Raw genomic sequence first — 55,237 nt, forward strand, 5'->3', positions numbered from 1 at the left:
CGCATCCAGGGTGGTCGCGAACGCCTGCGAAAGAGCCTGTTCATGTGCGCATTCACGGCAACCCGGCACAATCCGGATCTCGCCGCTTTCTACACCCGCTTGCGTCAGAGCGGAAAGGAGCACCTGTGCGCCGTTATAGCCGTCGCCCGAAAACTCATCGTTCTCGCCAACACAATCCTCTTTCGAAAGACCGAATGGACGCCACAACACCGGAAAAATTGAACATGGTTGCTCCCCGCTTGCGGGGAGAAGGGAACATGCCGCACCCGCTTCCTCAATCTCAACGCTGCGTTTGGCATGTCCCCTCTACCCGTTTACGGGGAGAGGGTTAGGGTGAGGGGCAGCCTTTGGCGCAGATGGACCGAGGATAACACGATGCCCCAGAGAGCGGAGCTGCCACTGCGTCAGCAGATCACCGACATCACCGACCTTGAACGGGCGGCCAAGGGCATTCGCACAGCCCGGCGCATTCTCGTGGTGGGCTGCTCGGGCGGCGGGAAGTCAACTCTTTCGCTGAAGATCGCCAAGCGCTTCGGACTTCCGTATATTTCGCTCGACCGGGACGTTTTCTGGCTTCCCGGCTGGGTGGCGCGCGACAGGGCGGAGCAGCGAAGAATCATCGCCAGCCGGATCCTCGAAGAACGCTGGATCATGGACGGCACCAACCCGTCCTCACTGGACATCAGGCTGCCGCGGACCGATTTCGTTATCTGGGTCCGCATGCCGCGACTTCTCTGTATCTGGGGTGCGGTCAGCCGATGGGCGAAATGGATTGGCCGCACACGCCCGGAAATGGCACCGGGTTGCATCGAAAAGGTCGATTTAGAATTCCTGCGGTTCATCTGGACCTTCGAGGAGAAATTTGCGCCGCGTATTGCCGCCGGCCTCGCCGAATATGGCCCCGATGTGCCGGTTCTTCAGCTAAAATCCCGCAGCCGGATGGGCGAACTCCTTGATCTTCTGGACGCGCCCGCTTAAGTGCCGCCTATGCCGCAATTCGAAACGCACCGTTCCGTCCAACACACGCCCGACCAGATGTTCGATCTCGTTGCCGATGTCGAGCGTTATCCCGAATTCCTGCCGCTCTGCGAAGCGCTTTCCGTCAGGAGCCGCAAGGAGCGCGACGGCAAGATCCTGCTCGTGGCCGACATGACCGTTGGTTACAAGGCAATCCGCGAGACCTTCACGACCCAGGTACTGTTGAACCGGGCCGAGCGCGTCATCGAGGTCAAATATATCGACGGCCCATTCAAATATCTGGAAAACCGGTGGCATTTCGCCGAAACTCCCGCCGGTGGCTGCACGATCAATTTTTTCATCGACTACGAGTTCAAGAGCCGCATTCTGGGCGCGCTGATGGGTTCGATGTTCGATCGCGCCTTCCGCATGTTCACCGAAGCCTTCGAAACAAGGGCGAACAGAATCTACACCAAAGTGTGACGGCGATCGCAGCCGGCGTTAGTCGGGCAGCAGCGAATGCACCATCTCCAGCGCCGTCCGTACCGTTGCCAGCCGCACAGCGCTGCGGCCGATATCGCCGTACAGCATCTTTCGGTGGACGGATGCGCCGGTGCGCGACCTGGCGGCAAGATGCACGAGCCCAACCGGTTTTTCCGCCGACCCGCCACTGGGGCCCGCAATGCCGGTGACGGCGACGGCGATCGCGGCGCGCGAGCGGAAGAGGGCGCCCTGCGCCATCTGCCGTGCTGTCTCTTCGGAAACCGCCCCGAAGCCGAGCAGCGTTTGCTCCTGCACTCCGAGCAGCTCCATCTTCGCCGTGTTCGTATAGGTGACGAAGCCGCGGTCAACGACTGCGGACGAGCCCGCTATTTCGGTCAGCGCGCCGGCGATCAGCCCGCCGGTGCAGGATTCGGCCGTCGAGATCATCAGCCCGGCAGCGGTGAAGTCGCGGATGATAGCCTCTGCCGCCGCATGGATATCCTCGGGAAAAAGGCTCATCGCTTCATTCCCCGATAGACGACGGTCGCCGTGGCGATCGCCGCAATACCTTCGCGCCGGCCGACGAAGCCGATCTTCTCATTGGTCGTCGCCTTGACCGAGCATCGTTCGAGATCGATGCCGAGATATTCGGACAGTCTTGCCCGCATGGCGTCGCGATGCGGCCCCACCTTCGGCGCCTCGGCGATCAGCGAGACGTCGGCATTCATGATCGTGCCGCCGCGTTCGCGTACGATCCGAGCGGCATGCTCGATGAAGATCTTCGAAGCCGCTCCTTTCCATTGCGGATCGGATGGCGGGAAATGATCGCCGATATCGCCGGCGCCGCAGGTGGCAAGCAGCGCGTCTGTCAGCGCATGCAGTGCGACGTCGGCATCGGAATGGCCCTTGAGCTTCTGATCATGCGGAATGAACACGCCGCAGAGGGTCACGCCGTCGCCCGCTTCGAGCTGGTGCACGTCATAGCCGTTGCCGGTGCGCACGTCGGGAAGCAGCGGGGCCGACAGCTTGTCGTCGGCCATGGCGATATCACGCTTGACCGTCAGCTTGACGTTGTCGGGCGTGCCCTCGACGATGGTCACCGGAACGCCAGCCCATTCGGCGATCGAGGCGTCGTCGGTGAAATCGCTTCGCCCGCTCGCCGCCGCCTTCTCATGCGCGTCGAGGATCGCTGCGAAGGCGAAGGATTGCGGCGTCTGCGCTGCATAAAGGTGCTCGCGCGAGACCGTCGTCAGCACGGTGCCGGCGCCGTCGGTGCGTTTCAGCGTATCGGTGACCGGCATGGCCGGCAGCACTGCCTGTGCGCCGTCGCCAAGGCTTTCGGCAATGCGGTCGAGAAGCCCGTGGTCGGAGAAGGGTCGCACCGCATCGTGGATCAGCACATGGCCGACATGCTTGTCCTTGAGGTATCTCAGGCCAGCAAGCACGGACTGTTGCCTGGTCGCGCCGCCATGTACCGTTTCGATCGGCGTTGCCGAGACGATATGGCGAGACGCCTTGGCAAACAGCGCCGCGTCGTCGGGATGAATGACGACGACGATCTGTTTGGCAGCTTCCCATGTCATGAAGTTTTGAAGCGTATGGACGATAACCGGCTTGCCGCCGATCATGCGATATTGCTTGGGGCCTTCCGTGGAGGATCCGGCGCGCTCGCCACGGCCGGCGGCAACGATGACAATTCCAGCCGATATTGGTTGCTTGGACGGCATTTGCAGCATAAATCCCCTAAATTATGCGGAATTGACCGGAGTGCTCTAACCTCTTGCTGGAACCTTTTCCAGCATCTGCCCTGAAAAATATCGATTTCGATCCGAGCCCCCTTGGCAAAGGCAGTGATCTGTGGCTAAAAATAATGCAGTTCTATGGTGTGCCTGAAAGATAATCATTTGATTTGCAAGGATCTCGCAGCGCCTTTCCGAATCGGACCCGTGTCCGTGCGGAACCGCGTTGTGCTGGCGCCGATGTCCGGCGTCACGGACATGCCCTTCCGCGAGCTTGCCTGGCGCTTCGGCGCCGGCCTCGTCGTTACCGAGATGGTGGCGAGCCGCGAGCTGGTCAATGACACCGCCGAATCCTGGTCGCGCCTGAAGGCTGCCGGCTTCCGGCCGCATATGGTGCAACTCGCCGGGCGCGAAGCGCACTGGATGGCGGAAGCGGCGAAGATCGCGGCCGACCATGGCGCCGACATCATCGACATCAACATGGGCTGTCCGGCAAAGAAGGTGATCGGGGGTTATTCTGGCTCGGCGCTGATGCGCGATCCCGATCACGCGCTCAGCCTGATCGAGGCGACGGTCCAGGCCGTGGACATTCCGGTGACGCTAAAGATGCGTCTCGGCTGGGACGAGAATTCCATCAATGCGCCTGAGATTGCCCGCCGGGCCGAGGCGGCCGGCATCCAGCTGGTGACCATCCACGGCCGCACCCGCATGCAATTTTATGAAGGTCGCGCCAATTGGGATGCGATCCGCGCCGTCCGCGAGGTGATCTCCGTTCCGCTGGTCGCCAATGGCGATGTCGAGACTGCTGATGACGCGCAGGAAATCCTGCGCCGCTCCGGCGCCGATGCCGTCATGATCGGCCGAGGCTGCCAGGGCAGGCCGTGGCATGCCGGCGTGCTCGCCGGAGCGGCAGAACCGCGAGGCGAAGAGATTGCCGATATCGCCGTCGAACATTACCGGATGATGCTCGATTTCTATGGTGAAGCGGTGGCGATCCGTCATGCCCGCAAGCATCTCGGCTGGTATCTTGAGCGGTTTGCTCCCGCGCTTGCCGGTGGCGAGAAGGCAGACATCATGACCTCGCGTGACCCGCGTGAGGTGGCCGCGCGCCTTTATGACGCATTGGCCGCAGGTGCGCTCGACAGCCGGGAGGCGGCATGACGAAGGATACGACATCTCCGCTCGACTACGCCGGCGGAACCGTTGCCATGGCCGTGCTGAACGCCATCCAGAACCCCGTTGTCATGGTCGATGAATCCGGTTTCGTCGCCTTCGCCAATTGGGAGGCGGAAGCATTCTTTGGCGCGAGCGCCTCGCATCTGGCGCGTTATCGGATTTCGACCTTCATTCCCTTCGGCAGTCCGCTGCTCGCCCTGATCGACCAGGTGCGTGAGCGCAAGGCGCCTGTCAACGAATACCGTGTCGACCTGAGTTCCCCGCGCCTCGGCCAGGACAAGCTCGTCGATCTCTATGTCGCTCCGGTGCTGAGCGAACCCGGCGCCGTTGTCATCGTCTTCCAGGAACGCTCGATGGCCGACAAGATCGATCGGCAGCTGACGCATCGCGCCGCCGCCCGCTCGGTCACCGGTCTCGCTTCCATGCTGGCGCATGAGATCAAGAACCCGCTCTCCGGCATCCGGGGTGCTGCCCAGTTGCTCGAACAATCGGTGATCGACGACGACCGGGCGCTGACCCGGCTGATCTGCGATGAGACCGACCGCATCGTCTCGCTGGTCGACCGCATGGAGGTCTTTTCCGACGAACGCCCGGTCGACCGCATGCCGGTCAATATCCATTCGGTGCTTGATCACGTGAAGGCGGTCGCCAAGGCGGGCTTTGCGCGCAATATCCGCATTACCGAGAGTTACGACCCATCGCTGCCGGCCGTCTATGCCAATCGCGACCAGCTCGTCCAGGTCTTCCTCAACCTGGTGAAGAACGCCGCCGAAGCCGTCGGCGACCGGCCGGACGGCGAGATCATGCTGACGACCGCCTATCGCCCCGGCATCCGTCTGTCGGTCGCCGGCACGCGCGAAAAAATCTCGCTGCCGCTGGAGTTCTGCGTCCACGACAACGGCCCCGGCGTCCCCGCCGATCTGCTGCCGCATCTCTTCGATCCCTTCATCACCACCAAGACGAACGGCAGCGGCCTCGGCCTTGCGCTGGTCGCCAAGATCATCGGCGATCACGGCGGCATCATCGAATGCGACAGCCAGAACAGCCGCACGACTTTCCGCGTTCTCATGCCGGCGTCGAAGGACGCCTCGCTCGAGGATGCCTCTTCCGTAAGCTCGACAGGACCTTCTCGATGACAGCCACGATCCTCGTTGCAGATGATGATGCCGCCATACGCACCGTGCTCAACCAGGCTTTGAGCCGCGCCGGTTATGACGTTCGCATCACCTCCAACGCCGCAACGCTGTGGCGCTGGATTTCGGCGGGCGAGGGCGATCTTGTCGTCACCGACGTGGTGATGCCCGACGAGAACGCATTCGACCTTTTGCCGCGTATCAAGAAGGCCCGTCCGGATCTGCCGGTCCTCGTCATGAGCGCCCAGAACACCTTCATGACCGCCATCAAGGCGTCCGAGAAGGGCGCCTATGATTATCTGCCGAAGCCCTTCGACCTGACAGAACTCATCGGCATTATCGGCCGGGCTCTGGCCGAGCCGAAGCGCAAGCCCGCCAAGCTCGAGGAGGACATGCAGGACGGCATGCCGCTGGTCGGCCGCTCGGCGGCGATGCAGGAAATCTATCGCGTGCTCGCTCGGCTGATGCAGACCGATCTGACGCTGATGATCACCGGCGAATCCGGCACCGGCAAGGAGCTCGTCGCCCGCGCCCTGCACGATTACGGCAAGCGCCGCAACGGCCCCTTCGTGGCGATCAACATGGCGGCGATCCCGCGCGACCTGATCGAATCGGAACTCTTCGGTCACGAGAAGGGCGCCTTCACCGGCGCCCAGACCCGCTCGACCGGCCGATTCGAGCAGGCCGAAGGCGGCACGCTCTTCCTCGATGAAATCGGCGACATGCCGATGGACGCCCAGACCCGGCTTCTGCGCGTGCTGCAGCAGGGCGAATACACCACCGTCGGCGGCCGCACGCCGATCCGTACCGACGTGCGCATCGTTGCCGCCACCAACAAGGATCTGAAGCAGGCGATCAACCAGGGCCTGTTCCGTGAGGATCTCTACTACCGCCTCAACGTGGTGCCGCTGCGCCTGCCGCCGCTGCGCGACCGCGCCGAGGACATTCCCGATCTCGTGCGCCATTTCATTCAGCAGGCGGAAAAGGAGGGCCTCGGCTCCAAACGCTTCGATCAGGAAGCGTTGGAATTGATGAAGGCCTACGCCTGGCCGGGCAACGTCCGCGAGCTGGAAAATCTGATCCGCCGCCTGATGGCGCTCTATCCGCAGGATGTCATCACCCGCGAGATCATCGATGCCGAGCTGCGTTCCGACGTGCCCGACAGCCCGATCGACAAGGGGCCGATCCGCAATGGTTCGATGACGATCGCGCAGGCGGTCGAGGAGAACATGCGCACCTATTTCGCCAGCTTCGGCGACAACCTGCCGCCGCCCGGCCTCTATGACCGTGTGCTGACCGAAATGGAATATCCGTTGATCCTCGCCGCGCTGACGGCAACACGCGGCAATCAGATCAAAGCAGCCGATCTTCTCGGCCTCAACCGCAACACCTTGCGCAAGAAAATCAGAGAACTCGGCGTCTCTGTCTACAGAAGCTCCCGCACCGCCTGAAGAAAAGGCGGTGGGCTCCTCGTCTGCCCACCGCCACTCCTCCCCAGTATCCGCCGCCACGGTCGGGAACAAAACCTAATCTATCCAAGCTCGGTCGCGATTTGTATCTGCACCGGCAAACAAAAGCGCAGTGTCATCCGGCGGTCACATAGTATTTGCGAGCTATTGTTTGCCATCATGCAATGTCATTGAAGTTGCTACGGTCATCGGCGCAGCGCCTGTGGATAAGCTGTGGATAACTGGTGGACGACACGGCTCGATCAGCGGGCGGCAGCATTCCAGAATCCGCTCGCATGTTGCCTATCCGTTCCGAATCTCGTCATCTGCCGGCGCTGCTGTTCGACTTCCGCCGCAACTGTCGTCGCCAGCATGCCATGGGCGCTCCGGCTGATGTCGTGGAGCGCCCTTTTCTTTGCGGCCGAAGCTGCGGCATCCGTGTTGGCGACCAATTTGGCGGCTGCGGCTCGTATATGCTTGCGGACGCCATAGATTATGCGGATCGGTCGCCGATCGATCGTGTGATGCCGACCTCGGTTAACGGTCGGCGCATGTTCTAACCCGCGGGAGCTGCGTGATGGAATATCGTCGTTTGGGAAAATCGGGCTTGAAGGTGAGCGAGTTCTCCTTCGGCTCATGGGTCACTTTCGGCAAGCAGGTGAATGGCGGCGACGCCGTCGACCTCATGCGGCTTGCCTACGACAATGGGGTGAACTTCTTCGACAATGCCGAAGGCTATGAAAGCGGCAAGTCGGAGATCGTCATGGGCGAGGCGCTCAAGTCGCTTGGCTGGAGCCGGGACAGCTTTATCGTCTCGAGCAAGGTCTTCTGGGGAGGCGAGAAGCCGACGCAGCGCGGCCTGTCGCGCAAGCATGTGACCGATGCCTGCCATGCGGCACTCAAGCGGCTTCAGGTCGATTACCTCGACCTCTATTTCTGCCACCGTCCTGATATCGACACGCCGATCGAGGAAACCGTCCGGGCCATGCACGACCTCGTCGCCCAGGGCAAGGTGCTCTATTGGGGGACGTCGGAATGGTCCGCCCAGCAGTTGACCGAAGCCTACGCCGTTGCCCGGGACCTGCGCATCACGCCCCCCACCATGGAGCAGCCGCAATACAACATCTTCGAACGCCAGAAGGTCGAGGCCGATTATCTCCCGCTCTACGACCTGATCGGCCTCGGCACCACCATCTGGTCGCCGCTCGCCTCCGGCGTCCTCACCGGCAAATACAATAACGGCGTGCCGGCCGACAGCCGCATGAATCTGCCCGGCTATGAGTGGCTGAAGGAGAAATGGTCGAGCGATGCCGGCCGCGCTCAGCTCCGACAGGTCGGCGAACTCGCAAAACTCGCCGACGAGATCGGCTTGTCGATCACCCATCTCGCGCTTTTGTGGTGCCTCGCCAATCCCCACGTTTCCACCGTTATTCTCGGGGCCTCGCGGGCCAGCCAGCTGCAGGATAATCTCGCGGCGCTTTCGCACCGGCACAAGCTCACGGCCGATGTGTTGGAGCGCATCGATGCGATTGCCGGAAACGAACCCGAGGGGCCGCGTCGCTTCTAGGTGAGTCCCCAAAACTGTGACGCTACGGGTGCCTTGCCTTGACAACGTGACAAGCCGCGTTGCATTTTCGCCACAATGCGTTGCTTAAAGGTCACGCAAGGGTTTTGGACATTTCGCTCCCGATCGAGTCGTTCCGACGCTGGCTCTGCCGAGCCGGCGTTCTTTGGTTTCGATCGGGTGGCGGGACGGCGGGGTGCCGTCTGAAGAGAGGCCGAATGACGCAGGATGGGGTAGCGCCGGCGGCGGCGGGCGAGACGGTGACGACGGTGACCGATCGCCGCGCCCTTTTCGCCGTGCCTGGCCTCGTGCTCGCCGGCGGCGCGCTGCTCTGCGCCACGATTACACTCTTCATACTGCTCGGCCTGACGCCCATAGCGCCGACCTCTCATGTCGTCGTCACTTCGGTGATCGTCAATTCCTTCTTCGTCCTGACGCTGCTGGCGCTGATCGCCCGCGAGGTGGCAAGGCTGCTCAAGGCGCGCACACGGGGCCGGGCGGCCGCGCGCCTGCATATCCGTATCGTCGTGCTCTTCTCGATCGTCGCGATCACGCCGGCGATTCTCGTCGCCATCTTCGCCAGCATCACGCTGAATGCCGGCCTCGATCGCTGGTTTGCGCTGCGCACCCAGTCGATCGTCAGCTCGTCGCGCAATATCGGCCAGGCCTATATGATGGAGAACGCCAGCTACCTGCAGGGGCAGACGGTCTCCATGGCCAACGACCTGGAGCGCAACCGCGCTCTCTACAGTCTCGACAGGACGGGATTCGCCGAACTGATGACGCGCCAGGCAAGGGGCCGCGGCCTGCTTGGCGCCTTCCTCGTCGAAAGCGACGGTTCGGTGGTCGTCCAGGCTGATATCGCCACGGAAAAGCCTTTGCCAGCCATTCCGCAGGACGCGTTGCAAAAGGCGGCGGCCGGGCAGCCGACGCTGATCCCGCCCGGCGTCACCAACCTCGTCGGCGCCATCATCAAGCTTGACGCCATCCAGGGCACGTTTCTCTATACGGTGCGCGCGGTCGATCCCAAGGTCATGGGCGCCATGCGCATGATGGAAGAGAACGCCACCGAATATCGCTCAATGGAAGCCAACCGCTTCTCGCTGCAGATCGCCTTCGCCGTGCTCTATATCGGCTTCGCGCTGATTGTGCTGCTTGCGGCGATCTGGACGGCAATTGCCGTCGCCGACCGCATCGTCCGGCCGATCCGCCTGCTGATCACCGCGGCCGACAGCGTTGCATCGGGCAATATGGATATCGTCGTGCCGGTGCATGCCGTCGATGGCGACGTCGCCAATCTGTCGCGCACCTTCAACAAGATGATCTCGGAAATCCGCACCCAGCGCGACGAGATCCTCGAGGCCAAGGACGAGGTCGACGACCGCCGGCGCTTCATCGAAGCGGTTTTGTCCGGCGTTACCGCCGCCGTCATCGGCGTCGAACAGGATCGCCGCATCGCCATCGTCAACAGTTCGGCCGAGACGCTGATGTCGCTGTCGGCCGACGAGATGCTCGGCAAACAGCTGGCCGACATCGCGCCCGAGGTCGACCAGGTGCTGACCGAGGCGGCGGTGCGCCATCGCGGCGATTTCCGCAAGCAGATCGCCCTGGTGCGCGGCGGCACGGTGAGAACGCTGAGCGTGCAGGTCACCCGCGAGGAAGTGCGCGATATGAGCGAATCCTACGTGATCACGCTCGACGATATCACCGATCTCGTCATCGCCCAGCGCTCGACGGCCTGGGGCGACGTGGCGAGGCGCATTGCCCACGAGATCAAGAATCCGCTGACGCCGATCCAGCTGTCCGCCGAGCGCATCCAGCGCCGCTACGGCAAGCAGATCAACCAGGACGACCGCACCGTCTTCGATCAGTGCACCGATACGATCATCCGCCAGGTCGGCGATATCGGCCGTATGGTCGACGAATTCTCCGCTTTCGCCCGCATGCCGAAGCCGACCAAGGAGCCGAGCGACCTGCGCGACATCCTGCGCGACGCGATCTTCCTGCGCGAGATGGGCAATCATCACGTCACCTTCCTCTCGGAGTTCGGCGATAAGCCGCTGGAGGGCCTGTTCGACAGTCGCATGCTCGGCCAGGCTTTCGGAAACCTCATCAAGAATGCCGTGGAATCGCTGGAAGCCGTTCCGAGCGACGAGCGCGACGAGCGCAAGGTCCTCGTGCGCGCCGCGCTCGATGCGGCCCGCGACCGTTTCACCGTAGACGTCATCGACAATGGCCGCGGCCTGCCGGTGGAAAACCGTCACAGCATCCTGGAGCCCTATATGACGATGCGCGAGAAGGGCACCGGGCTCGGCCTCGCCATCGTCAAGAAGATCATCGAGGAACATGGCGGGCAGCTCGAGCTGCACGATGCGCCCGCCGATTTTGACCGGGGAAGAGGGGCCATGATCCGCGTGCATCTGCCACGCCTGGAGCCAGCGCCCTCCGCTCCCGCAGCCAATGACAAGGAAAGCGCTTATGGCCTCTGATATTCTCGTCGTCGATGACGAGCACGATATTCGCGAGATCGTTTCCGGCATTCTCTCCGACGAGGGCCATGAGACACGCACGGCCCATGACAGCGACAGCGCACTGGCGGCGATATCAGATCGCGTGCCGCGGCTGATCTTCCTCGATATCTGGATGCAGGGCAGCAAGCTGGACGGCCTATCGCTGCTCGACGAGATCAAGACCCGTCATCCCGATCTCCCCGTCGTGATGATCTCAGGCCACGGCAACATCGAAACCGCGGTCTCGGCAATCAAGCGCGGTGCTTTCGATTTCATCGAAAAGCCCTTCAAGGCCGACCGGCTGATCCTGATCGCCGAACGCGCTCTGGAAAATTCAAAGCTCAAGCGCGAGGTTTCCGAGCTGAAGCGGCGCACCGGCGACGCCCTGGAGCTGATCGGCACCTCGGTCGCCGTCTCGCAGCTGCGCCAGACGATCGAGAAAGTGTCGCCGACCAACAGCCGCATCATGATTCTCGGCGCGTCCGGTTCCGGCAAGGAGCTGGTAGCGCGAATGATCCACAAGAAGTCGGCCCGCGCCAACGGCCCGTTTGTCGCGCTCAACGCCGCCAACATCACGCCCGATCGGATGGAGGTGGCGCTCTTCGGCACCGAGGGCACGCCCGGCCAGGCGCGCAAGATCGGCGCGCTCGAGGAGGCCCATCGCGGCATCCTCTATCTCGACGAGGTCGGCGAGATGCCGCGCGAGACCCAGAACAAGATCCTGCGTGTGCTCGTCGATCAGCAGTTCGAGAGGGTCGGCGGATCCAAGCGCGTCAAGGTCGACGTCCGCATCATTTCCTCGACCGCCTATAATCTCGAAAGCCGCATCGCCGAAGGCTGGTTCCGCGAGGATCTCTATCATCGCCTGGCCGTCGTGCCGGTGCGCGTGCCGCAACTTGCCGAGCGGCGCGAGGACATTCCCTTCCTCGTCGACCAGCTGATGCGCCAGATATCAGAACAGGCCGGCATTCGTCCGCGCCGCATCGGCGACGACGCCATGGCGGTGCTGCAGGCGCATGACTGGCCGGGTAATATCCGCCAGTTGCGCAACAATATCGAGCGGCTGATGATCCTTGCCCGCACCGACGGCCCAGATACGCCGATCACCGCCGACATGCTGCCGACCGACCTCGGCGACATGCTGCCCAAGGTTTCGGCCAAGAACGACTATCACATCATGACGCTGCCGCTGCGCGAAGCCCGCGAGATGTTCGAGAAGGATTATCTGATCGCCCAGATCAACCGCTTCGGCGGCAATATCTCGCGCACCGCCGAGTTCGTCGGCATGGAGCGCTCGGCGCTGCACCGCAAGCTGAAGTCGCTCGGCGTCTGATCCTGTCGGCGCGGCCCGCCGCCGCGCCGCGTCCTTCCCGCATCCCGAAGACCAGGTTTCCCATGCCGAGAATCGCCTATGTGAACGGCCGCTATGTCAAGCATTCCGATGCCAGCGTGCATATCGAGGATCGCGGCTACCAGTTCGCCGACGGCGTCTATGAGGTGTGCGAGATCCGCCACGGCTATATCGTCGACCTTACCCGCCATCTGAACCGTCTCGACCGTTCGCTCGGGGAGCTCAGCATCGCCCGGCCGATGAGCCGGGCGGCACTGACGCAGGTCATTCGCGAGACGCTGCGCCGCAACCGTGTCTGCAACGGGCTCTTCTACCTGCAGGTGACGCGCGGTGTCGCCCGCCGCGACCATGTCTTCCCGGCCGAGGGCACGCCGCCCTCGCTCGTCATCACCGCCAAGAGCACCGATCCGAAGATCATCGCCGCCAAGAATGCCAACGGCATCAAGGCGATCACTGTCACCGACAACCGCTGGGACCGCGTTGACATCAAATCGGTCGGCCTGCTGCCGAATGCCATGGCCCGCCAGCAGGCCAAGGAAGCCGGCGCTCAGGAGGCGATCTATGTCGACGGCGACGGCATGGTAAAAGAAGGGGCGGCGACCAATGTCTGGATGGTCGATTCGGATGGAACGCTGATAACTCGGCCGGCCGAGCACGGCATCCTGCGCGGCATCACCCGCACCACTTTGATCGATGTCGCGGCCAAGCTCGGATTGCCGATCGCAGAGCGGAATTTCTCTGTTTCCGAAATGCTCGCGGCCCGCGAGGTCTTCCTCACTGCAGCCACAAGCATCTGTTTTCCGGTCGTTTCCGTCGATGGCCTGCCTATTGCCAACGGCCATCCGGGCAGTGTCTCGCAGAAAATCCGCGAAGCCTTTTTCGACGTTGCGGAAAAGATTGCGATTTGATACCAAGATTTGCTGGACTGGCGGAACGAGGGTGCTGCCGGTCTTGCATGGAGAGGTTGATTGATATTCTACCGGCCAACTCGGGTCGGCAATAAAGAAAGAAGCGGCGCGATGGCGGAACGTTCTCAGAATCTGCAGGACTTATTTCTCAATACTGTTCGCAAGCAAAAGATTTCCCTGACAATCTTTCTGATCAACGGCGTGAAACTCACCGGCGTTGTTACTTCCTTCGATAATTTCTGTGTTCTGCTTCGCCGTGACGGCCACTCGCAGCTCGTGTATAAACATGCGATCTCGACGATCATGCCCGGTCAGCCGATGCAGATGTTCGAGAGTGAAGAAGCCGCGTCCTAACAGGATCAGCCGTCATTTCGACACGCGATACCAAGAACGATTCGATCATCCCTGAGGCCGCCAAGCACAGGGACGATATGCGCGCGACCGTTGTCGTGCCGGTTCTGAAATCGCGCAACCGCGGCGGCCAGACCGAATCGGCCTCCACCCGCACCCCGGAAAGCCGGCTGGAAGAGGCGACGGGCCTTGCCCAGGCGATCGACCTCGACGTCGTCAACGGATCTATCGTTCCGGTCAACGATCCGAGACCGGCGATGCTGCTCGGCACCGGCAAGATCGAGGAGATCAAGGCGCTGCTCGACGAGCGCGATTCCGGTCTCGTCATCGTCGACCATCCGCTGACGCCGGTACAGCAGCGCAATCTTGAAAAGGAATGGAACGCCAAGGTTATCGACCGCACGGGCCTGATCCTCGAAATCTTCGGGCGCCGCGCCTCCACCAAGGAAGGCACGCTGCAGGTCGATCTGGCCCATCTGAATTATCAGAAGGGCCGGCTGGTCCGCAGCTGGACCCACCTCGAACGCCAGCGCGGCGGTGGCGGTTTCATGGGTGGCCCCGGCGAAACCCAGATCGAAGCCGACCGGCGGCTGCTGCAGGACCGCATCATCAAGCTCGAACGCGAGCTGGAGCAGGTCGTGCGCACCCGCCAGCTGCACAGGGCGAAGCGACGCAAGGTGCCGCATCCGATCGTGGCGCTCGTCGGTTACACCAATGCCGGCAAATCGACTCTCTTCAACCGCATTACCGGCGCCGGCGTGCTGGCCGAAGACATGCTCTTTGCCACGCTCGACCCGACGCTGCGCCGCATGAAGCTGCCGCATGGCCGCACCGTCATTCTGTCCGACACAGTCGGTTTCATCTCGGACCTCCCGACCCATCTCGTCGCCGCCTTCCGTGCCACCCTGGAAGAGGTGCTGGAAGCCGACCTCATCCTGCACGTCCGCGACATGTCCGATCCCGACAATCAGGCGCAGAGCTCCGATGTGATGCGCATTCTCGGCGACCTGGGCATTGACGAGGCCGAAGCGGAGAAGCGGCTGATCGAGGTGTGGAACAAGATCGACCGGCTGGAGCCTGAGGTTCACGACGCCATGGTGCAGAGGGCGGCCGGCGCCAGTAACGTCATCGCAGTGTCGGCCGTCAGCGGCGAGGGCGTCGACACGCTGATGGAAGAGATCAGCCGTAGGCTCTCCGGCGTGATGACCGAAACCACGATCCGCCTTCCCGTCGACAAGCTGGCGCTGCTGCCCTGGCTTTACGACCACGCGATCGTCGATGGCCGCGAGGACAATGAGGACGGCTCGATCACGCTTGATCTGCGCCTGTCGGAAACCGAGGCCGCGGAGCTCGAGCGACGCATCGGCAACGGCCCGAAGCCTGCTAAAGAGGATTGGGAGCGGTAAGGCGGGCTTTTTCCCTTTTCCTCAGCGGGGCCCGAAGGACGGGTCGAGACCCGCGGCTCGACCCCAGGCGGTGGCCCGAAGGGTCGGATGAGGGGGCCACACGGCAGAACATCCATTGTTGCCCTTCGCTTGCGCTCGGTGCCTCGCTCCTATCGTCGCTCGCCCTCATCTGCCTGCCGGCATCTTCTCCCCGCTGTGGAGAAGGGACTCGTGGCAATGCGTTGCTCCTAAGTCCGCCTCTAGTTTAGCGAGAAGCAACCTCAGTCTCCGTCATCCTCGGCCTTGAGCCGAGGATCCATGCCACTGGCGCTGGTGGATGCGGTGTGGATGCTCGGCTCAAGGCCGAGCATGACGGAGGGTAGGGCTGCCGTCACAGCCCGCTCGATCGCCTTGGCCGCCTGCCAGATTTCCTCCATCCGCTCCAGTGTCGCATCCTCCAGCGTCTCGCCTTCTGCTTCAAGAACATTCTCTATATGACTGAAGCGACGACGGAATTTTGTGTTCGTACCGCGCAGCGCCTGTTCCGGGTCAGCCTTGACATGCCGGCCGATATTGACGACCGCGAAGATAAGGTCGCCGAGTTCGTCGCTAACCTTGGCGCGGTCGCCGTCGCGAAGTGCCGCCCTTAATTCTCCGATCTCTTCCTCGATCTTGTCGAGGATCGGCTCGGGGGCCGACCAGTCGAAGCCGACTTTGGCGGCGCGTTCCTGCAGCTTCAGCGCCTCGGTCAGAGCCGGAAAACTGCGCTGCACCGAGCCAAGGAAGCCACCCTTGAAATCCTCGGTGATGCCGCGCCTGGCCCGGCGCTCGGCGCGCTCGCGTTTTTCGGCCTGTTTGATTTCGTCCCATTGGATCTTCACTGCATCAGGTGTAACGGCGGCCGAGCGGGCAAAGACGTGCGGGTGGCGGCGGATCATTTTGGTGGTGATGGCGTTGACCACGTCGCCGAAGGAAAATTCGCCGGCTTCCTCGGCCATGCGGGCGTGGAAGACCACCTGCAGCAACAGGTCGCCGAGTTCGTCGCAAAGATCGTCCATATCGCCGCGCTCGATCGCGTCGGAGACCTCATAGGCTTCCTCGATCGTATAGGGCTTGATCGTTTCGAAGGTCTGCTCGATGTCCCAGGGGCAACCGGTCTCGGGATGGCGCAGCGCCGCCATGATATCGATCAGTCGCGAAATATCTTTCGAAGGTTCCATGTTGCCTCGGTTGGCGGCCTCAGTTCAGGGGAATGTCGTTGTCGTTCTTCGACGATTGATAGGTGGAAGACAGCGTGTCGTAGCGCGCCCTGATGCGGGCGGTCTGCGCCTTCAGCGCCGTTTTCCGAGAAACCTCCTCGGTCTCGACCAGATCGGCGATGGCAAAACTGTTCCAGAAGGCGTTCTGCCTGCGATAGCCGCCGGGTTCAAGCCCGAAGACCTCTTTCAGGATCTTCAGGTCGTGCGGAATGGCGAAGGCATCGCGCGAGTCCTCGTGGCTGAAGAAATAGTAGAAATTGTCGAACCCCGCCCAGGTGATCGCCGACATGCACATGGTGCAGGGTTCGTGCGTCGACAGGAAGATCAGCTGCTTGGACGCCGGCTTGTCGCCAAGCTCGTAGAAGCGCTTCAGCGTATGCACCTCGCCATGCCAGAGCGGATTGTCGAGCTCGTTATTGGTCTCGGCGACGACGAGCGATAGATCGGATTTGCGCAGGATCGCCGCGCCGAACACCTTGTTGCCCAAGGAGACGCCGCGTTCAGTCAGCGGCAGGATATCGTCCTCGATGACCGAAAGCAGGCGGGCGGCGATGGTCTTGTCAGCCATTGATGTCTCCGGTTTTTCTTTCAGTCTATCGTCTTGGCGGCACGAGCGAAATGCGGCAAACGCCGGTGGACGTTGTTTGTCACAGGCTTTACACTGCACCGCAACAAAGAGAGTGGGAACAGGTGGTTGTCGTCAGCACGGTTGACTTTTCTCAAATCGCCGATGAGGCGAGCAAAAGAATACGCGCTTGCCGGGGCTTTCGGATTTCTGTTCCTTCAATCGCTTGTCGATCACGGGCATATTCTGGCAACTTCGAAGTGGATTGGTAATGTCTCCCAAGACTGAGCAGCTTTCGGTATTTCCAGCCTTCTTTCGCGTGGAAGGCCAGAAGACGGCTGTCTTCGGCAATGGCGACGAGGCTTTCGCCAAGGTGCGGCTGCTCTTGAACACAAGGGCAAGGATCGTCGCCTATACCGACCGGCCGCAAGCCGATTATCATGCCTTCCTGATCGCCAATCGCATCGAGACGGTGCGCGCCGGCTTTTCCGCCGGCCAGGTCGAGGGTGCGGCCCTGGTCTTTGCCGCCACCGGCGATGAGGCCGAAGATCGCCGCATCGTCGACGCCGCGCGTGCCGCGAAGATCCCGGCCAATGCCGTCGATCAGCCCGATTACTGCGATTTCTTCACGCCGGCGCTCGTCAATCGCGCTCCGGTCGCCGTTGCGATCGGCACTGAAGGGGCAGGGCCGGTGCTGGCGCAGATGATCCGCGCCCAGATCGACCAGCTTCTCTCTCCTTCGCTCGGGCGCCTGGCCGCGCTGGCGACGAGCTATCGCAAATCGGTCGAACAGATCGTTCCGCGTGGCGTCTCCCGCCGGGTGTTCTGGCGCCGGTTCTTCTCCGGCCCTGTTGCCGACGCAGTCACCAACGGCAACCTGCCGCAGGCCCGCCACGCTGCCGACCGGCTGCTGGGTTCAGTGGACAAGGTCGCCGGCCATGTATGGCTTGTCGGCGCCGGTCCGGGGGCTGAAGATCTGCTGACGCTGCGCGCCCAGCGCGTGATGATGGAAGCCGATGTCATCGTCTACGATGCGCTCGTGCCGCAGACAATCGTCGATATGGGCCGCCGCGATGCCGAGCGGCTTTCCGTCGGCAAACGCAAGGGCTGCCATTCGAAGTCCCAGGAAGAGATCAACGAGCTGCTCGTCGAACTCGGCCGTCAGGGCAAGCGCGTTGTCCGCTTGAAATCGGGCGATCCGCTGGTCTATGGCCGGGCAGGGGAAGAAATGGCGGCGTTGCGCGCCGCCGGCGTCACCTATGAGGTCGTGCCCGGCATCACCTCGGCCTTCGCTGCCGCTGCCGATTTCGAGCTGCCGCTGACGCTGCGCGGTGTCGCCTCCTCGCTCGTCTTCACGACAGGCCATGATCTCACCGGCGACGTGCTGCCCGATTGGGCAAGCCTTGCCGTCTCGGGCGCGACGATCGCCGTTTACATGGGCCGCACGGTTGCCGCCTCAGTCGCCGAGCGGCTGATGCAGGCCGGCATTCCCTCCGAGACAACCGTCGCCGTCATCGAGAATGCCAGCCGCACCGAGCGCCGGCTGCTGCATGGCACGCTCGCCGATCTGCCCGATCTGCAGCACCGCGACGAGCTGACTGGCCCTGTGATGGTCATTATCGGCGATGCGGTCGCCGGCGCCAATTTCGAACTGTCCGAGCCGCTGATGCGCGAGAACGCCCGGCTTGAGGAACTTGCAAGGAGCTGAATATGGGTGACAAGGTCCTGACCGCCAACCGGCTGACGGACGGCATTGCCGTCTGGCTGGATGCCAACGGCAAATGGTCGACCTCGCTGCAGGAGGCGCTTGTCGCCCGCCACAACGAAGCCGTCGAAGCATTGGAAGCGATTGGCAAAAAGTCCTATGCCGATAATGAGGTCGTTGACGTGGCCGTCGTCGACGTTCAGGAAACCAATGGCATTCTGTGGCCGCTTCGCCTTCGCGAGCGCATCCGCGCGCAAGGGCCGACCATGGAATACGCACCGGGCTACGCTCCTGCCGATCCCGAATTCATTGCAGTCTGAGGAAGACGATGTACCGTTACGACGAATTTGATCATGCCTTTGTCAGCGAGCGCGTCGAGCAGTTCCGCGACCAGGTTCAGCGCCGCCTTTCCGGCGAGCTGGCCGAGGATGCGTTCAAGCCGCTGCGCCTGATGAACGGCGTCTATCTGCAGCTTCATGCCTATATGCTGCGAATCGCCATTCCCTACGGCACGCTGAGCGCGCGCCAGCTGCGCATGCTCGCCCATATCGCCCGCACCTATGACCGTGGCTATGGCCACTTCACCACGCGCCAGAACCTGCAGTTCAACTGGCCGAAGCTGTCTGACATTCCCGATGCGCTGGCCGATCTGGCAAGCGTCGAGATGCATGCGCTGCAGACCTCGGGCAACTGCATCAGAAACGTTACCGCCGACCACTTCGCCGGGGCTGCCGCCGACGAGATCGCCGATCCCAGGCCCTATGCGGAAATCCTGCGCCAGTGGTCGTCCGTTCATCCGGAATTCTCCTTCCTGCCGCGCAAGTTCAAGATCGCCGTCACAGGCGCTGAGCGCGACCGCGCCGCAATTCAGGTCCATGATATCGGCCTGCATCTGAAGAAGAACGACAAGGGCGAGATCGGCTTTGCCGTCTATGTCGGCGGTGGCCAGGGCCGCACGCCGATGATCGCCAAGCTGATCCGCGACTTCCTGCCCGAGGAAGACCTGCTCTCCTACACCACCGCCATCGTGCGCGTGTACAATCTGCACGGAAGGCGCGACAACAAGTACAAGGCTCGCATCAAGATCCTCGTGCATGAGACCGGTGCGGAGGAACTAACGCGCCAGGTGGAGGCCGAATTCGCGGCCTTGAAGGATACGGAACTCAAGCTGCCGGAAAGGGACGTCCAGGCGATCGCCGCCTATTTCGCCCCGCCTGATCTGCCCGCCCGCGCCGAGGGCTGGGAAAACCTCGCCCGCTGGAAGAAGGCCGATCCGGCTTTCGCCCGCTGGGTCCAGCAGAATGTGCAGCCGCACAAGCATCCCGATTACGGCATGGTGACGATCTCGCTGAAGCCGATCGGCGGCATCCCGGGCGATGCCACCGACGCGCAGATGGATGCGGTCGCCGATCTTGCCGAGGAATATGCCTTCGACGAAATCCGCGTGAGCCATGAGCAGAACCTGATCCTGCCGCATGTGGCGTTGGCTGATCTCGAAGCGGTCTATCGCGGTCTTGTGTCCATCAATCTGGCCGAAGCCAATGCCGGCCTGATCACCGATATCATCGCCTGTCCGGGGCTGGACTATTGCGCGCTCGCCAATGCGCGCTCCATCCCGGTCGCGCAGGAAATCTCCCGGCGTTTCGGCAATCCCGAACGCCAGGCCGAGATCGGCGAACTGAAGATCAAGATCTCCGGCTGCATCAATGCCTGCGGCCATCACCATGTCGGCCATATCGGCCTGCTCGGTGTCGAGAAGAAGGGCGCCGAACTCTACCAGATCACGCTAGGCGGTTCGGGCGACGAACATACCTCGATCGGCGAAATCATCGGCCGCGGCTTCGAGCCGGACCGGGTGACGGATGCGATCGAGACGATCGTCGACACCTATCTCGGCCTGCGGCTTGATCCGTCCGAAACCTTCCTCGCCGCCTATCGCCGCGTTGGGCCGCAGCCTTTCAAGGATGCGCTCTACGGCTCGGCCGCCGAAGCGGCTTAAGGAGGGGATCATGACGAAGATCTGGAGAGAAAGCGGTTTTGTCGAGAACGATCCCTGGGTGATCGAAACCGATGAGGTGAAGGCATCAGGCGAGCAGAAGCCGCTGCTCGGCCTCGACGAGCTGATCGCCAGGGCCGACGAGAGCAATGATGTCGGCCTCGGCGTGCTGATCAAGCCGGCAGACGACGTGCGCCGGCTCGAGCCCTACCTCGACCGCCTTGCAATCGTGGCGGTCGCCTTTCCCGCCTTCAACGACGGCCGCGCCTTCAGCCATGCCTCGCTGCTGCGCCAGCGTCTGGGTTACGGCAACGAGCTGCGCGCCGTCGGCGACGTGCTGATCGATCAGGTGCCGCTGATGCTGCGCGTCGGCATCGACAGCTTTGCCGTGACCAACGCCACGGCGCTGAAGCGGCTCGCCGAAAATCGTCTGCCCGCCATTCCCCATCATTATCAGCCGGCGGTGCGTGACGCCGAAGCCGGCAAGGGCTATAGTTGGCGCCGTCAGGCGAAGCCGGTCGCATAAGCGACGGGTCCGCCGTTTTACGATGGCGGAATATAGCATGAAGACATTCGAAATCGCGGTGATCGGTGGCGGGCTCGCCGGCATGATCGCCGCCATTGCGCTTGGCCGCGGCGGCCGCAGCGTGGCTCTGGTGGCTCCTGTTGCTGCAAAGGAGGACCAGCGCACCACGGCGTTGATGGATCAGTCGATCCGCTTCCTCGATCGCCTGACGCTCTGGGAAAAACTGAGGTCGGCGGCAGCCCCGCTGACCAGCATGCGAATCATCGACGGCACCGACAGGCTGCTGCGCGCGCCGACCACCACCTTCCGCGCCGCCGAGGTCGGTCTTGATGCCTTTGGCTACAATTTCCCCAACAAGGTGCTGACCGACATCCTCGAAGCGGCCACGGCCGGCGAGGGCAATATCACCCGCTTCACCGATATGGCCGAGTCGATCGACATCTCCGCCGAGCGAGTGTCGCTTTCGCTTGCCGGCGGCGAGGTGCTGACGGCCGATTTTGCCGTTGGCGCCGACGGCCGCGGCTCGAAGCTGCGCGAGGCGGCAGGTATCGGCGTGCGCAACTGGTCCTACCCGCAATCGGCGATGGTGCTGAACTTCGCCCATTCGCTGCCGCACCAAAATATCTCCAGTGAATTCCACACCAAACACGGCCCTTTCACCCAGGTGCCGCTGCCGGGTAGCCGCTCCAGCCTTGTCTGGGTGCAGGATCCCGCCGACGCGGCCGCCCGCATGGAGTTGTCGCTGGCCGAACTGGGCTCTCTCGTTGAGACCCAGATGCAGTCCATGCTGGGCAAGGTGAGCGTTGAGGAAGGTGTGCAGGTCTGGCCGCTCTCTGGCATGATGGCTCATCGTTTCGGCAAAGGGCGCATCGCGCTGATCGGCGAGGCCGCCCATGTCTTCCCGCCGATCGGGGCGCAGGGGCTGAACCTCAGCCTGCGCGATATCATGGTGCTGACCGACATTCTCTGCGACAGGGCGGAACTGCCGCTGCCGGCCGATGCCGGCGATAGCTTCGACCGCCGTCGCCGCGCCGATATCATGACGCGCACGGCGAGCGTCGATCTTCTTAACCGCTCGCTGCTTTCGGATTTCCTCCCCGTTCAGATGCTGCGCGCTGCCGGCCTTCATATCCTCTCGGCCATTCCGCCGCTGCGCAACCTGGTCATGCGCGAGGGCATCGAGCCCGGCCGGGGCTTTCGCGATATTCCGGATTCGTTAAAGCAAAAGCTGAAGCGGAAGAAGGCCTGAGCGGATCGCGATCAGCCAGAGCGAAACGCTGGCCACCGAAAGCACTGTCGTGATCAGGATCGTCGCCGAGGCGCGTTCCTGCCAGACGCCATATTGCTGGCCGATGACGAAGACATTGGTCGCCGTCGGCAGGCAGGCGAGCAACACGGCCGCCTGGATCCAGACCGGCTCAAAACCGCCGACAGCGGTCAGCGCGACAAAAACCGCGATCGGGTGCAGGATCAGCTTCGCCGGCACGATATAGGAGATTTCTGCCGGAATCCGCTTCAGCGGCCTCAGAGCCAGCGTCACGCCCATGGCGAACAGCGCACAGGGCGCGGCCGCCTGGGCGAGGTAGTCGACGAGGCGCTGGAACGCCAGCGGCTGATCGACGTGCAAGGCGGCGACGGCAAAACCGGCCGCCGTCGACAGGATGAAGGGATGCAGCGCCACCTTGCGAGCAATGTCGGCGGCAAGCCGGCCAGCCGAACGCTTGTCGTCGCCTGCTGCCGCCATCAGTGCCGGCGCCACGATGAAATGCAGCGCGTTCTCGAAGCAGATGATCAGCGCCACCGGCACTGCAGCGCCTTCGCCGAGCGCCAGCAGTGCCAGCCCCGGCCCCATATAACCGATATTGCCATAGGCGCCGGCAAAGGACTGGATGGTGCATTCATCAAGCGGATTGCCACGCACGAAACGACCGATAACAAAGAGCAGGATGAAGACCGCATAGGTCGCGGCGATATCGGTGACGATGAAATCGATCCGCGTCAGTTCTTCGATCGGCGTGCGCGAGACGAGCTTGAAGAACAAAGCGGGCAGGGCGGCATAAATGATGAAGGTGTTCAGCCAGCCGAGCGATTCGGCCGGCTGCTTCGTCGCCTTGGCGGCGGCATAACCGATCAGGATCAGGCCGAAGAACGGCAGCAGCAGGCTGATGATGTCGGCCAAGGAAAAGTCCGGTTGCGCGGGATGGTTGGCGGGGAAGAATCTCTTCTAGCCGATTTGCATCAGGATCGGAAAGGTCTGCTGGAACCAGATCGCCACATCGCTGACCCAGCCGAGCAGGAAGGCGAGGCCGGTGAGGATGAGGAAGATGCCCATCACCTTTTCCACCGTGCTGAGATGGCGGCGGAAGCGTGACAGGAAGCGCATGAAGGCGCCGGAAAAGCCGGCGGCGATCCAGAAGGGGATGGCAAGACCGAGCGAATAGATGGCAAGCAGCCCGGCGCCGGAGACGACCGTCTCGCGCGAGGCGGCGACGCCGAGGATTGCGCCGAGCACCGGACCGATGCAGGGCGTCCAGCCGAAGGCGAAGGCGAGGCCCATGACATAGGCGCCCGTCAGCGTCGCCGGCTTGCCGCCGCCCTGGAAGCGCGCCTCGCGGGCAAGCAGGCCGATTCGGAAGAGGCCGAGGAAATTCAGCCCCATGACGATGATAACAAGCCCGCCGATCTTGGAGAGCAGGTCGAGATGCTGGCGAAGCGCCATGCCGATGCTCGACGCACCGGCCCCGAGCGCCACGAAGACGGTGGCAAAGCCGAGCGTGAAGAGCAGCGCCGAAAACAGCACGCCGCGCCTGATATCAGGCGAGACCGCCACCGCGCCGCCGCCGCGGAACTGCTCGACCGATATGCCGGCCATATAGCACAAATAGGGAGGGACGAGGGGAAGCACGCAGGGCGAAAGAAAGGAAAGCGCCCCTGCCAACAACGCGCTCCACAGGGAAATATCGGCAATCGACACGCATTCTCTCCGGCTGCAATATGCGTCCCGTTCCTAGCGTCGCAGGCGCGGGATTGCCAATCACCTTTTTGCGTGGGCGAGAAATCTGCCTTTGCGCGCGAGAGAAATGTGTCCTACCTTTGCAAAAAGCCGAATTTTTCGGTTGACCGCAATCGGTCACCTGCCTATGTTCCGCCCACTTCCAGCCGGGGTGCCTCACACCCGCGGAGAGGGAGAGCGTAGCTCAGCCGGTAGAGCAACTGACTTTTAATCAGTAGGTCTCGGGTTCGAACCCCGACGCTCTCACCAAAAAACTCCAAGAAACATAAGCGGATAGCTCCGGCGGCCGGAAAAACTGTAGGTCCAAAGGTCGAAGGCACCGTTACAAATTGGAACGCTGCGACCGCCGCCGAAATCGGTTTCAATGACGCCCGCATACTCCGCCTTGCCGCCCACGGGGCCGTCAGCGCGTTTCATCGGCAAGGCCGGGAATATGCTCCGTGCCGAACATCGCGCGTGTGGGGCCGCCCGGTAGGTTTCGCGCTGCTGCACCTTCAGTTGAAACGATCTTCGGCCCCGCGAAGTTTATTTGCATGACCAAAGAGGAATTCTGCGAACGGTTTTTTCAACGCATAAGGTTCCACTGCCGCTTGGGCCGCAGGCCGTTCGGGCTGGACCCCAAGACCTACTGCGACAAGATCGCTCCAATCTACTGGCGCGAGTTGGGGAATGAATTGAGCCCGGAGGAATGCGCCGATCAGGACGTTGCCTATTGGCCCTGACCAGCCGCTCAAATATGAAACGGGAGCTTCCTCGGCCGCCGATCGACTTAGATCGAGGCCGCCGCCAAGCGCCGCCTCGCGGATGAATCTGACGCGGCCCAGGAGCGGGCGAGATAGCAACGGACGGACGGCGCAAAACCGTTCCAGACGCAATCGGTATTTCCTTGAAGATCAACTGAAAATTGGGATAGCGACGCTATCGATCTCTGTTTCGATGCGCGATCTGGGGTATCGCCGCATCGATATGAACTTCGGCAGCCAGTTGACCATGGGCGTCCCGAATCTCGATCGCCTGCGGGAGTTCTTTCTGATTGGATAGGATGGCCCTGCCAACGAGCTCTCTGAGAGCTTCACCGGCCTCTTCTCTTGCTGCTTCCAAGTCCAGGAATGTCTCACCGTCTGGATCAGTCACGACGTGATCAGCGTGTTTGATATGAAAATAGTAGGTCGACAACGGCCTGCACTCCCCATCTCCAGCCGCTCCCGCGTCTGGCAATCACCTGCAGTTGGTGACTGCGAACGAGGCTTTTCCAGGCCGGGTTTCCAAAGGTGGCATCCCCCGCAGTTGTCGCCAAACCAAGTTTTCACATGCAGGTTCCGCTGGGCGAAGCATATTAGCAATTTGGATTACAACCGCATCGATTTCCTCGCTCGTGCGTTTAGGAGGGCGAACGGGACTGAATCGGCAAAGGACGTATGCCAACGCAGTCACACGGAGGCGACGCTGTGACAAAAATTGTGCAGAAAGATACCAGGAACAAGTTGCTGCGAAGGCTTCCAGAGGAGGCTTTTGATCTTATCGCATCAGACCTGAAGCGTGTTGATCTTCCAGTCCGCCGCTCGCTTGTGGAACCTAATCAGCCAATTGAGCACGTTTGTTTTATCGAGAGCGGTCTGGCTTCAATGGTGGCCGCGGCTTCGAACGGAATAGGCATAGAGGTAGGTCAGATTGGATACGAGGGGATGAGCGGATATCCGGTGGTGCTCGGCGTCGATCGGATGCCAAACCGCGCTTTCATGCAGATTTCAGGGGTCGGGCTAGAACTGCCCACCAGCCGCTTCCTGCCCCTGCTGCGCGACGAAGCAACTCGTCTAATGTTTCTCCGCTATGTCCACACGCGCGAGCTGCAACTGGCTTACTCGGCATTGGCGGCGGGCCGATACAGCATGCACCAGCGTCTCGCGAGATGGCTGCTTATGTGCCATGACCGTCTTCTCGTGGACGATATGCCTGTTACCCACGAGTTTTTGGCGTTGATGCTTGGCGTCAGGCGATCCGGGGTCACCGACCATCTGCATATCCTGGAGGGCATGCGCGCCATCAAGTCGACGCGAGGAAACGTCAAGATTCTGGACCGCCAGATTCTCCTCGATGTTGCCGATGGTTGTTACGGCGCTCCGGAAGCCGAGTACGAACGGCTTCTTGGGTATCCGTCGCCAGACGATCAAAGACCGGCAAGATTGAAGGGTGCGTGGGGTCGGTGGTCCGGTTCTACGATCGAACATCGATAAGCAGGCTCAACAAACTGTCCTCATCCTTCACCCCGTGCTGATAGGAGTGAATGATCCGAGAGGCTAGGTCCTGGCGCTGCGGGTCCGAGGTGATCTTCTTCACCGATACGACGTGATCGAAGACCCGCTGGCAAAGGGCCACTTCGGCGTGATTCAGCACGTTCTGCGCCTGTGCTATTGGCGATGGGATCATGACAGCCTCATTTCCCTGGCAAGCGAAGGGTAGGGCTGAAGCGCGCCTGATCAAGCAGGATCGCAAACACGAAGTATTTCGTGGATTAATCACACCAATCGTTTCGTTGAGCGGGCTCCATGTCCGGGCGAATCCCTCCCGGAGCATCTTGGCTCCGATCTCTTCCCATTCGGTCGATAGATGCTGACGAGCGGTCGGTGCGATGGCGTCCGGTCCACCGCGCCGCTGAATTAGCCAAAAGTTCTTTCAGCCTTTCCTTGGCAATCAACGCCAGCTTCCGTTCCTTGAGACACTTTGCGGGGCTCCCGATCTCCGGCGTGTCGATGCCGCTGACGAATGGAACGCCTTCCCCCAGCAATCGCGTGTTTTGCCCATCGCACTTGGCGTGTCGCCGTCGATGGCCGCCAGCGTGGCGCAGGCGATGAGTTCAGGGAGGATCCAGCGTGACCCGACACAGCATCAACTTACCCTCGATCCCTATGCTAACGCGCATCGAACCGTATATAGCCTTTTGTTCGCGTCATGATAGTTCTTTATTATGAGCCTTTCGGCCAGTTGAAATTTTTTCGCAGTGCTCCTCTACCCTCTTGCATGCCTCCCGGGACTGCACCTCGACCACTGGTATACATAAAAAGGACGCCCCGATCGTCCTTTGAGCAATCTGCCAAAAGCGCATCGTCAGGACTAAGCTGTACGGGTTCGTGTTTGGAGCAGTGCCATGGTGCTGGTCGAATACTGCCTGCACAAGCTTGGAAGCTTTTTTTACAATACTTATTATCTGAATGGTAAGGCAATGGCGCTCAGTTTCGCCATTTCCATTGGCCTGGTTCTGACGGTTTTCGCGGTGGAACTCACTTATGTGGGGTTCGGCAATTCCGGGTTCCGTCGGGTTTTCTTCGAACGCAGCAAATCCACAATTACCGACATCGTCTATTTCGTCCTTCAGGCGACGGGAATGATTACGCTATTTGCAGCGCTCGCATCTTTTGGTCTGTCCTATGCCATTACCCGCGCGGCTCAGGATGCCCCCCACCTGGACCTTGGCCGGAGGTTGCCAGGCTGGGCACATGTCCTCTTGTTCCTAGTGCTGACAGACTTCTTGAGCTATTGGCAGCATAGGTTGATACACCGGCTGCCCGTGCTATGGCGGCTGCACGAATTTCACCACGCAGCGGAAGAGTTCAACGGGCTGACTTCGTCGCGGGAGCATCCGCTGGAGAAGGCCATAAACATGGCCATTATGGTCGTTCCGGCGCTGCTTATTGGCCTGCCAACGGCCGAGTTCGCCGTCGTGACCATCACCTTTAACGCCATTGGTCTGGTCAAGCACAGTGCCATTCCCTGGCATGGCTGGTTTGGCAAATACGTGATCCAGTCACCACGCGACCACTTCGTCCATCACTCCCGAGTGCGGGAACATCACGACAAGAATTTCGCCAATTATTTCCCGATCTGGGATCATTTGTTCGGCACCTATTACAAGGGCGATGCAGACGGTGCAAAGCTCGGTCTGGATCGCGACTACTTCAACCAAACCGATCCGTTCCGCGAAACCATCGCCACAGAAATCCGTTTCTTCCAACGCGCGTGGCAGGCTGCGAAGGCCAAGTGCGGCATAAGCCCCATAAGCGGAAAACCTGCCTCGCCGCAGGGGCTGTCTGGCTCGGAACAGCGCCGGTAGCGAAGCTGGCATCGCTCTGTTGTGATAAGCGGCAGCTTTCTGGAATCCACGAACTAGCTCCGATTGACAGAAATGGGTCGATTCCAGCCGCCGCTTCCGCTCCAACAAAGCCGGGTTTAATGCGTTGATGCGGAGCGTCGCAAAGCCGTTAGGGTGAGGGTGTGGTGCCGCCGGCGGTGAAGAGGCGATCCGTTTATCCGAGGAGATCGAGGCGGATGGCGAAACGCTTCTGCGCATCGCTTGCGAGCATGAACTTGAGTGCATCGCCTAGGTTCCAGTACGGTGTTGGATAGAAGGCATTCGATCACCGCTGAACAATCACTCGGGTCCCCGGCCGGATCATGTCGTAAAGCTCCTCCACATCCTCGCGGTACATCCGAAAGCATCCGCTTGATGCATTGGTGCCGATGGAGGAGGGATCGTTGGTGCCATGGATGCGCAGCAGTCCGTCGGCAAGGTAGATCGCGCGCGTTCCGAGCGGATTTGCAGGCCCGGGTTTGACCACCGCTGGGAGCCTTGGATTTTTCTGGCGCATGCTGGCCGTTGGCCGCCATTCGGGATGCAGTCGTTTCGACACCACCCGCGTTGTCCCATACCATTGTTTGCCTTCGCGGCCGACGGCGATGGGGTAAGCAAACTGCTCACCCGCTGACGTCGTGTAGATAAGGGTGTGCTCACGCGTGGCGATGACGATGGTTCCTCTACCAATTCGCGTCGATGGCTCCCGACGTTCTTGCAAGGGCTCCCCATAGTCAGGTTCTGGCTCGTAGTAGGGAGGAGGGGGATAGGGGCTGTAAGGGTCATCATAGCCATAGCCGTCGTATTCGTCGTATCCATCATACGGCGCGTAAACTTGGGCTTGGGCATGCACCGCTGTCAGAAATAGGGCCGCAGCAAGGAGAAGCATCAATCTCATTCTTCGCATCCGCCTGTTATACAATGATGATTGGGCCGAATTCTATGGCGGCACTGTGGCGGGGTGGATCTCCGTTTGGCGGTGATCTTTCGCCGCTCCCGTTCTCCTGACTTCGCTCATCGAGCCCACGAACCCCGACGCTCCCTCCCAAAGGAGGCTGCGATCGGTGATGTGTTTTTGCTGAGCGAGCCTTTGCAACGGTCAAGGATGGGCGTCGGCTTGCCACCCGCCAGAACAGATGCGCCCACATCTTCTTTTCGTCCAAATGAATCGCAGCCGCCGTCATCTTCCGGCGCAAATCAATGAGCCCTGGGCCTAAACCTTGCCCAGATGCTTCGGCCAGAATTCCTGGTGAACTTCGGCGGCTTCGTCTTCGAGGTTCGTCGGGCCAACCACCGTGACGGAACGCGCGCCGGTCTGCAACACCGCCCGGCTGGGTACATTCAACCCGATCCCGGCAATCTCGCCGAGCCGCGTTTCCGAGCACGCAAACACCATGCGGCCGATGCCCGACCAGTAGATCGCCCCGGAGCACATCGCACAGGGCTCAGTGCTGGTATAGAGCGTGCAGTCGGCGAGATAAGCAGGGTCGTGGTGCCGCGCCGCCAGTTTAACCAGATTCATCTCGGCGTGGTTTGTCATATCGTGGCCGGTGAAGACACTGTTTTCGGCGCGCAGGATGACCTCGCCGTCCTTTACAAGGACGGAGCCAAACGGTTCGTCGCCGTTTGCCATCGCGGATTTCGAGAGCGCAATCGCTTCTCGCAGAAACGGCTCGTGATTTTCCATGAGAACCCCCAGGTTAGCGTGGGATGATCTTCCCTCGGATCGGAAGGATTTCCAAGCGCTGCAAATTAGAATCGAGATTGGTGATCTGAATCGCCTTCCGTGCAAATGCAGACGGGCCGCCCCAGACTTTCATTCTCGGAACCAAATGCACCCGCATCGACTTTGACCCTGATCTATCTTGGAGGTCCCCCTGATGGACAGAACACCGAAAACGGCCATCCGCGGAATGATGTCTTATGTGCTCGCTCTTCTCGTCCTCGGCATCCTGGCGGGCGCCGTTTATACGCTCTATGGCCATCCCGCCGATCCGTCCGAGCGACCGGCGACTGAGACCATTCCGCAAAAGGCGACAGCTCCGCAGTGAGAGGCGTCACGACAGCTTTTTGATCGGTCCTCCGGAACGAATGGTGAAAGATGGGCGCTCTGTCGGATCCGGCGCCTACCCGGTCCGGTCGTGTTTCAACGCCCGCGCTCCACCGCGAAACAGCGCGCAAGCGGCAACCAACAGGGCTTTGAAAGCAAGGCAGAAATTCTGTCGCAAGTCCTTCCCACCATTATAGAGCTTTTATTTATAGGGGGAACAACCTGCGACAGGGGAAATCGGCACCCGAACAGGGATCACGAAATTGGGGAAGGTCAACGCGCCGGGTTGGCCCGCTATGGCGGATTTTTCGCTCGGAAGTGTGAACAGAGGAGTTCGCGGATGAAAGAACATGCGGTCATCATATCGGGAGGAGGGCCGACGGGGCTGATGCTGGCGGGTGAACTGGCCCTGGCGGGTGTCGATGTCGCCGTCGTCGAGCGGCGCGAGAACCAGGAGATCGTCGGTTCGCGTGCCGGCGGTCTGAGTTCGCGCACGCTCGAGGTTCTCGACCAGCGCGGCATCGTCGATCGGTTCCTGGCGGAAGGCCAGATCGCCCAGGTCACTGGCTTTGCGGTCACGCGGCTCGATATCAGCGATTTCCCGACGCGGCACAATTATGGGCTGGCCCTGCGGCAGAAGCATATCGAGCGCATCCTCGCCGGCTGGGTCGGCGAACTGCCGGTGACGATCTATCGCGGCCGCGAACTGACTGATTTCGAGCAGGACGAGGCCGGCGTCACCCTCGAACTCTCCGATGGTACGTCGCTGCACGCAGGCTATCTCGTCGGCTGCGATGGCGGCCGCAGCCTGGTTCGCAAGCTGGCGGGCATTGCCTTTCCGGGATGGGACGCGACGACCAGCAATATTCTCGCCGAGGCTGAGATGGAGGAAGAGCCGCCGCTCGGAGTCCATCGCACGGCGCTCGGCATGCATGCCTTCGGCCGCGAGGAATATGAAATCCGCGACGGCAAGGTGGTCTTCGCCAGCGAAGGTCCGATCAATGTCATGGTCACGGAAAAGACTGCCGGGGGCACAGGCGAGCCGACGCTTGACGATCTCAAGCAAGCGCTGATCGCCGCCTGCGGAACCGATTATGGGATCCACGGCCTGAAGTGGATATCAAGGTTCACCGATATGTCGCGCCAGGCGGAGGTCTACCGCAAAGGCAGGGCGCTGCTGGCGGGTGATGCCGCGCATGTGCATTCGCCGGTCGGCGGGCAGGGCCTCAATACCGGTGTGCAGGATGCCGTCAATCTCGGCTGGAAGCTTGCCCAGGTGGTGAAGGGCATATCGCCCGAAGCCCTGCTCGACACCTATCACGCGGAGCGCCATCCGGTCGCCGCCCGCGTGCTGCGCACGACGATGGCCCAGGTCGCGCTGCAACGGACCGATGATCGCACCGAGGCTCTCAGAGAGGTCGTGCTGGAACTGCTTGGGCTGGAGGAGGCGCGCAAGAAGATCGCTGCCGAAATGTCCGGACTTGGCATCCGATACGACTTCGGCGAGGGGCATCCGCTGCTCGGCCGCCGCATCCCTGATCTCGATCTGGTCACGCCGGACGGCCCCTTGCATCTCTTTACCCTGTTGAGAGAGGCGAGACCGGTGCTGTTGAACCTCGCCTCGCGCGGCAGCCTCGACACCGGGCCATGGTCAAGCCGCGTGCCTCTGGTCGAGGCCAGCTATGATGGGCCGTGGGTGCTGCCGGCGCTGGGGGCGGTTGCGGCGCCGACTGCGGTGCTGATCCGGCCTGACGGATACGTGGCATGGGTGGGCGAGGGATCCGGGAATGGCCTCGACGCAGCGATGAGCACCTGGTTCGGGCCGCCTCGCTAATAGGGGAAATGCCGCAGCGCTAAGCGGCCAGCGAAATCGGCGCGCCGTCTGGCATTGGCTCCGGCATCGGTTTGCCGCGGCGCTCCCAGGTGCGGCGGCTGATGCCGAAGGCCTCCCAGGGGCGGGCTGCGCTGAGAGAGTTGTCGAGATATTCGGCCCTGGAAACGGCGCCGGCGGCCCGCCGCTGCTCTTCCTTTCGGGTTCGTTCGCGCTGGCGCCGCTTTTCCTTCTGCAGTTTTGCTCTTTTCGCCTTCGGCACGTCGAAGGCGCCGATGGTGCGAATGTCGAGCGCGCTGCGTTCGGCGTAGCTCAGATGCAGGGCGTGACCGAGCGCATCGGCGGTCAGAGGAGAAAAGCGCACTCTCGTCCGCTCATAGATGATTTCCTCGATCACGGCTTTTTGAGCCCACGGCAGCCATCGCGCCGCCCAGCTGAGAACCACCTCGACAAAGCCTTCCCCGAACTCGACAAAAGCAAGACCGGCGATCACCTCGACAAAGCCTTCCCCGAACTCGACAAAAGCAAGACCGGCGATCACCTCGACATAGATCAAGCCGTCATCCGCCTCGGGCACGATCTCGCCATGACGATGCCGGATCAATTTCTCGATCTCGCGCATTCGGCCGCGGAAATGATTCCAGCGGCCGCCCCGCATGCGGCGCTGCACCGCCTTGTAGCCCAATAGACAGTCGCCGATCTTGATGGCGGTTATATCCCGCGCAAGACCCTCCGCACGAGCGGCCTCGTCAACCCGATCTGCCGATCGAGCCCCTTCATCCGCGCCGACGAGACGATCCATCGTTTCTCCTTTGCGACCAGGCCCGAGAGGCCGAAACGAGTGACTGTAGCGGAAGCGGGGGCGGTGAAGCTCGCTTTTTGTGCGCGAGATCCACCGATTTTCGCGGGTGGTGGCGCAACTGCAAAACGGACGATCCCGTCCGGTTTTCGGACGCCGCCGCACCCGGCCTATCGGTGGCGAGCGGCATCCGGCCCGGTCGATTTCTATTGGGAATGTCCCGTGTTATCATCCCTGGACTGACGTCATGAGCCGTATTGTCAGCACAGAGACTTGTCCGATGAGCGAAATGGACGTGCTTTTTGCCAGCCTGCGACAGGCGGCTGACCCTGAGACGGTCGAGTGCATCGAAAATGTCGTGAAGCATGGCCATGATCGCGATCTCAATCGCATCAATGCGCTCGCTTTCGCCGATAAGCATCATCTCGATGCAGAAAAGACCATCGCCGCCTTTCTGCATGCAGCCCGGATCGGCGCCTTTGAGATGACCTGGAACGTGCTTTGCCCAGGATGCGGCGGCGTCCTTGACAGCGGCGCAACCCTCAAGGGGGTCAATCAGGACACCTATCATTGCGCCCTCTGCGCAGCCGGATACGAACCGACCCTCGACGAGATGGTCGAGGTCACCTTCACGGTCAGTCCGCGCGTGCGCAGGATTGCCGCCCACGAGCCAGACCGGCTGCCGCCTCTCGAATATTACCGCCAGATTTTCTTCAGCTCCGGCGTCGACCTGCCGGAGGACCTCGAAGCCAGGTTCGACCGCATCCTGCTAGAACTGATCGAGCTGGCCCCGGGCGAGAAGGCCTTCGTGTCGCTGCAGCTGCCGGCGCAATTCGTCATTATCTTCGATGCGGTGACCCATTCGGCCCAGTTCATCGATGTGCAGGGGGAACCCACCGACGAGCGCCAGAACCTCTCGATGGTCATCAGCCGCGGGCATGCTCTGAACGAAACCGTGACGCTACGTCCCGGCTTGCTGCGGCTCACTCTCGAGAACCACACGGATCGCCGGGTGGTGCCGAATGTCTGCATTGCCGGCGATGAGCTGCACGACCTCCTGGGCCGCAGGCGGCCATTTCTGACGGCCAAGCGCCTGCTGACGAACCAGAGTTTCCGTGACATCTACCGGACGGATACGCTCGACGTCGACCAGCGCCTGAAGATCACCAGCCTGACGTTCCTCTTCACCGATCTCAGGGGCTCGACCGCGCTCTATGAGCGCGTCGGCGATCTTGCCGCGTTCGATCTGGTGCGGGCGCATTTCAGGGTCCTTCACGAGATCGTCGCCACCGAGGCCGGCGCCGTCGTCAAGACGATCGGCGATGCGGTGATGGCGACCTTTCCGAGCCCCGACCGGGCGGTGGCGGCGGCGCTCAGGATGCGGGAGGCGATGCGCCGGCTGAACACCGAACACGGCAGTGAAGACCTCCTGCTGAAAATCGGCATCCACGAGGGACCGTGCCTCGCCGTCAACCTGAACGACAGGCAGGACTATTTCGGCCAGACGGTCAATATCGCCTCCCGCGTCCAGGGCCTTGCCGACCCGAATGTGATCATGACGACCGAGGCGATCGTCGAAGACGCCAATGTCTCGGAGATCCTGCGCGACAGCGGCGTCACATCGGCCTCACGAATGGCGGAGCTTCAGGGCATCGGCAGAGAGGTCAGGATCTTCGCTTTGTCCTGAGCCTCATCCGCTGATGGCGGGCTTCGCTGCGGAGCATTGAGCCTCCCGCATCGGCTTCTCCCGACTTCGACGCTGCGTTTGCACGTTCCCTCTCCCCTTGAAACGGGGAGAGGGTAGTCATCGGCGCTTAAGCGCACAACTGAGGCACATATCGAAGGAGAAGGCGGTTTATGCCACCAGGCCCTTGGTCAGTTCCAGCGCCTGCCGCTCAAACAGCCGGCGATAGATGCCGCCGTTGAGCCGGATCAGCGCCTGGTGGTCGCCTTCTTCGACGATTCTGCCCTTGTCGAACACCAGCAGCCGGTCCAGCGCCCGCACCGTGGACAGCCGATGGGCGATGACAAGCGTCGTGCGGCCGTCCATCAGCCGTTCCATAGCCTGCTGGATCTGCACCTCGCTTTCGCTGTCGAGGCTCGACGTCGCCTCGTCGAGGATCAGGATCGGGGCATCAGCCAGGAAGGCGCGGGCGATGGCGACACGCTGTCGCTCGCCGCCCGACAGCTTGACGCCGCGTTCGCCGACCATCGTCTCATAGCCCTTGGGCAGGTCCATGATGAAGCCGTGTGCATTGGCCTGTTTCGCCGCCTGCTCGATCTCGCGCCGCGAGGCGTTCGGCCTGCCGTAGGCGATATTTTCCGCAAGCGTCCGGTGGAACAGGATGGGCTCCTGCTGCACGATGGCGAGCTGACCGCGCAGGCTCGATTGCCTGACCTCGGCGATTTCCTGGCCGTCGATGCGAATGGCGCCCGAGTTCACGTCATAGAGGCGCTGGATGAGCTTGACGAAAGTCGTCTTGCCCGAGCCCGAATGCCCGACCAGGCCGACGCGCTCACCGGGTTTTATGGTGACCGAAAAATCCTCGTAAAGCGGGTCGGGATGAGCGCCATATTGGAAGGTGACGCGATCGAAGACGATCTCGCCCGCGCCGATCGTGATCGGCTTGGCGTGCGGCTTGTCCTCGATGCCGAGCGGCATCCTGTCGAGCAGTACCAGCTCCTCCATGTCGTTGACGGCGCGCTGCAGGTTGCGGATGTCCTGGCCGACATTGCGCAGATAGCCTTGCAAAACGAAGAACATCGCCAGCACGAAGGTGATGTCGCCGGCGCTCGCCAGCCCCTGCCGCCACATGATCAGGCCCGTCCCCAGAATGCCGGCCTGCATGGATACCATCATGAGGCCCTGGATCGTGCCGCTCAAGGTGCCGCGCTTCCATGTCCGCCGCGTGCGGCTGTCCCATTTGCCCAGCACGTGGCGCAAGCGGGCCTCTTCGCGGTTTTCAGCCCCGAAGGCCTTGACTACCGAATTGCAGCTGATGGCGTCAGCGAGCGCGCCGCCGAGCTTGGTGTCCCAGGCATTGGCAAGCCTTGCCGCCGGCGACACGAAGCCCATGGAAAGCGCTACAGTCACGCCGATATAGACCAGCGACCCTGCAGCCACGATCAGGCCCATGACCGGCCAGTAGCTGCCGAGCACCATACTGGCGCCGACCAGCATTACGAGGGACGGCAGCAGCGCGACGAGCAGCACGTCGTTGAGCAAGTCGAGCGCCCACATCCCGCGAGTGATCTTACGCACCGTCGAACCGGCAAAGCTATTGGCGTGCCAGTCGGTCGAGAAGCGCTGCACCTTGTGGAAACCGTTATTGGCCACATCGGCCATGATGCGCAGCGTCAGCCGGATGATGCCGTTGAATATGAACCAGCGCAGCACGACACTGGTGAGGCCGAGCACCACGACGACGACGAAGGCGCTGAGCGCACCGTCGGCGGCGTGACCGCCGGCAATGGCATCGACGATCCGGCCCGAAAACACCGGCACCATGACCTCGGCAAGCGTGCTGGCGGCAACCAACACAATGATAACGCCCACCAGAACAGCACGGTGGCGCCAATGATGAAAAACAAAGCCGAGCACGTGACGATAGGCATCGGCGCGGAAATCGAGCTTCTTGCGAGTCATTTTAACCAGCCCGGCCGGTATCGGAAACCGGTCCTCAAAATCGAGAGTTGAAAGGCACAGCCCGCGCGGAAGACGAAGTGATCCCGTCAGATCAATCGGGCTATGAAAGATGGAAAAACCGCATGTCGGGCGCGCTTAAGGCGGGCCGCGAACGGATATGACCTAGCGTCGGGACATACCACGCGGGAGGGCTACGATGATCGCTGATGTCATTCAACGCCTCCCTTTGTTCGATCTGAAGCGGTAGCGTTTTGTAGCGAAGCTATTCGCCCTTGCCAAGAGGGAATTTACAACCCTACGGAAAGTGATGCGAAAACGACACAATTCAGAGACTGGGAAAATTCGTGCGCGCTGAGGGTCGCGAGCCGGATCACGTCGAGGCGCAACGCCCGATCGTCAAGATGTCGCCCACTCCATCAGCGCATTCTGGGCGTGAAGCAGGAATGCTTTTGCGGGACGGCTTTGGCAGGCAGGGTGCAACATGGCGTCGACGGTTACTTCCTGCCCTCTTGCGACTGGCGGGCATGGCAAAAAGATCATGTCGCGCTGTCCCTTATCGAGGAGCGTTGCCGTTACTTGATACTCGATCAGCTCGTTTTCTCTCGCGTCTTTCGGCCACGAGTCCGTGATGATGACGTCTGCTGCAGGGGCATCCCGGATATCCCGGCTGGTTTCGAAATTCTGGTTCAGGAGATTGGGATCGGTCACCTGCCAGCGCTCCGGATAGACTTGGACGACGCGGATGGGCATGGATTTCGATGCCTCGACCCAGGAACGAAGAATGTTGGCATCCGGCGCGATCCCGGCGACCTTGAGGCCTTCCAGTGATCCCCTGACGCTCTTGATATAGGCGAGATCGCCGAGCGTTTCACATGGATGATTTAGTCTTGTCCGGGCATTGATGACAGGCGCATCCATGACTGCCGCGAGCTCTTGCAAGGTAGCGAGTTCCTTCGTCCTGACGACGAGAAGATCGAACCAGTTATCGAGATAGCCCGCAAGGTCCGCTGTGGCCTCGCGGGTGTTGAAGCTGATCGGCGGTTGCACGCAGACGCCGCCCATGGCCTTGACGCCGAGATCGAAGGCCGCCGTGTTCCGCCATCCCGTGTCGTCGGCGATAACACCAACTCGCTTGCCCAGCAGCGACTGTGGCATCGTGCGGTCCGCCTAATGCTTCGCAAGCTGGCCGGCTCTGTCGATAATCCCAGTGATGGTGTCCAGCGGCAATGCGTGGAACTCAAGGAAGTCTCTATTCGGCATGGAATTCACGGTGTTTCCAATGTTTCTGTTGGCTATGCAGGAGATCGACCGCTCGGCAATGGCTGTTTCCAAGCCTCCTGATGCGCCAAACCTCTGATCGGCAAACCGGTCTTTCAATAGCTGCACGAGCGAGCATTGCTGGGCCTGAAGCCACCGGCGCAGGCTGGGTTCCTCGAAGTATCCCGCTGATACTGAAAATCCTCCCGGTCCTGCCTCGATGGCGAGGTGTTACAGGAAGACATGAGCGTGGACAAACCGATCATCGCGCCGGTTGCGACCAATGTGAGGAATCGGGTCATCTGAGCTTCTCCTGAGGTTTGTCTCGGCAATCTATCATGCCGATACAACCAGATGCGAGGACCGGCGAGAGTGATCACGCTGATCTGATAGGAAATGGCTTCGATCATCGAGCGATCGTCCCTCGTGATCCTGCAATCCCGATAATCTGCTCGAGCTATTCTGCGATTATGGAAGGAAGTTCATAGTGTTCTCTAGCGAACTAATCGCGATTTCGCCTTGAACAAATCGGCGATTTTCAGTAATATTGTTCCATAAAAAAGTAATATAAATGGGAGGTTACTATGTCGGAAGCTCGGTTCGAGCCGGTTTTTCTTCATCGTCGGCATTTCGTCGCCGAGATCAAAAGTCTCGACGAAATCTTCGATTTTCTGGATGAGTGGCCGCAGGACAAGCGAGGTCTGGCATACGACACTCTGCTGAAGGCGTGCAGGGATACCGCCAAGGGGGCATTTCCTCTGAGCGCCGCGCGCGAGAATTTCCGCCGTTTTCTGAAGATGTCTGGCATGCTCGACAGCGGCCCCAAATTCGAGGGGATGGGCGATCGAAACGTCGGCAATGCTTGAAGAACCACGTCTGTTCGTGACGATCTGAGCTGGCGTGCCGCCACGTCATAAGCGACGCGTCCCGTTGCGAATCTCCGGTCATAACCGGCCGCGGCGCCGCGGAATGCCGCAACAGTCTCAGCGGATTTCACCGGCTCTATGCGCGTCGCCCCCGTCGCGACGCGCTTTAGCCAAGGCTGGCACCCGCCCAATCGCAGCGGAAGACCAGCACCGGCTTCGAAAATCCCTTGATGCGCCGGCGCGTCGCGTGGGCAAAGAGGTCGCCGGCGCCAAATTCCCGGAATATATTCTCCGACACGAGGATCTGGTCACTGGCTGCGGCCGCGCAGAGGCGGGCTGCGAGCTGCACTGTGGAGCCGAAGAGGTCGTTGCTGTCCTCGACCGGCTCGCCGCAATCGAGCCCGATGCGAACATGGATCGGCTCGGCCTTGCTGCCGTTGTAATGCTGGAATTCCTGCTGGATCGCCATGGCGCATTCGACGGCTGCGGTCGTCTCCGCGAAGGCGGCCATGATGCCGTCGCCGGTGTGCTTCACTTCGCGGCCGGAATTTTTGCCGAGGCACCGGCGCACGATCGCGTCATGCGCCCTGACCAGCTCCGTCCCCATGCGGTCGCCGAGGCGCGCCGTCATCTCGGTCGAGCCGACAATATCGGTAAACAGGATCGCCCGGTGGCCAGGATCCATCCGCGGCGCGGATTGGCCCGGGGCCGGATCGGGGTCATTGATGCGACCGAGAAAGGCCTCGACAGCCGACAGAGCCACCTCGACGACCTCATTAGCGACGAAACCGTGCGCTTCGCGATGTACGCAGTGGACGGTTTCGACATCGGGCGCATCCACCAGACAGAAGGCCGTACCGCGCCGCTCGTCGAACCAATAAGTCAGAAACTTGACGCCGTATCGATCCTGAATGTCGATATCCATGCGATGCGCCTGGGCAACCTCGGCGGCTGACGTTCCTTCGAGGTAGTGCCGGTCCATGAAGATAGGCATCGCGCGTCCTCCCAGATCCGCCGCGTGCAAGAGATGGCATTGTACGATCTGGATTCATTCCCGTCCACCTTCGGGACAATCAATGCCTGATCGTTGCCAGGCGTTGCTTCCGAGAAGGCAACGCGTTGCTGCACGCCCGATAGAATATGCATGGATATTGGTGATTTTAATGAGTGGGTGTAATGAGCTCAGTCTGATATTTACCATAATCGGTCGTTTAATGCTGATAGCGAGAGTTCCGGAACCCCTCGAGAAGCTTCAGACGTTTCCCGTTTCAAGCGTCGCCTGCCGGATCCCGCCGGGAGAGACGTGTCTTTCACGGTCATGGTGCCAAGGATCGAAGGCCGCTGCCAACGGCATGCTAATTGCAAAGTATCGGTTAGCTCGCCGAAATGAGGAAAAGCTGTAGCAAAGTGAGACAGACGGCAAATTTTCGACCGGTAGGCCTGGCCTCCATGGGGCTCGGCCATTATGCCGTTATCAACTCAGTGTGGGATGCCGCGCGAACGCTGCTCCGTGACTGGCCGGTGGATGACGGCGAAGAATATTTCGAAGCGGTCAAGGCCTGCTTGGATGCGATTACCGGCGATCTCTCGCCGGATCATGTGCGCGCCGTCTTCATCAGGGCTGCGCAGGAGGCGGGCATCGCCGTCATAGAAGCCGCCGACTGACCAGCGGCCGCATTCTGACCAGCGGCGCATCCTAGTTCCCGTTTCCAAGACACGCTCGTCGTCGCACTTGACTTCTTCAGCTAAAGGTCTAAATTAGAACAAAACAGGAACATTGGAGATGGTCATGACACATGCGGAACAGGTGATCGCCGACGCCCTTGCCCTCGTCGAAGCCTCTCGCGCCGCCCGCGAGCGGGATCAGCAGCGCCGCGCCGCTTGGCAGAAAAAGGTGGAACTCAGCCGGCCGCTGCCGCCTCTGCCGCGCCCGGTCCAATTGCCGCTGGCGCTGAACTGATGCGGCCGGTTTTGAAATCCCGTCAGGCCAAGCCTGATCAGTTGGAACCCGATGATGCTTGGGAAGTGGAAGCCGTGCTCGCCTGGCATGACGATGATGCCAAGGCGGCGATCCGTTCGCTGCTCGACGACTGCAAGCATCTGCGCCGGCAACTGGCGCTGGCCGAACGACTGATGAGCCGCGGCATGGCGCGCGGCTGGACGCCGCGTTACGAGCGCGACGCGCTTTAGGCAATCGGGCGCAGGCAACTGAAGCAGCGACTGACGGGGAGGCAGGCGTTCGGCTCGCTTCAGCAAAACACCTTGGCGGCCGTGACTTCGACTTCCACGAGGAATTCCGGGCGGGTGAATCCGCCGACGATGATCAGCGTCGAGGCCGGCTTCGGATCGAGCGTGTAACGATCACGCACGGCCATGTAGGCTGGGAAATCCTCTCGCTTCGTCACGAAGGCGGAGATGCGGATAACGTCGGCAAAACTCATCTCGGCCTCGGCGAGAATTGCCTTGATGGCTTCGAAGCAGAGTTCCGCCTGTGCGCCGATATCCTCCGGTACCGCCTCGTCGGGGGCGATGCCGAGCTGGCCCGAGGTCACGAGCAGGGAGGCGCCCGGAGGCACCAGCAGCCCGTGATTGTAATGCCCGAATGGGCGGCGGACGGAGATCGGGTTAAAAACCTTCTTCATCGGAAATCCCTGCCTGAACCAGGTGTTTCGGCGGACAGTCCTTCCGCATGCTCAGAAACGCTCCATCGCGCTCTTCACCTTCTGCAGGAACCGTGTCCGCGTTTCCTCGGTACAATTATTCATGTCGTAATGGGCAAGAAAGGTGACCGGCCGCAGCGGGTTGATCTGCGCTCGCAGCACGCGCTTGACGATCTTCCTCGGCGGGTTGCCAGCCACGAAGGCGCGGAACGGCGTCGCGCCATAAGTCAGCACGGCGGCGAGTTTGCCGATATGGCGCAGCCGCGATTCCACCTTGCCGTCGATCAGTTCGAAGGAAACGCCTGGAAGCCAGACGCGATCGAAATAACCTTTCAATATCGCCGGGAAGCCGAAATTCCAAACCGGCGTGACCAGGACCAGCCCTTGCGCCCGTTTCAGCCGCTCGACATAGGGTTTCACCAGCGCGATATTGTCGGGGTAGTCGTGATAGGCGAGCCGGTCATGCCGGGAGAGAACGGGATCGAAATTCTCGGCGTAGAGATCGCATCCGTCCACTTCATGGCCGGCTTTGCGCAGGCTTTCCAGCGTCTGCTTATAGAGCGCTTTGCCGTAGCTTTCCTCCACCGGATGCGAATGCAGCACGAGCACCCTCATGAGGCCTCCATGAGGCCCGCAAGGCCGGGGAAGAGATAGTTCTTGCCGGCATTGAAATCGAAGTCCGGGTTCTCCCAGGCGATCATCTTGCCGGGATTCAGAAGACCTTTCGGATCGGTTTCATGCTTGAAGGCAAGCTGTACCTTGTCGGTGCGCTTCATGCCGCCTTCCTCGAGCGTGTAGCGGTGCGGGTTGAAGATCGGGCAGCCGTGATCCTGGTGGATCCGGATGATTTCTTCAAGGCGCTCCTCCGTGGTATAGCGCACCAGCGGAAGGCCGGAGCACTGGATCTGCCCGTCGAATTTGATGAATTCGAGATGGCCGGGAACCTCGTCGCCGAAGATCTCCACCATCTTTGCAACCTTGGCCACGTGATCCGGCCCCGGGTACTGAACCTGCAGATAGGTGAACCCAGGATCGACCTTCAGCGCCCGCAACGTCGTGTGGTTCCAGGCAAGTTCATAGGCATGCGGAATACCCTTCATGCTCTCGACCTTGTCGGAGCGGAAGATCACTTCGCCCTTGTGGGCCGAGGTGAAGGCGAGGAAGGCATCCATCGCATGCGGCGCGATCATCAGCACCACCACCGACTGCCCCTTGCGGATATAGTGCTTGTGGCGGGTGAAATAGTCGTACGGGATCGGCGCTGCGATCGGGGCGATCTCCTTGACGAGGATGCCGTTGCATTTGGCAAGCGCATCGGAGAAGCGCACGCAGGCCATGAAGTCGTCATAGCCGACGAGAACATCGACCCAATCATAGGCGGGCGCCAGCGGCATTTCGATCTCGGTGATGATGCCGTTGGTGCCGTAGGCATGGCTGACCTTTTGCAGATCCCAGCCGGTGAGATCGAGCACGCGCGGCTCGGCCTCCATGGTGACGACGCGCAGGCGCAGAATATTGCCGAGATCGCGCAAGCCGCCCCAGGTGATCGAGCCGACGCCGCCGGAGCCGCCGGCGATGAAGCCGCCGACCGTCGCCATCTGCGCCGTCGAGGGATGGAACCGCAGTTCCTGGCCGGAATGAGCTTTGGTCTGCTTGTCGAGCTGGGCGATGATGATGCCCGGCTCGCAGATCACCCGGCCGGGATGAATTTCCTTGATCTTGTCCATGGCGGCAAGGTTCAGCACGATCCCGCCGGAAAGCGGCATCGCCTGGCCGTAATTGCCGGTGCCGCCGCCGCGCGGCGTGACCGGCACGCCATGCGCGAAGGCGACCTTCAGCGTCCGGATGACCTCTTCTTCGTTTTTCGGCGTGACGACGAGATCGGCCGTCACATTGTCGAGCTGCGCCTTCAGGATCGGCGAATACCAGTAGAAATCACGGCTCTTCTGGCGCACCAGCGCCGGATTGTCTTCTATGGCGATGCCTTCGAGTTTCTTTTTAATCGTCTGATAATCCGGCATGTCAGGCTCCAACGACGCTGTCGAGTTCACGATAGTCCGGCAGGCTGCGGTCGATCACCTTGCCGCGTCGAAGGACGACGCGGTCGGACTGCGGACGGGAAAGAAATTCGCTCCAGCGCCTGGCACTGAAGAGCACGAGATCAGCTGCAGTGCCGACGGCGATGCGCCCCATATCCGGTCGGCCGAGAATATCGGCCGGCGAGGTGGTGACAACCCGTGCGGCCGTATCCAGCGGATGGTCGAGATGCAGGATGCGGACCGCCTCGCGGAACACTTCCACCGGATCGAGATCGCCATAGGCATAAAAGGGGTCGCGGGTATTGTCGGAGGCGACAGCCGTTGCGACGCCGGCTGCCGCCAGTTCGTGGAAAAGTGTGACGCCGCGCCAGCGCGGTGTGCGGCCGGAATAGCGGTCCTGCAGATACGTGTTGCACATCGGCAGCGAGACGATGGCGAGACGGGCCTCTGCGACGAGATCCACCGTGCGTTTTGCCGTCTCCTCGTCCTGGCGGGCGAGCGAGCAGCAATGGCCAGCCGTCACCTTGCCGCCGAAGCGGTTGCGCAGCACGGCTTGCGCGATCGCCTTCAGGGTTTCCGCAGCCGGATCGTCGGTCTCGTCGACATGAAGGTCCACATCGAGGCCATTATCAGCCGCAGCCCTGAACAACATGTCGAGCTGGCTGTCGAGATCGCCGCTCATCCGGGTGACACCCCCGATCAGCCCGCCCTTTTCGCGGACCACAGTGACGAGATCGGCGAAATAGGCCGCGTCCGCCATGTTTTCCATCGGAAACAGCGCCACCGCCTGTAAGGCGATCCTGTCCTTCCAGACATCGCGCATTTCGGCAAAGACTTCGAATGAAATGCGGTGCTGCGGCGCAAGGGAATCGAGATGGGTTCGAATGAGGCTGCTGCCGTGTGCGTAGGCGCAGCGCAGCGAGAACTCCATGCGCTTCTTGACGTCGGCGGCCGACCAGTTTGCCTCGCGGTCTGCGCGCACGGCCTCCAATGCCCCCGGGAACGTGCCGTCCGGATTGGCGTTGCGCGGCCAGATGTGGCCCTTGTCGAGATGCGTATGCATGTCGGCGAAGCAGGGCCAGACCATGCCTTCCTTGAGGTCGGATTTCGCAATTTCGGCGGGCGCTCCGCCGGGCGGCAACAGGGCGGAAATCACACCGTCGGCGATGACGATATCGGCCCGCACGAGCCCCTCGACGGCAGGTGCGTCATAACCGGTGACGGCAGCTGCAGGCAGAGTCGCATTGCTCAGCACGAAGCGGCCGGCATTGGGCGGTGAAATGAAGGAATAGGTCATCAGTTTTCCCGTTTCAGGCTGCTCTCGTGCCAGCGGTGCAGGGCAAGCCACGAAATGAAGGAGGTGACGGCGAAGATCGCCACGCCGAGCAGCGAGAGCATCAGCAGCGCCGCAAAGAGGCGCGGAATATTGAGCCGGTATTGCGCTTCGAGGAGCCGGAAGGCGAGGCCGGAGCCGGCGCCCGCCGACCCCGCGGCAAACTCGGCGACGACGGCTGCAATCAACGCCAGGCCGCCGCCGATCCTGAGACCGGTCATGAAATAGGGTTGGGCGGCCGGCAGCTTGAGAAAGAGCAGCGTCTGCCAGCGCGAGGCGCCGTAGAGCTCGAACAGGTTGATGAGATTATGGTCGACGCTTTTCAGCCCCTGCACCATATTCGAAAGGATCGGGAAAAAGGCAACGAGGAAGGCGCAGATGAGAAGCGCCACCTGCGTCGACGGCGCATAGATCAGGATCAGCGGCGAGATCGCCACGATCGGGGTGACTTGAAGAATGACCGCGAGCGGATAGAAGGCGAGTTCTATCCAGCGCGATTGCACGAGGAAGATCGCAAAGCCGACGCCGCCGACGAGCGCCAGCATCAGCGATACCAGCGTGATCTTGGTGGTGACCCAGAGGGCAGGGGCAAGCGTGCCCCAATCGGTCACGAAGGCACTTGCGACCGCGGCCGGGCCCGGCAGGATATAGGGCGGCACGCCGGACAGTCTGACATATGCAGACCAGATCAGGATCAGCGCCGCGATCACCAGCAGGGGGATCAAGATGCGCAACGCCAGATCGCGGCTCCGGGCGCTTGCAGTGGTTTTGACAAGCAGCGGCGCTGCGGCCGGTTCGTCACTCATCGATGGTCCTCCACCGCGTTGATCGCCCCGATCAGCGAATGCGAGACCGTCTCGCAAGCTCTGCGGTATTCTTCCGAAGTGCGGTAATGGGCATCGCGTTCAAGGCTGGTCGTCAGCGGCAGGTCGGCATGAACGCGCCCGGGCCTTGCCTTCATCACGACGATGCGGTTCGAGAGATAGGCGGATTCGAAGACCGAATGGGTGACGAAGATGACGGTGATGCCGGTCACCTTCCAGAGGCGCAGCACGTCGTCGTTCAGCCTCTGGCGGGTGATCTCATCAAGTGCTGCGAAGGGCTCATCCATCAACAGGAGCTTCGGCCTGGTCACGAGCGCCCGAGCGATCGACACACGCATCTTCATGCCGCCGGAGAGTTCGCGCGGATAGGCGCTGGCGAAATCCTGAAGCCCGACGGTGCTCAACGTCTCCAGGATCCGATCGTGCGCCGCAGCCTTCGAAACATGTTTCAGCTTCAGCGGCAGATGGACGTTATCGAAGACGGTCTTCCAGGGCATCAGCGTCGGCTCCTGAAAGACGAAGCTGATATCGCCCTCAGGGAGACCCTTGGAGTTGATGCGCGAACTCGGCCAGTCGATCGCGCCCGAGGTCACATTGCCGAGGCCGGCAATGATGCGCAGCGCGGTGGATTTGCCGCAGCCGGACGGACCGAGCAGACTGATGAACTCACCGCTTTCCACGGTCAGCGACATGTTCGAAAGGGCTACGGTTCCGCTGGAGAAGACTTTGGAAACCGATTGCATGACGACCAGCGGCCGCTTGCGCATCTCTTTCGGTGATAGGGCCTGAGCTTCTGCTGGGGGCATTGCCTGTCTCGTTCATGCAGGGGAGTGATCCGCCGTGTTGGCGGCGGATCGCAGGCGGCGTCTGCGGCTTACTTCTTCATCGCCATTCCGGTGCCTTTGCAGACGAATTTCGTCGTGAAGGCCTTGGTGTAATCCGTCTCCGGCTTGAACACCTTGATCGCTACCATTTCGTCGAAGAAGGCCTTGTAATGCGCCTCGGTCAGGCAGCCGATGCCCTTGTCGAGGCTGTCGCCGGATTCAATGATGCCGTATTCCTTCATCTTGGCGATAGAGTAGGCGATCTGACCATCCGTCATTTCGGGATTGTCCTTCTTGATCAGCTCATTGGCCTTCGCGTTGTCGCCATAGAGATAGTGGTACCAGCCTTCGATCGAGGCATCGACGAAGCGCTGGACGACATCCGGCTTACTGTCGATCATCGCTTGTGTGGTGGTGATCATCGTCGAATAGGGAGAGTAGCCGTTGTCTGCGAGCAGGAAGACTTTCGGTTCGAATCCGGCCTGCTTCTGGATCTCGTAGGGTTCCGAGGTAAGGTAGCCCTGCTGTGCCGAATCCTTGTCGGCAAGGAAGGGCGCCGGGCTGAAATTGTAGGGCTTGTACTGCTCGTCCCTGAAGCCTTTGAAGTTCGCCTTCATCCACTCGAAATAGGTGAGATAGCCGTCCTTGCCGAGGAACAGAGTCTTGAGCTTCGCGAGATCTTCGAATTTCTCGATGCCGGCATCGGGATGTGCAATCAGCACCTGCGGATCCTTCTGGAAGATTGCCGCGACATCGACGAGCGGAATACCCTGCTCGACGGCCGAGATCTCGCCCTGCGGCCCACCCATGTAGAAATCGATCTTGCCGGAGATCAGAAGCGCGCTGTTGGCGGCGTTCGGACCGCCCTGCACGATGGTGACGTCGAGGCCGTATTTGGCATAGGTGCCATCGGCCACGGCCTGGTAGAAGCCGCCATGCTCGGCCTGCGCCAGCCAGTTCGTGCCATAGCTGACTTTGTCGGCGCCATGGGCCGAGACGGCGGCGGCGAACATGCCGCCAAGGCCGATGAGTGCGGAAACCGTATTCTTCAGTACATTGGGCATGATCAGCGTTCCCCTTCGGAGTTCTCGGCGTCTGCGATGACGTCGGATTTTCTTCATAGGAGCGGTTGCTTTGCTCTTTGAAAAGCATCAAATTTCGTGCGCAACGATGCCTTTTCGGCATCTCACCCAAAGCCTGTGCCTAATTTACGCTGCGTGCTTGATTTTTGTGCAACGAGGTCCTGATGCTGCACTCCAGAAAGCTTCTCTATATCAACGAGATCGCGCGATCGGGCTCGATCCGCAAGGCAGCGGCACGGCTGAATGTGGCGTCTTCGGCGATCAACCGGCAAATTCTCGCACTGGAGGAGGAAATGGGTGCGCCGCTGTTCGAGCGCCTGCCGCGCGGGCTGCGCCTGACGGCCGCCGGCGAGCTCTGCATCGAACATATTCGCGAGGTGCTGAAGAATTACGAACGGCTGGAGGGACGCATTCGCAGCCTGAAGATGCAGCAGGCGGGCAAGGTCCGGCTGGTGACGACGGTCGGCCTTGCGGCCGGGCCGCTGCCTGAGATCATCGCGCGGTTCCAGTCGGAACATCCGCGCGTCTTCATGCAATTGCGCAACGACGCCGGCACGATGACGGTTAACCCGGTGCTTTCAGGTGAGGTGGATATTGGGCTCGGCTTCAATATTCCGGCAACGCCCGGCATCCGCACCCTCGGCAATTTCGACATACCGATCGGCGTGGTCCTGCCGCCCGGCCATCATCTGATCGGCCCCGGCCCGATCAACCTCGCCGATATCGTCCAGGAGCGCCTGGTGCTGGCGCAGCAGGGGACCAGCCTGCGCGACGTGATCAATCTGGCCCTGGCGCGCCTCGACGTGCATGTCGAACCGGTGCTCGAAACTAATGCCTCGGAGATGCTGAAGAAACTGGTCAAATCGGGGGCGGGGCTGACGATCCTGAACCCGCTTGATGTCATCACCGAATGCCGACAGGGCGAACTGGTCTTCCGGCCGATCGCTGAGCCGCATGCGCGCCATCAGCCGATGAAGCTTTTTGCCCGCGCCCGCGCGCCGCTTGATTCCGCCACCAGCCTGTTCGTCGAGTACCTCCTGGCCGAACTGGCCGGCCTGGTGCAGGAGCTGCAGGCCAAGGGTCACATCGCGGCCTATGCTTCCGCCGCCATGTGAGCCACCGCATCGCCTTACTTCGAGTAGAGATTGGAAAGCGGGTAACGCTTCAGGTCGTAGAGCAGCTCGATAAAGCCCCTGACCTGATGGCGGCAGATTGCTTCGCCCTTTTCTGACGTCCCGAGCGACGCGTCGCCGACGACGCCGTTGGGATTGAGGTCGTGGGCGATCCAGGCGAGGGAATGCGGCGGCAGCGGCTGAAGGTATTTCGATTGGTCGCGCATCCATTCCGCCTTGGAGGTGAAATTCTGCGCCTTCTCCATTCGCACCAGATCAGGTCGGAAATGGAGCATCAGCGAGGTTTCCACCTCGCCGCCATGGATGCCGTATTTCAGCTCATGGTCGCCGATCATGCCCTCGGGATGGCCGAAGCGGCCCCATTGCGTGGAGACGACGGCCATCGCGTAGCGCACGCGCAGCTCGCGCGCGACGATGCTCATGATATCGACATTGCCGCCATGCGAATTGACGATCACCATTTTGCGGATGCCTGCTTCGGCAACCTTTGAGCCGATCGCGGTCCAAACCGGAATGAGCAGTTCGGCGCCAAGCGACAGGGTTCCCGGCCCGTAAATATGTTCATTGGCCTTGCCGATTTCCTGCGTCGGCAGCACCAGGCAATCGAGATCGGCGGGCTTCTGCTTCCGCAACTCGGCAAGCATGCCGGTTGCGATAGCGACGTCGGTAGCAACAGGTAGATGCGGCCCGTGCTGCTCGGTCGAGGCGATCGGCAGGATGGCGATCGTGGTGTCCGCAGACAATCCCGCGAAGTCGTCGCTGACCAGTTCGTTCCAGTAAAATGGCACTGTCATTGCCGTTCGCCTCTCATTGCCGTTCGAGACAGTGAGTAGGGAATAACGCTACCTGCGAAAAGCATCAATTTGCGGCCGCACCGATGCCTTTTTGCGGATGATGGAGCAGTTGCCCCATCGACGGCGCCTCTTGGCCGCAATGTCTCGGCGAATGTCATGCCGAAACCATTGCGCAAGCGCCTCTGCAATGGTTCTCTGGCGCCTCTATCAAAACGCTCTCCGGTGATTCCCGATGTTCGATATTTTATGGCGCGGCCTGGCGATCGGCGCCGGCGCAACCATCCTCATGGACCTCTGGGCAATTGTGCTTGCCAAGTTCTTCGGTCAGCCGCCCGCCAATTGGGCGCCGGTCGGCCGCTGGTTCTGGCATCTCGGCCGCGGCAAGGTCTTTCATGACAGCATTGCCGATGCTGCGCCTTACGCGAATGAACTCGCTCTCGGCTGGATCAGCCATTACGTCGTCGGCATCCTCTATGGGGTGATCTTTGCGCTCATCATGGGAGAGGGATGGTTCGCCGCACCGACATTTCTTCCCGCCTGGATCTTCGGCATCGTCACCGTCGGGGCAGGGTGGTTCCTGCTGCAGCCGGGCCTCGGCCTAGGCTCGGCTGCTTCGAAACATCCAAAGCCGATGAAGGTGCGGTGTTTCAATCTGCTGGCGCATACGGTTTTTGCATTAGGACTTTATGGTACGGCGTTGATTTTGCGCTGAGATCGCCGCTTGCCCCTCACCCTAGCCCTCTCCCCGTAAACGGGGCGAGGGGACCTGCCTCGCGAGAGGTCGGAGAGGAATGGGGAGGTTGCGGCATGGTCCCTTCGCCCCTCAAGCGGGGAGAAGGTGGCGGCAGCCGGATGAGGGGCAGGCCAAACCCACGAACCGAACAGCCTTATCTCACCGCGCTGCCCAATTGGCGCCGCGGCGGAAGATGGTCTTCATCTCGGGCACGTCGAACTCCTTGGCCTGGTGGCCGAGCGAGGAATAGAACACGCGCCCTTTGCCGTATTTGCGCTTCCAGACGACCGGCATGACGACGCCGTCGATCCAGTAGGCGTGTTCGCCGCTAAACCTGGTCGTCGCCAGGACCTCGTTCGAGGGGTCGACATGCATGTAATATTGCTCTGACCTATAGGGGAAGTCGGCAATCCCCTCCATCAGTGGATCGTCGGGGCGGGTGATGTTGACGGTGTAGTCGATAATGTTGCCGGGATGGGCCACCCACTGGCCGCCGATGATGAACTGATAGTCGACGGAGTCGCGGAAGGCATCGCCGGCGCCGCCATGGTAACCGGCGATGCCGACGCCGCTTTCGATCGCGGCGGCGAGGTTCTTGACCTCCTCCTTCTCGATCTTCGACATCGTCATGATCGGCACGACGAGGCTGAGATCATGGACGGAAGGGTCGGCAAGCGCCTCGGTGCCGTGTTCGAGATAGACCTTGAAGCCGTCCTCCTCGAGCATGGCCTTGATGATTTCGGCGCATTCCTGCGGCTCATGCCCGCTCCAGCCGCCCCAGACGATCAGTGCTTCACGCATTCTCTTTCCTCCTGAAATTATTTCGCCAGCCGTCCGTCGACGATGGAATCGGACAAGGGGGCAGGGCGCTCGGTCGCCGTGGTGATCGTCACCGTCCGCCCGGTCTCAGACGCTGTGTGGAAGACTTCCATGACTTCGAGCACGTGCAGCGCCAGTTCGCCATTGGCGCGATGCGGCCGGTTGGAGCGGATCGCATGCGCCATGTCGGCGACGCCGAGCGAGCGATAATTGCCGTCGGCATAGGGCGCGGTGACCGGCTGGTCCTCGAAAGCACCGCCCTTCTTCAGATATTCGACAGGGCCGGCGAACTTGTTGGGATCGGGCACAAGAAGCGTGCCCTCGGTTCCGTAAACTTCGAGCGGCACGTGTTTGTGGCCGGCGACATCGAAGCTCATGGCGATCTGGACGACGGCGCCGTTGGCAAAAGCCATCATGCCGGCGACATGGGTCGGCACGTGCACGGGAATGCGCTCGCCGTTGCGCGGCTCGCTGGTGATGAGCCGCTCGGTCCGCGGCGTCGTCGCAAAACCGGCCACCTGAGAAACCGGCCCGAGAAGATTGACGAGATCGGTGATGTAATAAGGCCCCATATCGAGCATCGGCCCGCCGCCCACCTCGTAATAGAAGGCGGGGTTCGGATGCCAGCGCTCATGGCCCGGGCACATGAAGGTGGCCGAGCCGCCGACCGGCTGGCCGATGACGCCCTGATCGACCAGGGCGCGCGCCGTCTGATGGCCGCCGCCGAGGAAGGTGTCGGGGGCAGCGCCGATACGCAGATTCCGCTCCCTGGCCGCCTCCGCCAATTTTTTCCCTTCCGCGAAATTAATCCCGAGCGGCTTTTCCGAATAGGTATGCTTGCCGGCATCGAGCGCCTGCAGCGCGACGGCGACATGGGCTTTCGGGATGGTCAGATTGACGATGATTTCGACCTTCGGATCGGCGAGGAGTTCCTCGACGGACTTGACGGGCACGTTGAATTCGACAGCCTTCGCCTCTGCCAGTTCCCGGTTGAGATCGGCGACGCCGCGAATGTCGAGAATGGGGAAGGATGCCATCGCCGTGAGATAGGCGCCTGAAATATTGCCGCATCCGATGATGCCGATACCGACTTTGTCCATGAATTCCTCCATTGATCTTGAGTATGCGCTCCTCAGAGCGCCGGCCCGGTGGTGCTCCAGGGCGATTCGTAGAGTTCGTAGAGCGCAACGGCTGCGGCACCCTGCGCCCAGAAATCATCGCTCGAATCGTCGAAGACGAGTTCGCTGACCCCCTTGAGCGAGGGCGGAATGGCAAGCGCATAGGCGTCGCGCAGGCTGTTCAAGAAGGGGGCGCCGAGCGCCAGGCTGGAGCCGACGAGAATGACCCGCGGCGGCGCAAAAAGCGTGACGATATTGGCGATGGTTAATCCGATAGCTTCGCCGGCGCGGATGGCAGAGGCGATCAGCCGGTCGTCGGCCTTGATCAGCGCTTGGGCATGGGTCATGCCGCGCCCGAGGCGGATGGCTTCGGCAAAACGGCCGTCCGCCTGATGTTCGCCGAGGATGGCGCTTTCGCCGGCCTGGCTGAAGAGCCGCACTGCGCCGTTCGGTCCCATGCCGAGGACAAGGTCGCCGAGGTTATGGCTGAGACCGCCGGCGCCGCGGAACAGGCGGTTGCCGTGCAGCACGCCGAGACCGAGTGTCTGTTCCAGCGAAATCAGCACCATGTCCTCAAGATCGCGGGCCTTCCCGAACCAGTGGTGGCCGAGCGTGATGGCATGGGCGTCGCTTTCGACGATGGTCGGCGTCGACAGCCGCGTCGACATCTCGGCGGCGAAATCGACATTGATGTCGCGAAAGATCGGGCTGCTTCTGATGTAACCGGTGCGGTGCTCGACGACGCCGGGAAAGCCGAGGCAGATGCTGTCGATATCTTCGAGCGACAGGCCGGCATCGACGACGCAACGACGGACGCCGTCCTCGACGAGGTCGGCGATGACGCCGATCGGCTGCCGGTCGATGCGGATCGGCAAAGCCAGCTTCGACAGCACGTCGCCGCGGAAATTGGTGACGACGAACACCATGCGGCTGGCGGCGATCTTGCCGCCGACGACGCGGGCGGCGTCGGGATTGAGTTCCAGCGCCACGCGCGGCCTGCCGCGCACCGCCTCATTGCGGATATCGCCCTCATGCCGCGGCAGGATCAGCCCGTCATCGAGCAGCGAGGCGGTGATGGCCGAGACGGTTGTCGTCGACAGCTCCGTCCGCTCGCTGATTTCGATGCGCGAGATCGGGCCATGGCGCCGGATGGTATCGAGCACGTTCAAGCGATTGATCGCGCGCATCAATTCTGGATCTGCAGTCTTCATGAAAATGTGCCGGCAGTCGTTTGGTTGGCTGAAGCCAATATTTATAACGGGTTACGAATTAAATAGCAGGCAATTCCACGGGGCTGTCAAGCGAATTTGGCAAAAATTAACGCGTTGGGTTGACATCCGGCACAAGGTCCGCTGAATTAATCCGCATTGGGGAAAAATTGTGAGGATAGGTCCCCTGGGAGGAAGATCATGCATTTCATGCTGAAGAACGCCGGTCTCGGCGGCAGGCGCATTGTATCCATGGCCGCGGCAGCCGGCATGTTGCTGGCCGGAGCCGGGGCCGCCTCGGCGGCGACGGTGGTCAAGTGGCTGCATCTCGAAACCGATCCGAAGAACGTCGCCGCCTGGGAAGACATCGTCAAGAAATACGAAGCCCAGCATCCCGACGTGGACATCCAGATGCAGTTTCTCGAAAACGAGGCCTTCAAGGCCAAGCTTCCCACGCTGCTGCAGTCTGACGACGTCCCGGATTTCTTTTTCAGCTGGGGCGGCGGGGTCCTGAAGCAGCAGTCCGAGACCGGCGCGCTGCAGGATGTGACGGCAGCTCTCGATGCCGATGGCGGCAAGCTGCGCAAGGCCTATACGCCGGCCTCGGTCGACGGCCTGACCTTCGACGGCAAGACCTGGGCGATCCCCTACAAGGTCGGCCTGGTGAGCTTCTTCTATAACAAGGCGCTGTTTGCCAAGGCAGGCGTCAAGGCCGAAGACATCAAGACCTGGACCGATTTTCTTGAGGCGGTGAAGAAGATCAAGGCGGCCGGTATCGTGCCGATCGCCGGCGGCGGCGGCGAGAAATGGCCGATCCACTTCTACTGGAGCTATCTCGTCATGCGCGAAGGCGGCCAGAAGGTCTTTGACGCGGCCAAGAAGGGCGAGGGCGAAGGCTTCCTCGATCCGGCCATCATCAAGGCCGGCGAAGATCTCGCCGAGCTCGGCAAGCTCGAACCTTTCCAGCCCGGCTATCTCGGCGCAACCTGGCCGCAGACGCTCGGCGTTTTCGGCGACGGCAAGGCGGCGATGATCCTCGGCTTCGAGGCGACCGAGGCCAACCAGCGCAAGAATGCCGGCGACGGCAAGGGGCTTTCGCCCGACAATATCGGCCGTTTCGTCTTCCCGACGGTTGAAGGCGGCGCCGGAAAGCCCACCGATACGCTTGGTGGCCTGAACGGCTGGGCGCTCACCAAGAAGGCCTCCAAGGAAGCGATCGATTTCCTCGCTTTCCTGACGAATGCGGACAACGAGCGGGCCATGGCCAAGGCCGGGATGCTCCTGCCTGTTGCCGTCGGCGCTGATGACGGCGTCGTCAACCCGCTGCTCGCCGAATCGGCCAAACAGCTTGCGGGTTCGACCTGGCATCAAAACTTCTTCGACCAGGATCTCGGTGCGGCCGTCGGCCGTGTCGTCAACGACGTCTCGGTGGAAATCGTCTCCGGACAGATGAACTCCAAGGACGGCACCCAGATGATCCAGGATGCTTTCGAACTGGAACAATAACCAGCGCCCGCAGAACCTTCCGGCGCTCCTGCCAATCGGGAGCGCCGGCACCGCTGCCGACGAGATGCGAAAGCAGGAACCATGGCCAATATCTCAGTCCTATCGACACCGAGCGCCGCAAGGCCGGCAAGACGAGTCGCAAACCGGAAGAGCTCGGTCGCCCACGACCGCCTGACCGTGCTGTTGCTGTTTCTGCCACCGGCGCTGCTGCTCTTCACGCTCTTCGTCATCATGCCGATGGGCGAGGCGGCCTGGTACAGCCTCTATAAGTGGAACGGTTACGGCACGTCGACAGAGTTCATCGCCCTCCGCAATTTCCAGGTTCTGTTCCGCAACGCGGCGTTTACCCAGGCGCTCGTCAATAACGGCCTGATCATCGTCATCTCGATCTGCATCCAGGTGCCGCTCGCCATCTGGCTGGCCACCATGCTGGCCCACCGCATTCCCGGTGTCGTCGCTTACCGCCTGATCTTCTTCCTGCCCTATGTGCTGGCCGACGTTGCCGCAGGCCTTATCTGGC

55 protein-coding genes, 1 tRNA gene and 4 pseudogenes (1 of these 60 cut by a window edge) are annotated in these 55,237 nt (G+C 61.5%); 33 read left to right on the forward strand and 27 right to left on the reverse strand.

What is annotated here, in order from left to right:
* The 3 genes from FHT70_RS16585 to FHT70_RS16595 form a co-directional block, all read left to right on the forward strand.
* Positions 1-222: transposase (locus tag FHT70_RS16585; protein ID WP_183703086.1), on the forward strand; the 222-nt coding region annotated here is incomplete at its 5' end.
* A 153-nt stretch (positions 223-375) separates the two neighbouring features.
* A complete protein-coding gene (locus tag FHT70_RS16590; protein WP_183703088.1) occupies positions 376-978 on the forward strand; it encodes an AAA family ATPase in 603 nt (200 codons plus the stop codon).
* Between the two features lie 9 nt (positions 979-987).
* Positions 988-1,440: a type II toxin-antitoxin system RatA family toxin gene (locus FHT70_RS16595; protein ID WP_183703090.1), complete on the forward strand. Its 453-nt coding sequence runs from the start codon at positions 988-990 to the stop codon at positions 1,438-1,440.
* A gap of 18 nt (positions 1,441-1,458) precedes the next feature.
* Here FHT70_RS16595 and FHT70_RS16600 read toward each other — a convergent pair whose 3' ends face one another.
* Positions 1,459-1,959 carry a CinA family protein gene (locus FHT70_RS16600; protein WP_183703092.1) on the reverse strand — a complete coding sequence of 167 codons (501 nt, stop codon included), beginning with the start codon at positions 1,957-1,959 and terminating at the stop codon, positions 1,459-1,461.
* Positions 1,956-3,176: a bifunctional 2-C-methyl-D-erythritol 4-phosphate cytidylyltransferase/2-C-methyl-D-erythritol 2,4-cyclodiphosphate synthase gene (locus FHT70_RS16605; RefSeq protein WP_183703095.1), complete on the reverse strand. Its 1,221-nt coding sequence runs from the start codon at positions 3,174-3,176 to the stop codon at positions 1,956-1,958. Before FHT70_RS16605 ends, FHT70_RS16600 begins: the two co-directional genes overlap by 4 nt.
* Before the next feature lie 144 nt (positions 3,177-3,320).
* Between FHT70_RS16605 and dusB the strand changes: the two genes are divergently transcribed.
* The 10 genes from dusB to hflX all read left to right on the forward strand — a co-directional run bounded on the left by dusB (position 3,321) and on the right by hflX (position 15,026).
* The gene (dusB, locus tag FHT70_RS16610) at positions 3,321-4,340 is read left to right on the forward strand and encodes a tRNA dihydrouridine synthase DusB (RefSeq protein ID WP_097598581.1); all 1,020 of its coding nucleotides are present in this window, start codon (positions 3,321-3,323) and stop codon (positions 4,338-4,340) included.
* On the forward strand, positions 4,337-5,491 hold the full coding sequence (locus FHT70_RS16615) for a nitrogen regulation protein NR(II) (RefSeq protein ID WP_085778071.1): 1,155 nt from the start codon (positions 4,337-4,339) through the stop codon (positions 5,489-5,491). Before dusB ends, FHT70_RS16615 begins: the two co-directional genes overlap by 4 nt.
* Positions 5,488-6,939 (forward strand): nitrogen regulation protein NR(I), encoded by a 1,452-nt coding sequence (ntrC, locus tag FHT70_RS16620; protein ID WP_085778072.1) that lies wholly within the window; start codon positions 5,488-5,490, stop codon positions 6,937-6,939. The genes FHT70_RS16615 and ntrC overlap by 4 nt, the downstream gene beginning before the upstream one ends.
* A 242-nt stretch (positions 6,940-7,181) precedes the next feature.
* Positions 7,182-7,496: a hypothetical protein gene (locus FHT70_RS16625; protein ID WP_183703097.1), complete on the forward strand. Its 315-nt coding sequence runs from the start codon at positions 7,182-7,184 to the stop codon at positions 7,494-7,496.
* Between the two features lie 17 nt (positions 7,497-7,513).
* A complete protein-coding gene (locus FHT70_RS16630; protein WP_183703099.1) occupies positions 7,514-8,503 on the forward strand; it encodes an aldo/keto reductase in 990 nt (329 codons plus the stop codon).
* Positions 8,504-8,718: 215 nt separating this feature from the next.
* Positions 8,719-10,989, forward strand: a complete 2,271-nt coding sequence (locus FHT70_RS16635) for a PAS domain-containing sensor histidine kinase (RefSeq protein WP_183703102.1) — start codon at positions 8,719-8,721, stop codon at positions 10,987-10,989.
* Positions 10,979-12,343 (forward strand): sigma-54 dependent transcriptional regulator, encoded by a 1,365-nt coding sequence (locus tag FHT70_RS16640; RefSeq protein WP_011425228.1) that lies wholly within the window; start codon positions 10,979-10,981, stop codon positions 12,341-12,343. The genes FHT70_RS16635 and FHT70_RS16640 overlap by 11 nt, the downstream gene beginning before the upstream one ends.
* A gap of 62 nt (positions 12,344-12,405) precedes the next feature.
* Positions 12,406-13,269, forward strand: coding sequence for a D-amino-acid transaminase (locus tag FHT70_RS16645; protein ID WP_183703105.1), 864 nt, complete (start codon positions 12,406-12,408; stop codon positions 13,267-13,269).
* Between the two features lie 111 nt (positions 13,270-13,380).
* On the forward strand, positions 13,381-13,623 hold the full coding sequence (hfq, locus tag FHT70_RS16650) for an RNA chaperone Hfq (RefSeq protein ID WP_003539403.1): 243 nt from the start codon (positions 13,381-13,383) through the stop codon (positions 13,621-13,623).
* Positions 13,624-13,700: 77 nt separating this feature from the next.
* Positions 13,701-15,026, forward strand: a complete 1,326-nt coding sequence (gene hflX / locus FHT70_RS16655; RefSeq protein WP_183703108.1) for a GTPase HflX — start codon at positions 13,701-13,703, stop codon at positions 15,024-15,026.
* A gap of 365 nt (positions 15,027-15,391) precedes the next feature.
* Here hflX and mazG read toward each other — a convergent pair.
* Both mazG and FHT70_RS16665 read right to left on the reverse strand, forming a co-directional pair.
* Positions 15,392-16,225 (reverse strand): annotated as a pseudogene (mazG, locus tag FHT70_RS16660) (nucleoside triphosphate pyrophosphohydrolase); the annotation flags it as partial.
* Positions 16,226-16,244: 19 nt separating this feature from the next.
* A complete protein-coding gene (locus FHT70_RS16665) occupies positions 16,245-16,832 on the reverse strand; it encodes a nucleoside deaminase (protein WP_183703111.1) in 588 nt (195 codons plus the stop codon).
* 268 nt (positions 16,833-17,100) lie between these two features.
* On the opposite strand from FHT70_RS16665, the gene cysG reads away from it, so the two are divergent.
* From cysG to FHT70_RS16690, 5 genes are read left to right on the forward strand one after another with little or no spacing between them, the layout of a single operon-like run.
* The gene (gene cysG, locus FHT70_RS16670) at positions 17,101-18,537 is read left to right on the forward strand and encodes a siroheme synthase CysG (RefSeq protein ID WP_183703113.1); all 1,437 of its coding nucleotides are present in this window, start codon (positions 17,101-17,103) and stop codon (positions 18,535-18,537) included.
* 2 nt (positions 18,538-18,539) lie between these two features.
* Positions 18,540-18,854, forward strand: coding sequence for a DUF2849 domain-containing protein (locus FHT70_RS16675; RefSeq protein ID WP_010014500.1), 315 nt, complete (start codon positions 18,540-18,542; stop codon positions 18,852-18,854).
* Between the two features lie 8 nt (positions 18,855-18,862).
* A complete protein-coding gene (locus tag FHT70_RS16680; RefSeq protein ID WP_183703116.1) occupies positions 18,863-20,533 on the forward strand; it encodes a nitrite/sulfite reductase in 1,671 nt (556 codons plus the stop codon).
* 10 nt (positions 20,534-20,543) lie between these two features.
* Complete coding sequence (locus FHT70_RS16685; RefSeq protein ID WP_183703119.1) at positions 20,544-21,056, forward strand: DUF934 domain-containing protein; 513 nt, start codon at positions 20,544-20,546, stop codon at positions 21,054-21,056.
* A gap of 37 nt (positions 21,057-21,093) precedes the next feature.
* Positions 21,094-22,305 carry a UbiH/UbiF family hydroxylase gene (locus tag FHT70_RS16690; protein WP_183703122.1) on the forward strand — a complete coding sequence of 404 codons (1,212 nt, stop codon included), beginning with the start codon at positions 21,094-21,096 and terminating at the stop codon, positions 22,303-22,305.
* On the opposite strand, the gene FHT70_RS16695 is transcribed toward FHT70_RS16690, so the two are convergent.
* Together FHT70_RS16695 and FHT70_RS16700 are read right to left on the reverse strand one after the other, a co-directional pair.
* Positions 22,273-23,235 (reverse strand): AEC family transporter, encoded by a 963-nt coding sequence (locus FHT70_RS16695; RefSeq protein WP_183703125.1) that lies wholly within the window; start codon positions 23,233-23,235, stop codon positions 22,273-22,275. The two genes, FHT70_RS16690 and FHT70_RS16695, sit on opposite strands and share 33 nt — an antisense overlap.
* A 45-nt stretch (positions 23,236-23,280) precedes the next feature.
* On the reverse strand, positions 23,281-24,030 hold the full coding sequence (locus tag FHT70_RS16700; protein ID WP_183703128.1) for a cytochrome c biogenesis CcdA family protein: 750 nt from the start codon (positions 24,028-24,030) through the stop codon (positions 23,281-23,283).
* Positions 24,031-24,242: 212 nt separating this feature from the next.
* On the opposite strand from FHT70_RS16700, the gene FHT70_RS16705 reads away from it, so the two are divergent.
* Positions 24,243-24,318: transfer RNA gene (locus tag FHT70_RS16705), tRNA-Lys, on the forward strand.
* A 245-nt stretch (positions 24,319-24,563) separates the two neighbouring features.
* Here FHT70_RS16705 and FHT70_RS16715 read toward each other — a convergent pair.
* Positions 24,564-24,944 carry a hypothetical protein gene (locus FHT70_RS16715; protein WP_183703133.1) on the reverse strand — a complete coding sequence of 127 codons (381 nt, stop codon included), beginning with the start codon at positions 24,942-24,944 and terminating at the stop codon, positions 24,564-24,566.
* A 43-nt stretch (positions 24,945-24,987) separates the two neighbouring features.
* Positions 24,988-25,245, reverse strand: a complete 258-nt coding sequence (locus FHT70_RS16720) for a hypothetical protein (RefSeq protein WP_183703136.1) — start codon at positions 25,243-25,245, stop codon at positions 24,988-24,990.
* A 272-nt stretch (positions 25,246-25,517) separates the two neighbouring features.
* Here FHT70_RS16720 and FHT70_RS16725 point away from each other — a divergent pair, with 272 nt between their 5' ends.
* A complete protein-coding gene (locus tag FHT70_RS16725; protein WP_183703139.1) occupies positions 25,518-26,303 on the forward strand; it encodes a Crp/Fnr family transcriptional regulator in 786 nt (261 codons plus the stop codon).
* Here the strand turns inward: FHT70_RS16725 and FHT70_RS16730 are convergent.
* Positions 26,284-26,496: a hypothetical protein gene (locus FHT70_RS16730; protein ID WP_183703141.1), complete on the reverse strand. Its 213-nt coding sequence runs from the start codon at positions 26,494-26,496 to the stop codon at positions 26,284-26,286. The genes FHT70_RS16725 and FHT70_RS16730 overlap by 20 nt on opposite strands.
* An 85-nt stretch (positions 26,497-26,581) precedes the next feature.
* Positions 26,582-26,934: pseudogene (locus FHT70_RS30355) on the reverse strand (thermonuclease family protein).
* A 280-nt stretch (positions 26,935-27,214) separates the two neighbouring features.
* Here FHT70_RS30355 and FHT70_RS16735 point away from each other — a divergent pair.
* Together FHT70_RS16735 and FHT70_RS30360 are read left to right on the forward strand one after the other, a co-directional pair.
* Positions 27,215-28,177: a sterol desaturase family protein gene (locus FHT70_RS16735; RefSeq protein WP_183703143.1), complete on the forward strand. Its 963-nt coding sequence runs from the start codon at positions 27,215-27,217 to the stop codon at positions 28,175-28,177.
* 169 nt (positions 28,178-28,346) lie between these two features.
* Positions 28,347-28,442, forward strand: a pseudogene (locus FHT70_RS30360) (ATP-dependent DNA ligase); the annotation flags it as partial.
* A gap of 39 nt (positions 28,443-28,481) precedes the next feature.
* Here FHT70_RS30360 and FHT70_RS16740 read toward each other — a convergent pair.
* Together FHT70_RS16740 and FHT70_RS16745 are read right to left on the reverse strand one after the other, a co-directional pair.
* Complete coding sequence (locus FHT70_RS16740; protein WP_183703145.1) at positions 28,482-29,093, reverse strand: L,D-transpeptidase; 612 nt, start codon at positions 29,091-29,093, stop codon at positions 28,482-28,484.
* Positions 29,094-29,408: 315 nt separating this feature from the next.
* Entirely contained in the window at positions 29,409-29,882 is a 474-nt protein-coding gene (locus FHT70_RS16745) for a nucleoside deaminase (protein ID WP_183703147.1), read from the reverse strand.
* A 193-nt stretch (positions 29,883-30,075) separates the two neighbouring features.
* Between FHT70_RS16745 and FHT70_RS16750 the strand changes: the two genes are divergently transcribed.
* On the forward strand, positions 30,076-30,246 hold the full coding sequence (locus FHT70_RS16750; protein WP_183703149.1) for a hypothetical protein: 171 nt from the start codon (positions 30,076-30,078) through the stop codon (positions 30,244-30,246).
* A gap of 339 nt (positions 30,247-30,585) precedes the next feature.
* Positions 30,586-32,079 (forward strand): FAD-dependent monooxygenase, encoded by a 1,494-nt coding sequence (locus tag FHT70_RS16755; protein WP_183703151.1) that lies wholly within the window; start codon positions 30,586-30,588, stop codon positions 32,077-32,079.
* Between the two features lie 19 nt (positions 32,080-32,098).
* On the opposite strand, the gene FHT70_RS16760 is transcribed toward FHT70_RS16755, so the two are convergent.
* The gene (locus FHT70_RS16760; protein ID WP_183703153.1) at positions 32,099-32,878 is read right to left on the reverse strand and encodes a hypothetical protein; all 780 of its coding nucleotides are present in this window, start codon (positions 32,876-32,878) and stop codon (positions 32,099-32,101) included.
* 277 nt (positions 32,879-33,155) lie between these two features.
* Between FHT70_RS16760 and FHT70_RS16765 the strand changes: the two genes are divergently transcribed.
* Positions 33,156-34,562, forward strand: coding sequence for an adenylate/guanylate cyclase domain-containing protein (locus tag FHT70_RS16765; RefSeq protein ID WP_183703155.1), 1,407 nt, complete (start codon positions 33,156-33,158; stop codon positions 34,560-34,562).
* 168 nt (positions 34,563-34,730) lie between these two features.
* Here FHT70_RS16765 and FHT70_RS16770 read toward each other — a convergent pair whose 3' ends face one another.
* Positions 34,731-36,521, reverse strand: coding sequence for an ABC transporter ATP-binding protein (locus FHT70_RS16770; RefSeq protein ID WP_183703158.1), 1,791 nt, complete (start codon positions 36,519-36,521; stop codon positions 34,731-34,733).
* 396 nt (positions 36,522-36,917) lie between these two features.
* A pseudogene (locus tag FHT70_RS16775) lies at positions 36,918-37,781 on the reverse strand (ornithine carbamoyltransferase).
* A 581-nt stretch (positions 37,782-38,362) separates the two neighbouring features.
* Here FHT70_RS16775 and FHT70_RS16780 point away from each other — a divergent pair.
* A complete protein-coding gene (locus tag FHT70_RS16780; RefSeq protein ID WP_183703161.1) occupies positions 38,363-38,644 on the forward strand; it encodes a DUF982 domain-containing protein in 282 nt (93 codons plus the stop codon).
* A 166-nt stretch (positions 38,645-38,810) separates the two neighbouring features.
* On the opposite strand, the gene FHT70_RS16785 is transcribed toward FHT70_RS16780, so the two are convergent.
* Positions 38,811-39,638 carry a nickel-binding protein gene (locus FHT70_RS16785; RefSeq protein WP_085778098.1) on the reverse strand — a complete coding sequence of 276 codons (828 nt, stop codon included), beginning with the start codon at positions 39,636-39,638 and terminating at the stop codon, positions 38,811-38,813.
* Positions 39,639-40,051: 413 nt separating this feature from the next.
* Here FHT70_RS16785 and FHT70_RS16790 point away from each other — a divergent pair, with 413 nt between their 5' ends.
* From FHT70_RS16790 to FHT70_RS16800, 3 genes are all read left to right on the forward strand, one after another.
* The gene (locus FHT70_RS16790; protein WP_085778099.1) at positions 40,052-40,309 is read left to right on the forward strand and encodes a DUF982 domain-containing protein; all 258 of its coding nucleotides are present in this window, start codon (positions 40,052-40,054) and stop codon (positions 40,307-40,309) included.
* A gap of 124 nt (positions 40,310-40,433) precedes the next feature.
* Entirely contained in the window at positions 40,434-40,604 is a 171-nt protein-coding gene (locus FHT70_RS16795; RefSeq protein WP_176536259.1) for a hypothetical protein, read from the forward strand.
* Entirely contained in the window at positions 40,604-40,834 is a 231-nt protein-coding gene (locus FHT70_RS16800) for a hypothetical protein (RefSeq protein ID WP_183703164.1), read from the forward strand. The genes FHT70_RS16795 and FHT70_RS16800 overlap by 1 nt, the downstream gene beginning before the upstream one ends.
* Positions 40,835-40,893: 59 nt before the next feature.
* Here the strand turns inward: FHT70_RS16800 and FHT70_RS16805 are convergent, their stop codons facing one another.
* From FHT70_RS16805 to FHT70_RS16835, 7 genes are all read right to left on the reverse strand, one after another.
* Positions 40,894-41,286 carry a RidA family protein gene (locus tag FHT70_RS16805; RefSeq protein WP_183703167.1) on the reverse strand — a complete coding sequence of 131 codons (393 nt, stop codon included), beginning with the start codon at positions 41,284-41,286 and terminating at the stop codon, positions 40,894-40,896.
* Positions 41,287-41,337: 51 nt separating this feature from the next.
* A complete protein-coding gene (locus FHT70_RS16810; RefSeq protein ID WP_097598558.1) occupies positions 41,338-41,919 on the reverse strand; it encodes an NAD(P)H-dependent oxidoreductase in 582 nt (193 codons plus the stop codon).
* A complete protein-coding gene (locus FHT70_RS16815) occupies positions 41,916-43,325 on the reverse strand; it encodes an FAD-binding oxidoreductase (RefSeq protein ID WP_183703170.1) in 1,410 nt (469 codons plus the stop codon). Before FHT70_RS16815 ends, FHT70_RS16810 begins: the two co-directional genes overlap by 4 nt.
* Before the next feature lies 1 nt (position 43,326).
* Positions 43,327-44,640 carry a cytosine deaminase gene (locus FHT70_RS16820; RefSeq protein ID WP_183703173.1) on the reverse strand — a complete coding sequence of 438 codons (1,314 nt, stop codon included), beginning with the start codon at positions 44,638-44,640 and terminating at the stop codon, positions 43,327-43,329.
* On the reverse strand, positions 44,640-45,482 hold the full coding sequence (locus FHT70_RS16825; RefSeq protein ID WP_183703176.1) for an ABC transporter permease: 843 nt from the start codon (positions 45,480-45,482) through the stop codon (positions 44,640-44,642). The genes FHT70_RS16820 and FHT70_RS16825 overlap by 1 nt, the downstream gene beginning before the upstream one ends.
* Complete coding sequence (locus FHT70_RS16830; RefSeq protein ID WP_085778108.1) at positions 45,479-46,306, reverse strand: ABC transporter ATP-binding protein; 828 nt, start codon at positions 46,304-46,306, stop codon at positions 45,479-45,481. The genes FHT70_RS16825 and FHT70_RS16830 overlap by 4 nt, the downstream gene beginning before the upstream one ends.
* A 68-nt stretch (positions 46,307-46,374) precedes the next feature.
* Positions 46,375-47,388: an ABC transporter substrate-binding protein gene (locus FHT70_RS16835; protein WP_183703179.1), complete on the reverse strand. Its 1,014-nt coding sequence runs from the start codon at positions 47,386-47,388 to the stop codon at positions 46,375-46,377.
* Positions 47,389-47,570: 182 nt separating this feature from the next.
* On the opposite strand from FHT70_RS16835, the gene FHT70_RS16840 reads away from it, so the two are divergent.
* Positions 47,571-48,521, forward strand: a complete 951-nt coding sequence (locus FHT70_RS16840; RefSeq protein ID WP_085778110.1) for a LysR family transcriptional regulator — start codon at positions 47,571-47,573, stop codon at positions 48,519-48,521.
* Positions 48,522-48,535: 14 nt separating this feature from the next.
* On the opposite strand, the gene FHT70_RS16845 is transcribed toward FHT70_RS16840, so the two are convergent.
* On the reverse strand, positions 48,536-49,333 hold the full coding sequence (locus FHT70_RS16845) for a creatininase family protein (protein WP_183703182.1): 798 nt from the start codon (positions 49,331-49,333) through the stop codon (positions 48,536-48,538).
* A gap of 232 nt (positions 49,334-49,565) precedes the next feature.
* Between FHT70_RS16845 and FHT70_RS16850 the strand changes: the two genes are divergently transcribed.
* Positions 49,566-50,045, forward strand: coding sequence for a DUF2938 domain-containing protein (locus tag FHT70_RS16850; protein ID WP_183703185.1), 480 nt, complete (start codon positions 49,566-49,568; stop codon positions 50,043-50,045).
* Between the two features lie 180 nt (positions 50,046-50,225).
* Here the strand turns inward: FHT70_RS16850 and FHT70_RS16855 are convergent, their stop codons facing one another.
* Genes FHT70_RS16855 through FHT70_RS16865 form a run of 3 tightly spaced genes read right to left on the reverse strand, consistent with a single transcriptional unit; the run spans position 50,226 to position 53,214 of the window.
* Positions 50,226-50,867, reverse strand: coding sequence for a ThuA domain-containing protein (locus tag FHT70_RS16855; protein ID WP_183703188.1), 642 nt, complete (start codon positions 50,865-50,867; stop codon positions 50,226-50,228).
* Positions 50,868-50,884: 17 nt separating this feature from the next.
* Entirely contained in the window at positions 50,885-51,985 is a 1,101-nt protein-coding gene (locus FHT70_RS16860) for a Gfo/Idh/MocA family oxidoreductase (RefSeq protein ID WP_183703192.1), read from the reverse strand.
* Positions 51,986-52,017: 32 nt separating this feature from the next.
* A complete protein-coding gene (locus tag FHT70_RS16865; protein WP_183703195.1) occupies positions 52,018-53,214 on the reverse strand; it encodes an ROK family transcriptional regulator in 1,197 nt (398 codons plus the stop codon).
* A 198-nt stretch (positions 53,215-53,412) separates the two neighbouring features.
* On the opposite strand from FHT70_RS16865, the gene FHT70_RS16870 reads away from it, so the two are divergent.
* Together FHT70_RS16870 and FHT70_RS16875 are read left to right on the forward strand one after the other, a co-directional pair.
* Complete coding sequence (locus FHT70_RS16870; protein WP_183703197.1) at positions 53,413-54,717, forward strand: extracellular solute-binding protein; 1,305 nt, start codon at positions 53,413-53,415, stop codon at positions 54,715-54,717.
* 81 nt (positions 54,718-54,798) lie between these two features.
* Positions 54,799-55,237: the start of a sugar ABC transporter permease gene (locus tag FHT70_RS16875; protein WP_183703201.1), read on the forward strand. Its footprint extends 500 nt past the window's final position; 439 of the gene's 939 nt are visible here — the first part of the coding sequence; the start codon lies at positions 54,799-54,801; its stop codon lies off the right edge, out of view.

It is taken from the genome of Rhizobium sp. BK049 (assembly GCF_014193135.1).
Classification (GTDB): Bacteria; Pseudomonadota; Alphaproteobacteria; order Rhizobiales; family Rhizobiaceae; genus Rhizobium.

What these genes read in the sequence shown, in the direction of transcription:
- FHT70_RS16590 (WP_183703088.1), top strand. Translation starts at nt 376, where the DNA reads ATGCCCCAGAGAGCGGAGCTGCCACTGCGTCAGCAGATCACCGACATC.
- FHT70_RS16595 (WP_183703090.1), top strand. Translation starts at nt 988, where the DNA reads ATGCCGCAATTCGAAACGCACCGTTCCGTCCAACACACGCCCGACCAG.
- FHT70_RS16600 (WP_183703092.1), bottom strand. Translation starts at nt 1,959, where the DNA reads ATGAGCCTTTTTCCCGAGGATATCCATGCGGCGGCAGAGGCTATCATC.
- FHT70_RS16605 (WP_183703095.1), bottom strand. Translation starts at nt 3,176, where the DNA reads ATGCTGCAAATGCCGTCCAAGCAACCAATATCGGCTGGAATTGTCATC.
- dusB (WP_097598581.1), top strand. Translation starts at nt 3,321, where the DNA reads ATGGTGTGCCTGAAAGATAATCATTTGATTTGCAAGGATCTCGCAGCG.
- FHT70_RS16615 (WP_085778071.1), top strand. Translation starts at nt 4,337, where the DNA reads ATGACGAAGGATACGACATCTCCGCTCGACTACGCCGGCGGAACCGTT.
- ntrC (WP_085778072.1), top strand. Translation starts at nt 5,488, where the DNA reads ATGACAGCCACGATCCTCGTTGCAGATGATGATGCCGCCATACGCACC.
- FHT70_RS16630 (WP_183703099.1), top strand. Translation starts at nt 7,514, where the DNA reads ATGGAATATCGTCGTTTGGGAAAATCGGGCTTGAAGGTGAGCGAGTTC.
- FHT70_RS16635 (WP_183703102.1), top strand. Translation starts at nt 8,719, where the DNA reads ATGACGCAGGATGGGGTAGCGCCGGCGGCGGCGGGCGAGACGGTGACG.
- FHT70_RS16640 (WP_011425228.1), top strand. Translation starts at nt 10,979, where the DNA reads ATGGCCTCTGATATTCTCGTCGTCGATGACGAGCACGATATTCGCGAG.
- FHT70_RS16645 (WP_183703105.1), top strand. Translation starts at nt 12,406, where the DNA reads ATGCCGAGAATCGCCTATGTGAACGGCCGCTATGTCAAGCATTCCGAT.
- hfq (WP_003539403.1), top strand. Translation starts at nt 13,381, where the DNA reads ATGGCGGAACGTTCTCAGAATCTGCAGGACTTATTTCTCAATACTGTT.
- hflX (WP_183703108.1), top strand. Translation starts at nt 13,701, where the DNA reads ATGCGCGCGACCGTTGTCGTGCCGGTTCTGAAATCGCGCAACCGCGGC.
- FHT70_RS16665 (WP_183703111.1), bottom strand. Translation starts at nt 16,832, where the DNA reads ATGGCTGACAAGACCATCGCCGCCCGCCTGCTTTCGGTCATCGAGGAC.
- cysG (WP_183703113.1), top strand. Translation starts at nt 17,101, where the DNA reads ATGTCTCCCAAGACTGAGCAGCTTTCGGTATTTCCAGCCTTCTTTCGC.
- FHT70_RS16675 (WP_010014500.1), top strand. Translation starts at nt 18,540, where the DNA reads ATGGGTGACAAGGTCCTGACCGCCAACCGGCTGACGGACGGCATTGCC.
- FHT70_RS16680 (WP_183703116.1), top strand. Translation starts at nt 18,863, where the DNA reads ATGTACCGTTACGACGAATTTGATCATGCCTTTGTCAGCGAGCGCGTC.
- FHT70_RS16685 (WP_183703119.1), top strand. Translation starts at nt 20,544, where the DNA reads ATGACGAAGATCTGGAGAGAAAGCGGTTTTGTCGAGAACGATCCCTGG.
- FHT70_RS16690 (WP_183703122.1), top strand. Translation starts at nt 21,094, where the DNA reads ATGAAGACATTCGAAATCGCGGTGATCGGTGGCGGGCTCGCCGGCATG.
- FHT70_RS16730 (WP_183703141.1), bottom strand. Translation starts at nt 26,496, where the DNA reads ATGATCCCATCGCCAATAGCACAGGCGCAGAACGTGCTGAATCACGCC.
- FHT70_RS16735 (WP_183703143.1), top strand. Translation starts at nt 27,215, where the DNA reads ATGGTGCTGGTCGAATACTGCCTGCACAAGCTTGGAAGCTTTTTTTAC.
- FHT70_RS16740 (WP_183703145.1), bottom strand. Translation starts at nt 29,093, where the DNA reads ATGAGATTGATGCTTCTCCTTGCTGCGGCCCTATTTCTGACAGCGGTG.
- FHT70_RS16745 (WP_183703147.1), bottom strand. Translation starts at nt 29,882, where the DNA reads ATGGAAAATCACGAGCCGTTTCTGCGAGAAGCGATTGCGCTCTCGAAA.
- FHT70_RS16750 (WP_183703149.1), top strand. Translation starts at nt 30,076, where the DNA reads ATGGACAGAACACCGAAAACGGCCATCCGCGGAATGATGTCTTATGTG.
- FHT70_RS16755 (WP_183703151.1), top strand. Translation starts at nt 30,586, where the DNA reads ATGAAAGAACATGCGGTCATCATATCGGGAGGAGGGCCGACGGGGCTG.
- FHT70_RS16760 (WP_183703153.1), bottom strand. Translation starts at nt 32,878, where the DNA reads ATGGATCGTCTCGTCGGCGCGGATGAAGGGGCTCGATCGGCAGATCGG.
- FHT70_RS16765 (WP_183703155.1), top strand. Translation starts at nt 33,156, where the DNA reads ATGAGCGAAATGGACGTGCTTTTTGCCAGCCTGCGACAGGCGGCTGAC.
- FHT70_RS16770 (WP_183703158.1), bottom strand. Translation starts at nt 36,521, where the DNA reads ATGACTCGCAAGAAGCTCGATTTCCGCGCCGATGCCTATCGTCACGTG.
- FHT70_RS16780 (WP_183703161.1), top strand. Translation starts at nt 38,363, where the DNA reads ATGTCGGAAGCTCGGTTCGAGCCGGTTTTTCTTCATCGTCGGCATTTC.
- FHT70_RS16785 (WP_085778098.1), bottom strand. Translation starts at nt 39,638, where the DNA reads ATGCCTATCTTCATGGACCGGCACTACCTCGAAGGAACGTCAGCCGCC.
- FHT70_RS16795 (WP_176536259.1), top strand. Translation starts at nt 40,434, where the DNA reads ATGACACATGCGGAACAGGTGATCGCCGACGCCCTTGCCCTCGTCGAA.
- FHT70_RS16800 (WP_183703164.1), top strand. Translation starts at nt 40,604, where the DNA reads ATGCGGCCGGTTTTGAAATCCCGTCAGGCCAAGCCTGATCAGTTGGAA.
- FHT70_RS16805 (WP_183703167.1), bottom strand. Translation starts at nt 41,286, where the DNA reads ATGAAGAAGGTTTTTAACCCGATCTCCGTCCGCCGCCCATTCGGGCAT.
- FHT70_RS16810 (WP_097598558.1), bottom strand. Translation starts at nt 41,919, where the DNA reads ATGAGGGTGCTCGTGCTGCATTCGCATCCGGTGGAGGAAAGCTACGGC.
- FHT70_RS16815 (WP_183703170.1), bottom strand. Translation starts at nt 43,325, where the DNA reads ATGCCGGATTATCAGACGATTAAAAAGAAACTCGAAGGCATCGCCATA.
- FHT70_RS16820 (WP_183703173.1), bottom strand. Translation starts at nt 44,640, where the DNA reads ATGACCTATTCCTTCATTTCACCGCCCAATGCCGGCCGCTTCGTGCTG.
- FHT70_RS16825 (WP_183703176.1), bottom strand. Translation starts at nt 45,482, where the DNA reads ATGAGTGACGAACCGGCCGCAGCGCCGCTGCTTGTCAAAACCACTGCA.
- FHT70_RS16830 (WP_085778108.1), bottom strand. Translation starts at nt 46,306, where the DNA reads ATGCCCCCAGCAGAAGCTCAGGCCCTATCACCGAAAGAGATGCGCAAG.
- FHT70_RS16835 (WP_183703179.1), bottom strand. Translation starts at nt 47,388, where the DNA reads ATGCCCAATGTACTGAAGAATACGGTTTCCGCACTCATCGGCCTTGGC.
- FHT70_RS16840 (WP_085778110.1), top strand. Translation starts at nt 47,571, where the DNA reads ATGCTGCACTCCAGAAAGCTTCTCTATATCAACGAGATCGCGCGATCG.
- FHT70_RS16845 (WP_183703182.1), bottom strand. Translation starts at nt 49,333, where the DNA reads ATGACAGTGCCATTTTACTGGAACGAACTGGTCAGCGACGACTTCGCG.
- FHT70_RS16850 (WP_183703185.1), top strand. Translation starts at nt 49,566, where the DNA reads ATGTTCGATATTTTATGGCGCGGCCTGGCGATCGGCGCCGGCGCAACC.
- FHT70_RS16855 (WP_183703188.1), bottom strand. Translation starts at nt 50,867, where the DNA reads ATGCGTGAAGCACTGATCGTCTGGGGCGGCTGGAGCGGGCATGAGCCG.
- FHT70_RS16860 (WP_183703192.1), bottom strand. Translation starts at nt 51,985, where the DNA reads ATGGACAAAGTCGGTATCGGCATCATCGGATGCGGCAATATTTCAGGC.
- FHT70_RS16865 (WP_183703195.1), bottom strand. Translation starts at nt 53,214, where the DNA reads ATGAAGACTGCAGATCCAGAATTGATGCGCGCGATCAATCGCTTGAAC.
- FHT70_RS16870 (WP_183703197.1), top strand. Translation starts at nt 53,413, where the DNA reads ATGCATTTCATGCTGAAGAACGCCGGTCTCGGCGGCAGGCGCATTGTA.